Source organism: Neorhizobium galegae bv. orientalis str. HAMBI 540, from assembly GCF_000731315.1.
GTDB classification, from domain to species: domain Bacteria; phylum Pseudomonadota; class Alphaproteobacteria; order Rhizobiales; family Rhizobiaceae; genus Neorhizobium; species Neorhizobium galegae.
This window is the reverse complement of the sequence record NZ_HG938353.1, coordinates 3,951,386-4,008,442: the sequence shown is the minus strand read 5'-3', so window position 1 is coordinate 4,008,442 and position 57,057 is coordinate 3,951,386. Positions and strand designations below refer to the sequence as shown.

Genomic DNA, 57,057 nt, shown 5'->3' with positions numbered 1-57,057 from the left:
AGGATGCCGAACAAGAAATCGAGCGGCTAAGGAAAGCGATTGCCACCCACGAAGCACGGTCCGGACGCGATCAGTGGCTGGAGGTCCTAAAGAGCGTCACGGCGGACAACGATCGCCTGAAGAAGGAGGTCGACAGGAGGCGCAGGTCGGCGATCGAGCTCGTCGACTTGACACAGGTGCTCGACGATACCGGCTTCATGAAGGCTTATTGCGCACTGGTCGCAGGGCCAGATGGCAAAGCTGATCGCAAAGCTATGCGAGATGCCGAGCAGAATTTCCGCACCCATGTCGTCGTCACCGTGGAGACGGTAGAGAGACGTCGTCGGGAGACGGCAGCGCAAATCGTGCTGCTGACAAAGGAAATCACGGGTATTCGCCAGGTGCTGGACGAAGTGGATGAGCGGGGCTCTGCCGCATATCTCTCGCGTGAGACGAAACTCCTGCTGCGGCGGCTCGAAAGCCGCGGCATGGATGCCAGGCCATTTTGCGACTTGCTCGAAGTTGCCGATGCGAGTTGGACCGCTGCGGCAGAGGCGTTGCTGGGTCGCGATCGAGAAGCAGTGTTCGTTGAACGACGCAATATTCGTGAAGCGACAGCGCTTTTCCGCGAAGGGCGCCGGGATTTTCAAGGTGCCTCCCTTGTTAGTCTGAACAAACTCGACGAATTCCGCGATGCGCCTCGACAGGGAACATTCCCAGCGCTCTTCCGGTCCGCCGATCCCGACGCTCGTGCCTTTCTTCAGCGCCGATATGGCAATGTGCGCCTCGCGTTGACGCTCGAGGAGTTCAACCAGCCGGGGCGCGCCATCATGCAGGATGGCCTCTATGACGATGGGCTTGTGCGTAGCCACAGAGCGGTCAATCCGCGCGATCACAAGATCGGCAGGGCAGCGCAGGCGGATCATCTCATCAACCTGAGGGAAGATTTTGCTCAAAAGGCAGACGTTTTGTCAGGCCTGCAGCGCGAAGAGAAACTTCTGACGCATGCCCTGGCAGCGCTTGATTTGCTGAAACGGCAGGATACGGACCGACTGGCGGACATGCTCGACAGCATCGACGATTGTGCGGAACGCATGCGGGATGCGCAAGAGCGAGTCGCGGCCATCGACGCGGCGGGCGACGATGGGCTCAAAGAACGGCTCCGCGCCCAGAAGGCGTTCCAGGATCGCAAAAAAGAGGAACTAAGGACGATCGACGAGCGCTCGCGCAAGTATCAGGTCGATGTAGAAGTGGGTGAGCGAGCCTTGAAGAGCGGCGAGGGAACGGAAGGTTCGGCTATGAACCTATCTATTGCCAAAGCCCGCTACGGCACTCAGCGCAGATTGTACCAGTATCCAGAAGGCAGCGGCGCTTACCGTCAGAGGCTGGAGGCACTAAGGCGACGATCCCACGATTCCGGGACAATGGGCCAATCCGCTCGAAACGAAGCTGTAGCGCATCGCAAACTTGGTCAACAAGCGGCCGAGGCAGCTGACCGCGCAGCCGACCGAAACCGTCGCGCGGAACTCGATGCGCGCCGTGCCCTCCATGACTATTTCAATAACCCCAAGTTCGGCGTGAGTTCACAGGTCGGGCCCGAGAGCGAATTGCTGGCCGACATAAAACCCTGGATGGACCTCTTGATCGAGGACATCGAGAGAAACGAATTAAGGCGCTACGAAGACAAGGCGAAGGAGGCATCGGAGCGGGCGTCCGTCCTATTCCGCGGTGAGTTCGTGAACGCACTTAACACGCGTGTTTCGAAGATGGAGAGGGACATAGAAGCGCTCAACCGCAGCCTCAGGGGGCACCCCTTCCACAATGAAATCTATTCGTTTCACAGGACTGCAGAGGCCCAGTTCCAGCCTATCCTGAAGATTATCGACATCAGTCGGATCTCGGACGAAGCGCTCGATACCCTTTTCAAGCCCAATGTTCCCGATGATTTTCAACACAAGGATACGATCAAGGCTGTCGAGCAATTGCTGGAAGATCCGGACAAGGATGTCTCAGCCTTTGAAGACTATCGGAACTTTTATGCCTTCGAAATCCACATGGAGGATGTTCACACCAAAGCTCGGACCCGGTGGGAGACGCGGCGGAATACCGGATCTGGTGCCGAGCAGCAGGTACCGCTCTATGTTGCCATCGGCGCTTCGCTCGCAGCCGTGTACGGCAGTGCCGTTTCGCATCGGGGCCAGAAGGGCATGTCGCCGGCACTGTTCGACGAAGCCTTTTCCAAGATGGATGGCAAAAATCAACGGGCGATGATGTCTTTTTATGCAGATCTCGGACTTCAGGTCGTTATCGCCGCCCCACTGGAAAAGAAGCCTGCCATAATCGGTTACATGCACAGCCTGGTCGAGATCGACCGCATCAACGAACAATCCTTCGCCAACGTCGTCTATATCGGTAAACGCGCCAGAGACGAAATTCTTGCGATGAATCCGGAAACGCTGAGTGATGCCGACATCGCCGCAAGGATGGCGGCGGAGTAAAGGTCGTGGCACGCGGTCGCAAGTTCACCATCGCCCAAGATTTGCTGCAGGATTTGCTCGATCGTTTCGAGGACGGCACAGCCCAGCCCGTCGGTTATCCAGATCATGGCGGTTTTGCCGATATTACCGCCAGCGATGTTTTTATGAGGAAGATCGGCGAGGCAGAACGCCGAGGCGGCGTCGCACTTGTTTACGGTTCCGGTCGGAGGCGCGGAGAACTGAAACTGGTGAGGTTGACCGATGCGCGGCTGCTTTACGAATATCTCGACCGCACACCCAGCCGCCAGACGGCATTGACCGTTGGAGAGGAAGTGCTCGGCGGATTGAGCATCCACCCTGCCATTCGCGACGTTGCGTTCTCGGCGGTCGAGGCATGGTCGCGAAATCGCAAATGGATCAATATTGGCGTCGAGAGTGCGGCCTCCATGCGAAATGCGGTCATCCTGGCTCAGGCGATTGTGGAGAAGCGCCACCTCGATCTGGATTATCGCACTTTCTCCAGAAGGATCGTCGCGGATAGCAAAGCGCTTGAAAAATTGGAGGGCGCTGTCCTGCGGTTGGTCGGGGCCGTCGTTGACGTCCCTCCTGCAAGCAGTGCGCGGGCGGCTTTCGCGACCCTTGGTCTAGAGCGATTTAGCCCTCCGCTTTTGTTGTCCGGAAGGTTCCTGCTCGACGGCATCTCTGTCGGGGCATCGCTCTCCTATCTGGGCATCCCGCCGACCGAGATGATGCGGATAAGCTTCAGCAGGCAGCCGGACTACGTTCTGACGGTCGAGAATTTTGCCAGCTTCAACCGGCATGTCCTAGAGGCGGACCCGAATGGATCGGGTCTCACGCTCTTCGTCGGTGGGTATCCTTCTCTAGCGGCTCAAAAAGCGATCGCGGTAGTTGCGTCAATGCTGCCTGATACCGTGCCATTCTTTCATTGGTCCGATATCGATGCGGACGGTACCTGGATCTTCAGGACAATCGAACGCGCGCTTGAGCGCAGATTGCGACCGCATCTTATGTCCCGCGAACTTGCGGAGGCGTTCGGTGTAGCTTCGATAGGGGCTTCGAAGTTGCGTCGTGGAGAGGCAGCGGGCTCGATGATTTCCAACCTTGTGGACTATCTTGCCCAGCCAGAGGCGAAGATCATGGAGCAGGAACAGGTCGATCCCCAAATTCCAAACATTGTCGCAACGTAGGCATGAATAGCCCACGTTCGTAGAGGGCATCCGCCGATCTCGCCGCGCGGATGAAAAGCTCTCCCTCGAGGTAGCCGCAAGCCCCTATCTGGGGCGCCGTACGACGCGGACGTTGCCGCTGCTTCCGCCGCCGCAGAAAAATTGATCGGCGCCATCGGATTCGAGGCCCGACACACCGAGCCCGGGTGGCATTTCGAGCATTTCCAATGGCTCTCCCGTTTGGGGATCGATGCGCCTCACCTCGCCCTCGTCGCCTTCCCATACACCGTGCCAGAGTTCGCCGTCGACCCAGGTCACGCCGGTGACGACGCGGTTGGATTCGATGGTGCGGAGGATCTTGCCCGTATCGGGATCGATCTGATGGATTTTTCGGCCTCGATATTCGCCGACCCAGAGCGTTCCTTCGGCCCAGGCGAGCCCGGAATCGCCACCATTTCCAGGTGCGGGAATTGTCGCGAGGATGGTGCCTGTTTTCGGATCGATCTTGTGGATACGATCTTCCGCGATCTGAAACAGGTGCTCTCCGTCGAAGGCGGTTCCCGCATGGGACGCTACATCGATCGAGCGCACCGTCTCGCCGCTTGCCGGATCGAAGGCGTTCAGCTTGTCTCCGGAGGCGAACCAGACGTGCTGGCCGTCGAACGTGACGCCATTCACGGAGGCGGCGCCGGGGAAGGGCCCATATTCTCGGATGATTTCGGCTTGAGATTTTTTCATGCGTTTATCCTAGTCGTTCGGCAGCGGGCTGGGGAGTAACAAGATTGTCGGGAAGCCCGGCACGGAAGGAGCCATCCACCGGCGCGCCCGCCCCTGGCCGAACCATTGCACCTTGCCGTCTGCCAGAAGCTGGTCCAGCGCCCGCTGCACGGTGCGGGAACTCGCGCCAAGCGCGATCGCCAGCGCCGAGCTCGACCAGGCTTCGCCGTCGCCAAGCAAGGCGAGCACCGCCGCATGCTGCTCGTCCACGGGCGGCGCCAGTACGACGATGTCGCCATTTCCATGTGGCGACAGCGCAAAACCACTCTTGGTCGCCGTGACATGCGCCAGCGTCTGAAGCCCGACACGCAGCCGGCCAATTTCGACCCGAAGCCGGGCACGATGCGATTCGTCCGTATGCCTGGCCCGAAAGGCGCGGTAGAGCAGCGTGCTTCTCGGCACATCGCCTGGCCAGGCCTCGCCCAGAGCCCGGGCGAGCGCGAACAATATCGGCCGCGACGAGAGCGAGATAACCGTGTCTCCGATCCGCACGACGTTGCGGCATGCATCGACCACCAGCGCGCCCGAGGCGAGGAGGGTTTCGACCTCCTCCAGCAGCAGCGGACGTTCCTCACCCCGTGCGATCAGGCGTACCGCGGGCGTCTTCAGGACGAGGGACGCGGTTTCGACCTCCGCCGTTAGTGCCGGAATGTCGGCTTCCCGTGCGGCCTGCTCCGCGCGGGCCAGCGCGGCATGTGCCGCTTTCGTCCGGAGGCGGCGGATTGCGACGCCGGCGACCACCAGCTCATAGGCTGCCCTCGATGCCGGTGGAAGCGGCGGCGGCTCGAAGGCGGCGAGCAGGCGCTCAGCCTCGTCGAGCCGGCCGATCAGCAGCAGGCGCCGGACCTCCAGATTGAACGCATGCGCGGCATTCACCCGGTCACCATGCGCTTCAAGCACCGCTCGGGCTGCGTCGAGTGCCTTCACCGGCCAGGCCAGATCGCGGGAGACGAGCGCGATCTCCGCCTCGGCGACGACACATCTGGCGCGCGCCATCGTCTCTTTGGGGCCGAACGCGCGGGTAGCTCTTTTGAGGAGAGCCTTTGCTCGGACGAGATCGCCGAGCTGCGCCATGGCGATGCCTCGGAGTGCAAGCGCAGGCGCATCGTCGCGCAGTGCCACCCGCTTCAAGGCACCAAGGGGATCGCCCGAGGCGAGCGCACGCGCTGCGGCGGTGATCAGCGAGTCCATCGGAATCCCGTCACACTTGTCACTCTCACCATTCGATATCCGGCCCTAGTCTATCCCACGACCACCAAGCTGCATTCCAACAAACAGGAGGTTGATATGCAAAATCAAGCCGTTTCGCCGGAAGAATGGTTGAAGGCTCGCCTTGATCTGCTCGCTGCGGAGAAGGAATTCACCCGCCAACGGGATGCGCTGACGCGCCGCCGGATGGCGATGCCCTGGGAAAGGGTCGAAAAACCCTATCGGTTCGAGGGACCGGATGGCGAGCTTTCGCTGGAGGACCTTTTCGACGGCCGCTCGCAACTGATCGTCTATCATTTCATGTTCGGTCCCGATTGGGAGGAGGCATGCAAGTCATGTTCCTTCTGGGCCGATAATTTCAACGGTATCCCGGTTCATCTCAACCACCGCGACGTGACGTTCGTCGCCATCTCGCGGGCTCCACTTGCCAAGCTCGACGCCTACAAGAAACGCATGGGCTGGAACTTCCCGTGGTTCTCTTCACATGGCAGCGATTTCAATTTCGACTATCAGGTGTCGGTGAGGCCGGAAGATCTCCCCAAGGGCGTGGCCTATTACAATTACGAGGTCCAGCCGAGCAACGCATCCGAAGAAGTGGGCATCAGCGTCTTCTACCGGGATGAGAGCGGCGAGGTGTTCCACACCTATTCCTGTTACTCGCGCGGCGTCGACATGCTCAACGGCGCCTACCATTTTCTGGATCTCGTGCCGAAGGGCCGTGATGAGGACGACCTCGACTACCCGATGGCGTGGGTGCGCCGGCACGATCAGTACTGAGGCAGCCTTTGGCCAGTCTTGACAGGAACCGGAGCCGACGGCGGTCGATCCGGCTCAGGCAATTCACCTTCCGACATGCCGGCACTTCGCGGCCGCGTAGGCAACAGCATTGCCGCGTGGCTTGCAGCCGGACACCGAAAAATGGAGATGAAAATGACCAATATTCAGTATCGATGGATCATCGTGGCGGCCGGCGGCCTTCTCGGCTGCCTCGCCATCGGATCGATGTTTTCCCTGCCCGTTTTCCTCATGCCCATCTCGCGCGATACCGGATGGTCGGTCACCGGCGTGTCGAGTGCGATGACCATAGGTTTTGTCGCCATGGCATTCGCCAGCATCGCCTGGGGCAGCCTGTTCGATCGGTGGGGGCCGCGTCCCATCGTTTTTGCCGGCTCGGTCCTGCTTGCCGCCAGCCTCGCGTCGGCAAGCCTGACGACATCGCTAGAGCACATCCTGTTCAATCCGGGTCATATCCAGCAGCCCTGAAGTAGTTTGCGCATTCTGCCGGTGTGAAGCGGGGGATCAAGGCGCCGACGGCATCCCATAGAGCATCGATCTTTCGCTCCGCCCGCGCCCGCAACATGGCTTTCAATTTCGAGAATGCGTTTTCGATGGGATTGAAGTCGGGACTATAGGGCGGCAGGAACATGAGCTTGGCGCCGGCGCGCTCGATGGCATCCCGCACACCGGATGTCTTGTGTGCCGGCAAGTTGTCCATGACGACGACATCACCGACCTGAAGAGTCGGGACCAGCACCTGCTCGACGTAGGCCAGGAAGACGTTACCGTTCATGGCGCCATCATAGACAAATGGCGCGGTCATTCCGGTGAGACGCAATGCTCCGGTGAAGGTCGTTGTTTTCCAATGGCCATGTGGCACGCCGGCGCGGCAACGCTCGCCTCGAATTGCACGCCCGCGCAGACGTGCCATCTTCGTCGAAAGGCCGGTTTCGTCTATAAATATTAGCTTCTCGGGATCGAGGTCGAGCTGACCATCAAACCAGACGCGCCGACGCTTCAGGACATCCGGCCGGTCTTGCTCCAGTGCATGTGCGGACTTTTTTTAAAGGTCCATCCGCGGCCTCGCAACCAGGCACCAAGTGCACTCCGGCTGATCCTCACTTGCCGCTCGACGGACAAGCGCTCGACCATTTCATCGAGCGTTACGTCCTTACGGTCTTCGATTAGCTCAACAACGAATGCCTCGTGTGCGTCCAGCACCGACGGTCGTCGCCAACCTTGCGGCCGGGAGGTCGGCTCGCCGTCTTTCGCTCTTGCGATCCACCGGATGGCCGTCGAAATCCCAACCCCGAACCGGGCTGCGGCTTGCCTTGCTGACATGCCGGCCGCAGACGCCTTTAATACGCGTAGTCGAAGATCATCGCTCAATGCTTGCGCCATCACCCACCTCATCGCTGTGGATGTTGAATCAGCTTCGGCTCGCCGCGTCACCTCACAATCGATTCATCGATCACAGGATCTGCTCTAGTGGCCTTCCAGCTCATCTTCGGGCTTGCCGTCGGCACCGCGATAGCGGCAATCTTCGCGCCGATGATGGCCTGCGTCACCGGCTGGTTCGACACGCATCGAAGCCTCGCGGTTTCGCTGGTTTCGGCCGGTATGGGCATGGCGCCGATGACCATGTCGCCCTTCGCGGCGTGGCTCGTGTCGATCTACGACTGGAGAACATCGCTCCAGATCATCGCCATACTGGTGGCAGTCGTGATGATCCCGGTTTCCTTCCTCGTCCGGCGTGCCCCGGCTCTGGAAAAAAACGATGCCGCTGCCCCCGCCGACGGCGAACTTCAGTCCTCCATGTCGACGCGACAGGTGTTGAGATCGCCCCAGTTCATCATCCTGCTGCTCACCAATTTCTTCTGCTGTGCCACCCATTCGGGGCCGATCTTCCACACCGTGAGCTATGCGGTGACCTGCGGAATTCCGATGATAGCCGCCGTGTCGATCTACAGCGTCGAAGGCCTGGCAGGCATGGGTGGCCGCGTCGTGTTCGGCATTCTCGGAGACAGGTTCGGTGCCAAGCAGGTGCTCGTTCTCGGTCTGCTGGCCCAGGCGTTCGGCGCGCTGGCCTATGTTTTCGCACAAGGTCTCGGGTCATTCTATACGGTCGCCGCCCTGTTCGGCTTCATCTATGCCGGTGTCATGCCGCTCTATGCGGTGATCGCTCGCGAGAATTTCCCGATGCGGATGATGGGCACGGTGATCGGCGGGACAGCAATGGCTGGCGGTCTGGGCATGGCGACCGGCCCTCTGGCCGGAGGGCTGATCTACGACACGCTTGCCAGCTATACTTGGCTCTATGTCGGCTCCTGGGGTATCGGGATCGGCGCCTTCCTGATCGCCTTGACCTTCAAGCCTTTTCCGAAGGGTCGACAGGCGGTGCCGGCCCTCGACGCCGCCTGATGCCCCAGCGAGCAGCAGTGATCCAGACGAGGCAAAGCCAGGGCGGGATATCGGCTGCGAGGAGATGGAAGACCCTGCCGCGGGTTTTGCGACGAAGGCGCCTTGTTTTTTGAGATCTGCGTTCTCTATAGATGGGGACGGCGAGGTTTTTTCCGAATGCAAAGCAATGAGATCGCGGCTCTGATCAATCGCGTGGCGATGGGTGATCGCAAAGCGTTCGCCTCGTTGTATAATGCGACGAGCCCGAAACTATTTTCGATCTACCTGCGTATCTTGAAAGACAGGGCCGACGCGGAAGAAGCGCTCCAGGAAATCTATGTCAGGGTCTGGCAGCGCTCCAGGACCTTTGCCGTGGATACCGGTTCGCCCCTCGCCTGGTTGGCGGCGATCGCGCGCAACCACGCGATCGACATCCTGCGGGCCAGGAAACCTGTCGCCGAAGACCTTGATGCTGCTTACGACCTTGCCGATGACGGCACGCTCGATCCCGAACAGCAGGTGGCCAACGCGGATGAAGGCCGTCGCATCGACAGGTGCATGCAGGAGCTCGATTCCGCGCATGCACGTGCAGTTCGACGTGCCTATGTGGAAGGTTTGAGTTATCTTGAACTGGCGGAAGAATTGAAGGTACCGTTGAATACGGTGCGCACGTGGCTGCGCCGGAGCCTTCTCAAGTTGAGAGAGTGCATGGAGCGATGACGTCGGGCGAACAAAGTCAGGGCAGGCGGCCGCAGGACGAGATCCTGGCCGGCGAATATGTGCTCGGCGTTCTCTCACTCGAGGCTCGCCACGCCGTTGAACAGCGGATGGCGAGCGATCGTGCCTTTGCACGGATTGTCGAACGGTGGCAGGCGGATCTTGCCTCCTTCAACGACGACTACCAGGACGTGGCACCGCGCCCGGTGGTTTTTGGCCGGATAGAAACCCGTCTCTTCGGTCCTGCCCGGGTTGCCGCCCCCTCGTGGGATCTGTGGAATTCCGCGGTGTTCTGGCGATGGTTCGCGCTTGGCACGTCGGCGGTTGCTGTCGCTGCCGTGTTTTATGCGTCGGGTGTGATTCCAAGGCCGCAGGGAGCCGCTCCGCTGGTGGCGGAATTGTCCTCGACCAATGACCAGATCAACTTGCTTGCGTCCTATGATGCCGGAAACGGCCGGTTGCGGATCGTGCCGGTCGCGGCCGGCGGACGCGAAGAGAAATCGCTGGAGCTGTGGCTGGTACCCGGAAGCGGCGATCCGCGTTCGCTCGGCGTGTTCCAACCGGATCGGGCCGGCGAACTCATCATTCCTGCCGATCTTCGCCGCAACATGGCCGAAGGCGCGACGCTTGCCGTCAGCCTTGAACCGTTCGGTGGTTCGCGGACCGGCCTGCCCACCGGCCCGGTAGTGGCAAGCGGTGCCGCCCACCGACCATGACGGCGAAAGCTGAAGGTCAGGCCGCAGTCTCGCCGATATCCCAATAGAGCCCGGCCATCATCGCGAGGCCCTCCCGGACGATCGAGATCGGCAGGTGCTCGTTGGGCGCATGCTGCAGGCAGCCGGGATAGGAATGGGGAATCCAGATCGTCGGCAGGCCGAGCAGATCCGAGAAAATGTTGTTCGGCAGCGAGCCGCCGAGATTGGGCAGGATTGCCGGCGGAGTGCCGAGCGTCTTCTCGATCGAGGCGACAACGCGGCTGACCCATGGATGATCGGGATCAAGGCGGCTCGCGAGGAAGATCGCGTCGGTCGGGTCCTTGACCACCACCCGGTCATAACCCGCATCGATCAGTGCTTTGCGAACGGCGGGGACCACCGCATCGGGATCGACGCCGACCGGGAAGCGGAGCTGCATGCGGGCGCGAGCTTTTGGCGGGATGGCGTAGAGCGGCTGGGCTAGGTTGCCGCATTCCATTTCCATCACCTCGAAGGAACTCCAGGCAAACACCTTCTCCTCCGGCGTCAAGCCCGGCTCGCCCCACCACGGTTCGATCGGCGGGTCTCCGGCGGTCGGCGTGATGTGGCAATCCTTCAGTGCGGTGCGGACATTTTCCGGGATCGAACCCGGCGTCATCTCGGGCACCTTGATCTGGCCGGTGCGGCCGACCAGCGCGGTGATCGCGTGGCAGAGTTCGATGCCGGGATTGGAGAGGATGCCGCCCCAGTTGCCGGAATGCTGAAAACTTTCGCGGGCGTTGATCTCCAGATGGAAGGGCATGCCGCCGCGGGCGCCGAGGAAGATCGTTGGCCGTTCGAGCGCGAGGCGTGGGCCGTCCGAGGCGATGAAGACGTCCGCCTTCAGCTCGTCCCGATGCGCTGCGCACATTTCCTCCAGCCCCAGCGAGCCGGATTCCTCGCCCATCTCGATCAGGTATTTGAGGTTGAAGCCGAGCGAGCCTTTGACCGCGAGCAATGCTTCGACGGCGGCGAGGTTCACGGCGTGCTGGCCTTTGTTGTCAGCCGTGCCGCGGCCGTACCAGGCGCCGTTCTTCTCGGTCATCTCGAAGGGCGAGAGGTCTGCCTCCCACTGGCCGTCGAGACCGGCGACGACATCGCCGTGGCCGTACTGCAGGACGGTCGTGAAGCGCGGGTCTTCGATGCGTTCAGCGAGCAGGAAAGGGCCGGGAGCTTTATCGTTTTCGTAGATCTTCGTCGTAAAGCCAAGCCATTCGAAAAACGGCTGCATGTCCTCGGTGACATAGCGCCAGAGGTCCGGCTTGTTGGCTGCGACGCGGCTGGCAGACGGGATCGCCACGCGTTTGCGCAGCGTGGCCTCAAATGAGCCGTCGTCGAGATAACCGACGGCCTTGTCGATCGTTGCTTGGCGGGAGGCAATCGTCATCGCGGCATCCTTGGAAACTCAGGCCGTCCTGGCGTTCACGGCGGGAAAGACCGTCGCGTTCGACAGATCGAGATCGAAATGGCAGCGGAACATGCCGCTTGCCTCGGTCGCCTTCTGTGGCGGCACGGTATTGCGACAGATGTCCTGCGCGAAGGGACAGCGCGTATGGAAACGGCAGCCGGAGGGCGGGAAGGCCGGGTTCGGCAGTTCGCCGGCAATCGGATGCAGCGAACGGTCGCTGGTATCCATGTCGGGCGCGGCATCGATGAGCAGGCGAGTATAGGGGTGGCGCGGCTTGCGGAAAAGCTCTTCCGCCGTCGCCTCCTCGACCAGTTCGCCGAGATACATGACACCGATCCGGTCGGCCATGATGCGCACGACCGAGAGATTGTGGGTGATGAACAGACTGGTGAGATGAAGGTTCTTCTGCAGGTCGCGGAGCAGATTGAGGATCTGCGCCTGTACCGAGACGTCGAGCGCCGAGGTCGGTTCATCGAGGATCAGGAATTCCGGTTCGCCGGCAAGTGCCCGGGCGATGCAGATGCGCTGCCGCTGACCACCTGAAAATTCCTGCGGGTATTTTTCGGCGTCCGCTGCGGAAAGGCCGACCTGGATCAGCAGTTCGTCGACGCGGGCGCGGATCGCGGTGCGGCCGGTGCGCAGCTTATGCACCCGGATCGGCTCGGCGATGATGTCCTCGATTGTCCAGCGGCCATTGAGCGAGGAATAAGGATCCTGGAAGATCATCTGCAGGCGCGGTTTATTGCCGGCAGCATTCGGCGGAAAGCTGATCTCGCCCGATGTGGGCGCCATCAGGCCGGAGACGAGACGCGCCAGCGTGGACTTGCCGCAGCCGCTTTCGCCGACCAGGCCCATGGTCTCGCCATGGTGGACTGTGAGGCTGACGTCGCTGACGGCCTTGGTGCCGCCGGTCTCGTTCTTCTTCAGCCGCTCGAGGAGGCTCTGGTTGCGGCGATAGACCTTGCTGACGTGATTGAGGATGAGGAAATCGGAAGCGCTCATGCGGGCACCCTTTCCAGCGGGTGGAAGCAGGAAAAGGCAGAGCTTTCATCCTGATAAAGCGGCGGTATGGTCGCGCGACAATCGCCTTCCGCCTTGAAACAGCGCGGATTGAAGGCGCAGCCGGGTGGAACTGCCCCGAGCCCCGGCATGGCGCCGGGGATCTGGTCGAGCCGCATCTCGCCGGTGGCGGACGGCATTGGCGTCGCGCGGATCAGGCCCCGCGTATAGGGATGTTTCGGCGCATTGAAGAGCTCGCCGACCGGGCTGATCTCGGCGACGCGGCCGGCATAAAGCACCGCGACGCGATCGGCCATCTTGGCGATGACGCCAAGGTCGTGGGTGATCAGCATCATGCTGACATTGCTTTCGCGATGCAGGTCGCGCAGCAGTTCGAGGATATGCGCCTGGACGGAGACGTCGAGCGCCGTGGTCGGCTCGTCGGCTATGACCAGCACCGGGTCGGCGCAGAGTGCCAGAGCGATCACCACACGCTGCCGCATACCGCCGGAAAGCTGGTGGGGGAAACGTTTGAACTGAACGTCCGGGTTCGGCAGGCCGACACGGTCGAGCCAGTCGAGCGCCCTTTTCTTCGTCTGGCTGCCGCTGAGTTTCAAATGCGCCTGGATGGTGTCACAGAGCTGCTGACCGATCGTGATCACCGGGTTGAGGCTGGTCATCGGGTCCTGGAAAACGAAACCGATCCGTCCGCCACGCACGCTGCGCATTGCCTTGGGGGACAACTGGTCGAGCCGTTCCCCGGCAAGGGTGATGGTGCCGCCGGTGCGTTTCAGCGGCGGCACGAGAAGGTCGATGATCGCAGCACCGGTGATCGATTTGCCGGCGCCGGACTCGCCGACGATGCCGAGCACTTCACCCGGATTGACGAAAAAGGAGACCTTGTCGAGCGCGGTGACCAGCCCTCCGTCCCGGTTGATGGTGACGGTGAGGTCGCGGACGTCGAGAAGGGGAGCGGTAGCGTTGATCATGAGCGGCCCCGCAGGCGCGGATTGTAGACGTCGCGCAGATGGTCGCCGAGGATGTTCACCGAAACGACGAAGAGGACGAGGATCAGGCAGGGCCAGACCGAGATCCACCATTCGCCCGACTGCAGGAAATTGTTGCCGTTGCGGATCAGCGTGCCGAGCGACGGCGAGGTGACCGGAATGCCAATGCCGAGAAAGCTCAAGGTCGCCTCGGTGATGATGGCGATGCCGAGATTGATGGTGGCAATGACGAGGACTGGCGCCATGACGTTCGGCAGGATGTGCAGGACGATAATGGAAAGGTTGCTGCGGCCGGTGATGCGGGCGGCCGAGACATAGTCCTGGTCGCGCTCGATCATCACGGAAGAGCGGATGGTGCGGGCATACTGGACCCAGAAGGCGATGCCGATGGACATCACGACGATGGCGATCGCGGGGCCGACGCTGCGCTCGGTGCCGAGCACCGCGCGGGCGGCACCATCGATGATCATCGCCAGCAGTAGAGCGGGATAGGCAAGCTGTACATCGGCGACGCGCATGATGAAGGCATCCACCTTGCCACCGACGAAGCCGGCGATCAGGCCGAGGCTGCCACCGAGGACGAGGCCGATGGTGACCGACAGGAAACCGACGATGATCGAGGTGCGCATGCCATAGGCCATGGCGGTGATCAGGTTGCGGCCCTGGTCGTCGGTGCCGAGCGGGAATTCAACCGACCCTTCCGCCATCCATGCCGGCGGAATGAAACTGTCCAGCACAGACATGCCGGAGAATTCGAACGGGTTCAGGGAGAACAGCGGGACAACGAAAGCGTAGATCAGCAGCGCGATGATCACGATCGCGCAGAAAGTGGGGCCGGGTGCCCTGCGCATGGCGCGCAGAAGCTTGGCGCCCCTGCTGCGGCGAGCGGGGCCCGCTGCCGGGGTGTTGACGACAGGCGTCATGATTGCCTCCTCAACACACGGGCGTCGATCAGCGGATAAAGCAGCTCGACGACCAGATTGATGACCATGAAGACCAGGCCGACAAAGATCAGGTAGATGGCGATGACCGGAATATCGGCGCCCTGGATCGATTGCAGGAAGAGCGAGCCGAGGCCCGGCCAGGCGAAGACATTTTCGGTCACCACTGAAAAGGCAATGATGTTGCCGAGCTGCAGGCCGAGCATGGTGATGACCGGCAGCAGCGTGTTCTTGATCGCATAGACATACCAGATGCGCGCTTCCGACAGGCCGCGGGCGCGGGCAAAGCGGATATGTTCGCTCTGGCCGACTTCCATCAGCTGGGTGCGCAGCATGCGGATGATGAAGGCGACCTGGAAGGTGGAAAGCGTCGCTGCCGGCAGGAGGATCGCCCGCCAGCCGGAGACGGTCAGGAGCCCGGTCTTCCAGAAGCCGAGATCGACCACCGTGCCGCGCCCGAACGAGGGGAGCAGGCCGAGCTGGACGGAAAATACCGCGATCAGCAGGATGCCCACGACGAAATTCGGAAGCGTGATGCCGGCCGTGGAGATCAGCATGATGAAGCGGCCGAACAACGAATTCGGGTTGACGCCGCAATAAATGCCGGCCGGCACTCCGACCACGATCGTAATCAGCAGGCTGACGAAGGCGAGCTCGACAGTGGCGGGCAGGCGTTCTGCAATCAGGTTGGCGACCGGGTCCTGGGTGCGATAGGAAAAGCCGAAATCACCTTGCAGCATGTTGCCGATGAAATGCAGGAAGCGCGTCCACAGCGGCTGGTCGAGGCCGAGCTTGGCGATCAGTTCCAGCCGCTCGTTGACGGTTGCGTCGGCGGAGAGGAGCGCCGCCAGCGGGTCGCCGATATTGGCGACCAGCAGGAAGGCGATGAAGCTGATCACCAGCAGGACGATGATCGTCTGCACGATCCGTGACGCGGCATAATTCAGCACAACAAATTCCTTAGCAGCAGCTATCCCCGAGCCGATCGAGGAAGGCGGCGCATTTCTCGAGCTCGGAGATCGCAACCGATTCGTCCGGCTGATGGGCATCGGCGATATCCCCCGGACCGATGACGACCGAAGGAACGCCAGCGATCTGGAAAATACCCGCTTCCGTGCCATAGGAAACATAGCGGGGTTCGGTGCGGCCGAGAAGCGCCAACAATTCCGCGTCGAGCGCCGGATCGTTGTTGGGTTTGAGGCCGGGGATGCTGGCCTGGACGTCGAAGACGATGCCGCAGGACGGATCAATGGCCTTCATGGCCGGTTCGAGCTTTTCGGCGGCAAAACGCTTCATGTGGTCCAGCACCTCATAGGTATTCTGGCCCGGAATGAGGCGCATTTCCCAGAAGAATTCGCAGTTTTCGGAGACGATATTGCCGTGCAGGCCGCCCCTGATGACGGTAACCTGGGTCGTCGAATAGGGCGGATCCAATCCTTCGAACTGCGGGCCGTTGCGCATGTCCTCGCGGATGCGGTTGATTTCGGCGATCATGTCGCCGGCGACCATCACTGCGTTGACATAGCGGTCCGGTTGCGAGGAATGGCCGGGCTTGCCCTTGATGCGGCACCAGCCGATCAGCCCGCCCTTGTGGGCGGCGATCATATCCATGCTGGTCGCTTCGCCGATGACGGCAAGGCGCGGCTTCAGGTCGCTCTGGCCCACCCATTCGGCCATCGAGCCGACGCCGGTGCAGCCGACCTCCTCGTCATAGGAAAAGGCGAGGTGGACGGGCTTCTTGAGGTTCTTGGCGGCAATGCCGGGCACGGCTGCCAGACAGCAGGCGAGGAAGCCCTTCATGTCGGTGGCACCGCGACCGATCAGGCGGCCGTTCACTTCTCGGAGCGTCCACGGATCGCCGGTCCAGGCCTGGCCTTCGATCGGCACCACATCCGTATGGCCGCTGAAGATGATGCCGCCGGGCGCTTCCGGGCCGATCGTGATCAGCACGTTTGCCTTGTCGCCCTCGGGATTGGCAAACCGCCGGACGCGCGCGCCGAAGGGAGCGGTCTGGTCTTCTACATATTTGAGCAGGTCGAGGTTCGATACGGCACTGACCGTGGGATAAGACACGAGGCAGGCAAGCTGCCTCGTTATATCGGTTGCAATGGTCATTACTTCACCGTGAAATAACGCAGCGGGTAGGCAAGGTCGGCCGGCTGGACGACGGTGACATTGTCCTTCACGCCCCAGAGAATGTTCAACTGGTGGAGCGGAATGAAGGCGACGTCGGCCTTCATGAGCTTGAAGGCCTGGGTGATGTAGCCGGTGCGCTTGGCCGGGTCCGTCTCCTTGCCGATCAGGTCGATCAGCTTGTCGACTTCCGGATTGGAATAGCCGCCGATGTTGAAGGCGCCGAGGCCGCTCTTGGCGTCGCGGGTGGCGGCAATCGAGGTCAGGAAGATGTGCGCGTCATAGGTGGCCGGCGAATAGCCGAGCATCGCCATGCTGGTATTATATTCCGGCGGGTTGACCTGGGTCGCCCATTTGGCAGTCGGCTGGGCACGCGGATCGACCTTGATATTGATGCGGGCAAGCGAGGCGGCCACGGCAAGGCAGGTCGCTTCGTCGTTCATGAAACGGTCGCTTGTGCAATCGAGCGTAACGGAGAAGCCGTTTTCGTAGCCGGCTTCCTTCATCAGCGCCTTGGCCTTGTCGACATCGGGCTTTACCGGTGCGCCGAGGGCAGCGTCGAAACCGTTGACTTCCTTGCCGATCGGCAGGCCGACCGGAACCGAGAAATTGCGCATGATGCGCTTCTGGATCGCGCCGGTATCGATCGCCAGTTCCATGGCCTGGCGGACCTTGAGCTCCTTGAAGGGGTTCTTGGTCTTTTCGCTGCCGAAGATCAGGCTGTCGCGGGCGACATCGGGCTGGATGTAGATGGTGCGAAGGTCTGGGCCTGCCTGCATATGCAGCTTCGGATCGTTCTCGATGCGCTCGGCATCCTGCGGCGGCACGCCGTCGATCATGTCGACTTCGCCGGAGATGAGGGCGGATACGCGGGTCGACGGGTTGGGGATCACGAAGAACGTCGCATTGTCGACATTGCCGGTCTTCTTGTCCCACCAGCCCGGGTTCGGCGCAAAGACCGTCTTCACGCCCGGATCACGCTCCTTGATGACGTAGGGACCGGTGCCCATGGCATTGCGGTTGGCAAAGGTCTCGGTGGCGTTGTTGGCTGCACCCGGCTGCACGGTGTTGTTCGCTTCGGCCCATTCCTTGTCCATGATGTACCAGTTGGTGATCTGGTTCGGCAGGATCGGGTTGATGGCGCGGGTCTTGATGCGGATCTTGTGATCGTCGACCTTCTCGATCGAAGCGATCGAATTGAGGTTTGCCTTGATGCCGCCGGCCTGGCCGCGGGTCAGCGAGAAGACCACGTCATCGGCGGTGAAGGCATTGCCGTTCGAAAATTTCACGTCCTTGCGGAGGTTGAATTCCCAGGTCGTGCCGTCGATCTGCTTCCAGTCGGTCGCAAGTGCCGCCTCGATCTTCTGCTCGGCGTTACGGCGCACAAGCGGTTCGTAGACATTGGCAAGAACGGCGAAGATCAGCGTGTTCGAGACCGCATGGGGATCGAGCGTATAGGCATCGAGCGGGCCGGCGAACTTGAAATCCGCCGCCTGGGCCATGCCTCCAAGCGGAGCGGCGATCGCGGCTGCGGCGATGGTACCCAGCAGCATCTTACGTTTGAATGCAGAAAACGGGAAAGGCATCATGATCTCCTAAGCGCGCCACGAGACAGTCGGAATACGGAACAACGATGCGGTAGATATTTTATAGTTAAAATATCTCGACGGAGTGAGCTCTGGAATTGTGAGCATGCAGCGTTCCCTGTCGTTGTTTTGAGATGCCTACTTGCGAGGCTTGGGCAAACAATAGGCGAATTAAGGAAACATGCAAGCATGTTTGATCAAATGAGCGTAACTCTTTTGGGTGGGCAAATCACAGGCACGCGGAAGCGTTTCCGCAGCCTTTAGCGGATCAAAATATCGCAGATATTTCAGCTCATTAGAGCTTAAACGTCACCCGGTGGCGCTCAAGCCTTGGCAAACATCGGACCGCCTTTATGGGCAGGAAAGCCGTAACCGTTGATCATCACCAAGTCGATGTCGCTGCTCCTCGCGGCGATCCCTTCCGCCAGCAACGCCTCACCTTCCAATGACATTGCGCCGAGCAATCTTTCGAGAATATCGCTCTTCGAAAATGTGCGTGGCGTGATGCCCTTTTTGGCCCGCGCGGCCTCTATGATAGCGGTCACTTCCGGATCGATGCTGCGCTTGCCGTCCGGATAATCGTACCAGCCGCGGCCGGTTTTCTGGCCCAGGCGTCCCGCCTCGCACAGCGCATCGGCAATCTCGACATAGCGCACAGAGGGATCACGGGTAGCCGCCTGCCGCTTGCGGCGGGCCCAGGCGATTTCCAGGCCTGCCATGTCGTAGACGGCGAACAAGCCCATGGGGAAACCGTAGTCTTCCAGCGCAGCGTCGACCTCGTGCGGCAGGGCGCCGTCTTCCAATAGGAATTCGGCTTCGCGGCGATAGGCGGAAAAGATGCGGTTGCCGATGAAGCCTTCGGTGACGCCCGTGACGACCGGCAACTTGCGCAGTTTCTTGGCAACCGCCAGTCCCGTGGCCAGCACATCCGGTGCGGTCTTGGCGCAACGCACGACTTCCAGGAGGCGCATCACATGGGCGGGCGAAAAGAAATGCAGGCCAAGCACCCGCTCCGGGTGGGCGGTCGCGGCGGCGATCTCGTCCGGGTTTAGGTAGCTGGTATTGGTCGCCAGCACGGCATCGGAACGGATGACCTTGTCGAGACGCCGGAAGAGATCAGTCTTGACCGCGAGATCGTCGAACACGGCTTCGACGAGGAGATCGCAAGGGGCGAGATCGACATCTTCCGCGGTTACGGAAAGCCGCGCCTTCTGGGCTTCGAACCCGGCCTGGTCGAGACGGCCTGCGGCGACATTGCGTTCCAGCAGGCCGATGATGCGCTGGCGGCCCTTTTCAGCGGCTTCGGCAGTCTGGTCGAGGCCGATCACTGAATAACCGGCGCCAAGAGCGGCGGCGACGATGCCGCTGCCCATCAGGCCAAGGCCGCAGATGCCGATCGTCTCGACCGGGCGAGGCTTGACGCCTTCCAGTCCCTCGACCTTCGAGGACTCGCGTTCGGCGAAGAAGACATGACGCAGCGCCGCAGCCTCCCGGCTGTCGCGCAGCGCGAGGAAGGTGGCGCGTTCATCTGCCAGTCCTTCGGCGAGCGGGCGATTGGACGCGGTGACCAGCCGAACTGCTTCCGCGGGCGCCTTCTGGCCGCGCGCCTTGGCGAGGATTTTGACTGAAGCCTTTTCGATCTCGGCCGGATCGACAGCGGCGACGTTCAGATCGCCCGTGCGGCGGAGAGGTTTGCCAGCCAATGCCGAAGCAGCGGATATTGCAGTCCCGACGAGATCACCGGCGCCCACCTCGTCGATGATCCCGAGCTTCAGGGCCTCGTCGACCTTCACGGAACGTCCCGAGGTGATCAGGTCGAGTGCTGCCGGGATGCCGATCAGGCGCGGCAGGCGTTGCGTGCCGCCGGCGCCGGGTACGATGCCGAGTTTGACTTCCGGCAAGCCGACCTGTGCCGCCGGCGAGGCCACTCGGTAGTGGCAGGCAAGCGCAACTTCGAGACCGCCGCCGAGCGCTGCACCGTTCAGCGCAGCGACCACGGGCTTCGACAGGCTTTCGATCTTCTCGATGACATCAGGCAAGGTCGGCTCCATGGCCGGCTTGCCGAATTCCTTCATGTCGGCGCCGCCGATGAACGTCTTTCCGGCGCCGGTGACGACGATACCGGTCACATCGGCCGTCGTTTCGCTATGGGCGAGAGCTTTTTCAAGCCCGCTGCGGACATCGACGGAGGTGGCGTTGACCGGCGGATTGTCGATCGTGACGACCAGAACTCCGTTGCGGGTCGTGGCGGAAACCGTGGCGGAAAATTCGATCGTCTTGCTCATGATTGCCTCAGGCCGGAATGACGGCGGTCGCCTGGATTTCGATTTTGGCGCGGTCTTCCACCAGCGCCACGACCTGCATGGCGGCCATGGCCGGGAAGTGCTTGCCGATGATCTCGCGATAAACCTGGCCGATGCCCTTGAGGTTGCCGAGATATTCGGCCTTGTCGGTGAAATACCAGGTCATGGTGGTGATGTGCTCGGGTCCGGCGCCGGCCTCGGCCAGCACGGCGACCACGTTCTGCAGCGTCTGCCTGACCTGGCCGACAAAATCGTCGGTTTCGAACTGGCATTGGCCATTCCAGCCGATCTGCCCGCCGACGAAGACCTGGCGGCCGTTGGCGGCGACGCCGTTGGCGTAACCGATCGGTTTTGCCCAGCCTTCAGGCTGCAGGATGGTGTGCATTACTCTTCTCCAGATGCTGTGTCAGCGCGGCGCGCATATCGTCAGGCCAGGGTAGGGCCTTGTGGGTTTCGTGCGAGGTGGCGACCAGCCGCTGCCGGGCGGTCCAGAGCAGCCTGTCGTCGGCCCGCACCTCGTATTCGAGATCGGCGGAACTGTTGCCGATCCGCATAATTTTCACGGTGAAATCCATCATATCGCCATGGTAGCCAGGGCTCTTGAACGCGACGTCCAGCGTCACGGTCGGCACACCGATCTTGCGGCGGCTGATCATGTCCGGCCAGGGCGAGCCGATCGCGCCGAAAAATTCTTCGCAGACCCCCACCAGTATGTTCAGGTAGGAGGGGAAATATGCGATGCCGGACGGGTCGCAATCTCCAAAATTCAATCGGCGGGAGGTCGTGTAAGCCATGATCGCCCTCACGCCTTCAACAGTTCGCGGGCGATAATGAGCTTTTGCACCTCGGTCGCGCCTTCGTAGATGCGCAGCGCCCGGATTTCCCGGTAGAGGCTCTCGGTGATCTCGCCGCTCTTCACCCCTCGGCCGCCAAAGATCTGCACGGCGCGGTCGATGACGCTTTGGGCGTTTTCCGTCGCCACCATCTTGGCCATCGCGGCTTCCTTGGTGGTCGGCAGGCCCTGTACGTCACGACGCCAGGCGGCCCGATAGGTGAGGAGCGCGCCCGCATCAATCTGGGCTGCCATGTCCCCGAAGGCGGCTTGCGTCAGTTGGAGGTCGGACAGGTGATTGCCGAACATCGGCCGCGCCTTGGCATAGGCGAGCGCCTCATCCAGCGCCCGCTTGGCGAAACCGAGAGCGGCGGCGGCGACGGAGGCTCGGAAAATGTCCAAAGTCCGCATGGCGATCTTGAAGCCTTCACCCGGCGCGCCCAGCAGCCGCGAAGCCGGGATGCGGCAGTTGTCGAACCGGATCGTTGCCAGCGGATGCGGGGCGATGACGTCGATGCGCTCGGCGATCGAGAAGCCGGGATCGTCGGCGAACACCACGAAGGCAGAAATGCCGCGCGTGCCGGGCGCCTCGCCGGTGCGAACGAAAACGGTGTAGACGTCAGCGATGCCGCCGTTGGAGATCCAGGTTTTTTCACCGTCGAGGATATAGTGGTCGCCGTCCTTTCGGGCAGCGCAGGCCATGGCGGCGACATCCGAGCCGGCTTCCTTCTCCGACAGTGCGAAGGCGGAGATCCATTCGCCCGACTGCGCTTTCGGCAGGACGGTTCGGCGAAGCTCCTCGGAACCGGAAAGGCCGATCGCGCCGGTGCCGAGGCCCTGCATGGCGAAGGCGAAGTCGGCAAGGCCGTCATGCCAGGCAAGCGTTTCGCGGGTAAGGCAGGCCGCGCGGCTGTCGATCGGCTGGCTGCCGCCAGCGCCGGTCGCCGCGTCGAGAAGGCCGGCGTTTCCGAGCGCTTTGACGATCGCGCGGCAGGCGCCGTCCGTATCCGAATGATCGATGAGGCTGAGCGCGCCGGATGCCGCGAAGGCATCCAGTTTTTCGGCGAGCGCCTTGTGGCTCGCGTCGAAGAAAGGCCAGTCGAGGAAATCGCGCGCCGGTCCTTTGAGCGTCGTGGGGTTGGCCATCAGTCGCCCTCGAAGACCGGCTTGCGCTTTTCGGCAAAAGCCTCGAAGGCGCGGCGGAAATCCTTGGTCGCCATGCAGATCGCCTGCGCCTGGGCTTCGGATTCAATCATCTCTTCGATGCCCATCGCCCATTCCTGGTTCAGCATGGTCTTGGTCATCGTGTGTGCGAACCATGGACCATCCGCCAGCGAATGGGCAAGCTTGGCGGCCTCTGCCTCGACCACGTCCTGCGCGTGAAGGGCGTTGAAGAAGCCCCATGCCTGCCCTTCATCCGCGTTCATCGAACGGCCGGTGAAGAGCAGTTCGGCGGCGCGGCCCTGGCCGATGATACGCGGCAGGATTCCGCAGGCGCCCATGTCGGCTCCGGCAAGGCCGACGCGGGTGAAGAGGAAGGCGGTCTTGGTTTCGGGCGTCGCCAACCGCATGTCGGAGGCCATGGCGAGGATCGCGCCGGCACCCATGCAGATGCCGTCGACGGCCGCGACGATCGGTTGCGGGCATTTCTTCATCGCCTTGACGAGATCGCCGGTCATGCGGGTGAAGGCGAGCAAGTCCGGCATCGCCATACGGGTCAGCGGCTCGATGATTTCGAAGACGTCGCCGCCGGAGGAGAAATTGCCGCCGGCGCCGGTCAGGACGATCGAGCGGATGTCGGAGGCGTAGACGAGATCGCGAAAAAGATCGCGCAGTTCCGCATAGCTTTCGAAGGTCAGCGGGTTCTTGCGCTCCGGACGATTGAGGCGAACCGTCCCGACGCGGCCGTTTTCGCTCACTTCCCAGAGGAAATGTTTCGGCTGGTAGTCGCGGAAGCTGTGCTTCATGTCCTTCATCACGTCACTCATGTTCGTCTCCTCTCCTTTTCATCGACCGGTCCCTTTCGGGCGGCAGGACTCCTCCTGGGTCAGTCGTTGGCGGAGGGCGGCAGGAAATCCACCTCGTGCGCGGCGGAAACCTTCACGATCTCCTCCACGTCGGTCATTTCGTGCAGCTCTTCGAAAAGCTTCTGGAGCTTGCGGGCCGGGGAGACCCAGAAGAGTGCCCGGCACGGCTTGTCGGATTTATTGAAGTAACCGTGAGGGATGCCGCGCGGCATGCGCACCAGATCTCCAGCCTTTGCCTTGACCCATTGGCCGTCGAGCTTCAGATCGAGTTCACCCTCCTGCACGAGGATAAATTCGTCCTGGGTCGGGTGTACGTGCACAGGCACGAACTGACCCGGCAGACTGTTGGTTTCAAAGGCGAAGGTGTCGTCGCAGACCGCCTTCGGGAAATAGACTTGGCCGAGGATATTCCAGCTGGTGCCGTTATATCCGCTACCATTCTCGGTTATGCCCTTTTCCAGTTCCATCTTGATCTCCCGGTTTCGTTCCTGATCCATGCCGAGGCCGACTAGCCTGCCATGACTTCTCCCCCGGCAACCGCGATTGCCTGTCCGTTGATCGACGCCGCTCCGGGCGATGCCAGCCACAGAATCGTGTCCGCAACTTCCTCCGGCTTCACCAGCCGCCCCTGCGGATTGCTCCTGGTAAATTCCTGTCGCGCCTGCTCGTCCGTCCGTCCGGTCTTGGCTACGATCGTCTCGATCGAGCGGGCGATCAGCGGCGTGTCCGTGAAGCCGGGGCAGACGGCGTTGACCGTGATGCCGGTCCTGGCAAGCTCCAGCGCCAGCGAGCGGGTGAGGCCGACGACGCCATGCTTTGCGGCCACATAGGCCGAAACATAGGCGTAGCCGGTGAGCCCGGCAGTCGAGGCGATGTTGATGATGCGGGCGCCCGCGCCAAAAGCCTTGAGATCCGGCAGGACGGCCTGTGTGACGAGGAATACGCCGGTGAGATCGACCGACATGACCCGGTTCCACATCTCCAGCGAGGTTTTTTCGAAGGGCGCGCTCGGGCCTTCGCCGGCATTGTTGACGAGAATGTCGACAGGGCCGAACGCGGCTCGCGCCGTCTTGAGGCCATTGTCGATGGCGATCTCGTCGGTGACGTCGAAACCGTCCGCGACGCAGACCTTGTCCCTGCCAAGCGTTGCGGCAAGTGCCTCCAGAGGTTCGGCTCGTCGGCCGGCGAGGGTGACCAGCGCACCGGCTTCCACCAGCGCCGTCGCGATCGCCGCGCCGATGCCCGAGCCCGCGCCGGTGACGAGGGCGTGACGGTTGGCAAGTCTGGCGGAGGGCGCTTCGCTCATGATGCGTTCCTTATTTCGCCGCCGGGCCGACAGCCGGAGGGGCAACGGCGGCCGCAGCACGCGCGAGGTTTGTCTCGTACTGCGCCTTGCCGGAGTAATACTGTTTTGGCCATGGAATGTCCGTCAGACCGATCTTTGCCGCTTCATGCAGAACCCAGGCCGGATCCGCGAGATGAGGACGGGCGACGGCGCAGAGATCGGCGCGGCCGGCGGCGATGATCGAGTTCGCATGATCGGCCTCCGAAATCGCGCCGACGGCGATGGTCGGGATACCGATCTCGTTGCGGATCTTGTCGGAGAACGGCGTCTGGAAAAGGCGGCCATAGACCGGTTTTTCTTCCTTCCACACCTGGCCGGACGAGCAATCGATCAGGTCGGCACCGGCATCCTTGAACATCTGCGCGTAGATCGCCGCGTCTTCCGGCGTGTTTCCGCCTTCGAACCAGTCATGGCAGGAGAGACGCACGGAAATCGGCTTGTTTTCCGGCCAGACCTCGCGGATCGCCTTGAAGACTTCCAGCGGATAACGCGCACGGTTCTCGTGGCTGCCGCCGTATTCGTCGGTGCGGATGTTGGTGAGCGGTGAAAGGAAGCTCGACAGAAGATAACCGTGCGCGCAGTGAAGTTCCAACCAATCGGCGCCGGCTTCGGCCGCATATCGGGCCGCCCGAACGTGGTCGGCCCTCACCCGATCCATGTCGGCGCGATCCATAGCCTTCGGAACCTGGCTGGTCTTGAGGTAGGGCAGAGCAGATGCCGAGATCAGATCCCAGCCGCCTTCCTCGACCGGCTGGTCGATACCTTCCCAGGCGACCTTGGTCGAGCCCTTGCGGCCGGCGTGCCCCAGCTGGATGCCGACCTTGGCGGCGGAATTGTCATGCACGAAAGTGACGAAGCGTTTCCAGGCGGCCGCCTGTTCTTCGTTCCAGAGGCCGAGGCAGCCGGGAGTGATGCGGGCGTCGGGCGAGACGCAGGTCATTTCCCCGAACACGAGGCCGGCACCGCCGAGCGCACGGGACCCGAGGTGGACCAAATGGAAATCGTCCAGCAACCCGTCCTTGGCAGAGTACATGGCCATCGGCGACATGACGATACGGTTCGGCAAATGGGTTTCGCGCAGCGAATAGGGCGTGAACATCGGCGGCAGGGTGCGGCCGTTGCCGGCCACCTCGATGCCGTTTTTCCTGGCGAACCAGCGCTCGTAACCTTCCAGCCATTTGGGATCGCGGAGGCGCAGGTTTTCGTGGCTGATGCGCTGCGAGCGGGTCAGCATCGAATACATGAACTGTTCCGGCTCCAGCGTATCGGCGTAACGCTGGCCGACCACTTCGAACCATTCCATGGCGTTGCGGGCGGCATTCTGGATGCGGGCGACGTCGACGCGGCGGATTTCCTCATAGGTTTCGAGGACTTCCGGGATCGTGTCCTTCGAATGGCCGAGCTTGTTGAACTGGTTGCTGAGCTCGATCGCATCGTCGATCGCGAGCTTGGTGCCGGAACCAATCGCAAAATGGGCGGTATGGGCGGCATCACCCATCAGCACGACATGCGAGTTGCCGTTGAAATGACTCCACTTGCCGCAGATCAGGCGGTTGAAGTTCAGCCAGGCGCTGCCGCGCAGGTGCCGGGCATTGGTCATCAGTTCGGAGCCTTCGAGGACTTCCGAGAACAGGTCCTGGCAGAAATCGATCGAGCCCTGCTGGTCCATCTGGCCGAGGCCGTGCTTTTCGTAAGCCTCTTCCGTGGTTTCGACGATGAAGGTCGAGGTCTGGTCGTCGAACTTGTAGATATGCGCCTGGAACCAGCCGTGATCCGTCTTGCGGAAGTCGAAGGTGAAGGCGTCGAAAAGCTTATTCGTGCCGAGCCAGATATAGCGGTTCGGGCGCACCACAAGGTCCGGCTCGAAGACTTCCGGATAACGGTTGCGGATCTTCGAGTTGAAGCCATCGGAGGCGATGATCAGGTCGGCATCCGGATAATCGAGATCGCCGCTGGAATCGGTCTCGAAGACGAGCTCGACGCCCAGCGCCTCGCAGCGGCGTTGCAGGATGTTCAGGAGCTTCTTGCGGCCGATGCCGACGAAGCCGTGGCCGGAGGTGCGCTGGCGCGTGCCCTTGAACAGCAGTTCGATATCGTCCCAGTGGTTGAAGGCGTCCTCGATTTCGGCCGCACTTTCCGAGTCCCACGCCTTCATCGATACCATGGTGGCATCGGAGAAGACAACGCCCCAGCCGAACGTGTCGTAAGGCTTGTTGCGCTCGACAACGGAAATGGAATGCTCGGGATGCAGCTTCTTCATCAGGAGCGCGAAATAGAGACCGGCCGGGCCGCCACCGATACAGACGATGCGCATATCCAAGTCCTCCTGACGTTCAGTCGTTCATTATTTTAAGTTTAAACTATATGGCGTTTGATCGACCCGTCAAGCGGATAATTCCGGCGACTTGGGTTTTTATAGAGTCGTCGGTTCAGGCTTCGGGCTCGCTCTCAGACCGTACTCTTGCAGGACTCTTGCAGGGCGGCGGGGATGATTTGCGGCGACGCCGGTAGTTTTCACGCCGAAACGATCAAATAATATGCATTAGCATATATAATGATTCTTGTTGCTCGCTCTCCCTGTCCCGCTGGATGATCGGCTGAAGCAGCGCTGACCGTTCTGGCGGCATTTGTGAATTGACAAATGGCGGGTGTCGAAAATATGCTTTTGCAAATGATTATGGATTGAAGCCGACAAGGCGAAGGGGAACTGCCATGGCCGAGCGATCTTTTGCGCGCGAAGTCGAGGATCTCAAACTAGGAGAAGGCGAGATTTTTCGTGGGGAAGGCATTCTGGCCATCACCAAGGCGCTGCTGCAATCCGGCGTTTCCTATGTCGGCGGTTACCAGGGCTCTCCGATCTCGCATCTGATGGACGTACTGGCCGATGCCAAGGACATCATGGAGGATCTCGGGGTTCATTTCGAGACCTCGGCGTCGGAAGCGGCAGCGGCGGCGATGTTGTCTGCCTCGGTGATGTATCCGGTACGCGGTGCCGTGACATGGAAATCGACGGCCGGTACCAATGTCGCGTCGGACGCGCTCTCCAACCTGTCCTCCGGCGGCGTCAATGGTGGAGCGCTGATCATCCTCGGCGAGGATTTCGGCGAAGGCTCTTCGATCATGCAGGAACGCAGCCATGCGTTCGCGATGAAGTCGCAGATGTGGCTTCTCGACCCGCGTCCCAACCTGTCGGCGATGGTTCAGGCCGTGGAAGATGGCTTCCAGCTTTCGGAAGCCTCCAACACCCCTGTCATGCTGGAGGTACGCATCCGTGCCTGTCACGTGCACGGCCAGTTCGTTGCCAAGGATAACCAGCGGCCTAAGTTCACGCTCCGCGAGGCGCTGGAAAACCCGGTCCGCGACGTTAACCGCATCGTCCTGCCGCCGGCGAATTTCGGGCAAGAGAAGGACAAGCTGGAGCGCCGTTGGCCGGCTGCCGTCAACTTCATCAGGCAAAAGAAGCTCAACGAGCATTTCGGCCCCGAAGAAGGCGAGATCGGCATCATTACGCTTGGCGGTCTCTATAATGGCGTCATGCGCGGCCTGCAGCAGCTCGGCCTGGCCGATGTCTACGGCAATTCCTCGGTGCCGATCTATGTGATGAACGTCGCCTATCCGACGATCGATGACGAGGTCGTCGATTTCTGTCTCGGCAAGAAAGCCGTGATCATGGTGGAAGAAGGCGCGCCCGAATATATCGAGCAGACGCTCCATACGCTGATGCGCCGTCGCGACATCCAGACCCGCCTGCACGGCAAGGACATCCTGCCGCTCGGCGGCGAATATACCGCGCCCGTGATGATGAAGGGGCTGAAGACCTTCATCGAGATGTACGATCGCCTGCTTCTCGGCAATCAGCCGCCGGTGCCGGATCCGAGCGATGTTCTCAACGACCCCAAGGTGAAGGCTCTGGCCGAAGTCGTGCCGGCGCGTCCGGCCGGTTTCTGTACCGGCTGTCCGGAGCGGCCGATCTTTGCGGCCATGAAATTGGTCGAAAAGGAACTCGGCGAACATCACGTCTCGGCCGATATCGGCTGTCACCTGTTCTCGATCCTGCCGCCCTTCAATATCGGTGGCACGACGATGGGCTACGGTCTCGGCCCTGCTTCCGCTTCCGCCTTCAATGTCGAGGCGGACAAACGCTCTATCGCCGTCATGGGCGACGGCGGCTTCTGGCACAACGGCCTGGCGACCTCGGTCGGCAATGCGGTGTTCAACAAACAGGACGGCGTCATCCTCGTCGTCGACAATTTCTATTCGGCGGCGACCGGCGGGCAGGACATTCTCTCCTCCCGCGCCATCAACCCGAACCGCAAGACCAACAATTCGATCGTCAATGCGGTGAAGGGCATCGGCGCCACCTGGGTGCGCCAGATCGACCGGACCTATGACGTCGCCAAGATGCGCGACACGCTGAAGGAAGCGCTGACGAGCAAGGAAAAAGGCCCGAAGATCATCGTTGCCTCTTCCGAATGCATGCTGAACAAGCAGCGCCGCGTGAAGCCGCAGTTCAATCAGGCGGTCAAGGACGGCAAGCGCATGGTGAAGGAGCGCTTCGGGGTGGACGAGGACGTCTGCACCGGGGATCACGCCTGCATCCGTCTTTCCGGTTGCCCGTCGCTGTCGGTCAAACACACGGATGATCCTTTGAAAGACGATCCGGTTGCGGCGATCGACAATAGCTGCGTCGGCTGCGGCAACTGCGGCGAGGTTTCCGAGGCCGCCGTTCTCTGTCCGTCGTTCTATCGCGCCGATATCATCCACAATCCGACCGGCTGGGACAAGTTCCTATCGAAATTCCGCGCTTCGGTGATCGGCTGGCTGCAGGCGCGCCGTGCCGCCGGCCGCGTCGTTTTCGCGGAGGCTTGATCGATGAACGAGACCGTGAACCTCAAGACGCTCTACGCTTCCGACAAGCCGCTGACGCTGGCGATCATGGCTATGGGCGGCCAGGGCGGCGGCGTGCTGGCCGACTGGGTCGTCGGCCTTGCCGAGGAGCAGGGCTGGATGGCGCAGTCGACCTCGGTGCCGGGCGTTGCCCAGCGCACCGGCGCGACGATCTATTATATCGAGATGCTGCCCGCTCGCGACGGCGTGTCGCCGATCTTCTCGCTGATGCCGACGCCCGGCGATGTTGATGTCGTGCTGGCCGCTGAACTGATGGAAGCCGGACGCTCCGTACTGCGCGGTCTGGTGACGCCGGACAAGACCACGCTGATCGCCTCGACGCACCGTTCTTTCGCCGTCGGCGAGAAGGAGAAGCCGGGCGACGGCATCGGCGATCCAACCGTGGTGGTCGGCGCGACCGATTTCGCTGCCAAACGCACCATCGCCTTCGACATGGATACGCTGGCGACGAAAAACGGCAGCGTCATCTCTGCCTCGATGTTCGGCGCGCTTGCGGCTGCCGATGTGCTGCCTTTCCCGAAGGATGCCTTCGAGGCGACCATTCGTGGTGGCGGCAAGGGCGTTGAACCCAGCCTGCGCGCCTTCAATGCCGCCTATGAGCGGGCGAAAACCAAGCCGCGCGACGAAGTGGTCGCCCTGCCGCCGAAGCGTTTCGATACGATGCCGGAAACCGCCGGCCATCCGGATCTCGATCGTCTCGTCCATCGCATGCGCGCAGAATTTCCGGAGGTCGCCTGGCCACTGCTGTTTGCAGGCGTCAAGAAGCTCACGGATTTCCAGGATCCGGCTTACGCGGCCGAATATCTCGATCGGGTTGGCAAACTCCACGCACTCGACCGTGTCAATGGCGGCGAGGATCGCGACTATGCTTTCACCGTCCAGTCGGCGAAATACGTCGCCGTCGCCATGGCCTATGACGATGTCATCCGCGTCGCGGACCTCAAGACTCGCGGCACCCGCTTCAATCGGGTCGCCAAGGAAGTCGGCGTCAAGCAGGACCAGATCCTCTATATGACCGAATACATGCATCCGCGCATGGAAGAGGTCGTGGGGACCATGCCGAAGCGGCTAGGTCTCTGGGTTGAAAGCCGCCCGAAGATCTTTGCCTGGCTCGATCGCCGCATCAACAAGGGCCGTCGTGTGCAGACCGGCACGCTCTTCTGGTTCCTGACGCTTTATACGCTGGCAGCGTTGCGGCGCATACGACGTGGCACGCTCCGGCACCTGCGCGAGACCGAACATCGCGAGGCCTGGCTCAATACCGCGACGTCGTTTCTTTCGAGAAATTACGATCTCGCGGTCGAGGTGCTCAACAACCGCCGTCTGGTGAAGGGTTATTCCGACACCCATGCGCGTGGGCTTTCGAAGTTCGACCGGGTGATGTCGGCGCTGACGACCTTGGCGGACCGCGAAGACGGTGCTGCCTGGATGAAGCGCCTGCGCCAGGCGGCCCTTCTGGACGAAAGCGGCATTGCTCTCGACGGCGCTTTGAAGACGGTCTCCACGCTTTAGGTTTTAAGGATAAAGACACATTATAGCCGCGATCCCGTTGCTTTTGCTGCGCATCTGACTGAAGTCTAGACACCCAGTTTTTGCAAGTACCGGCAGCCCACATGGAATCCACGGATCGTCAGCCAAGTCGCTTTCGAGACATTCTTGAGACGTACCGTCCTTACCTCATCGCCGTTGCGGCGCTGGCGGTTTTCGCATTCACGACTTTTGCAATCTACAACCTCACGACTGAGGTCAGCTATGACGATGTTATCGAGGCGCTCGCCAACACGCGTTTATCCTCGATCGGGCTTGCGGTTTTCTTCACGGCCCTGAGCTTCGCGGCACTGGTCGGATACGACGTGAACGCGATTACCTATATCGGCCGTTCGTTGCCGTTCGTGCCCGTCGCGATAACGGCCTTCAGTGCTTACGCGGTCGGCAACACGGCCGGCTTTGGAGCGCTCAGCGGCGGGGCCATCCGGTTCCGCGCCTATTCGCGCCTGGGGCTTTCGCCGGACGATATCGGTCGCGTCATCGCATTCGTGACACTTGCCTTCGGCATCGGGCTTCTGGCGGTCACGGCGCTCGCATCGCTGGTCACCGCGCCGAGGATCGGCGCCCTCCTCGATATCGACGGCGATTGGGTGCGCGCCGGTGCAATCGTGATCATCATCGTGCTCACTGCAGTCCTGATCCTCGGGCGAGACGGACGAACGGTCTCGGTCGGAAGCTTGAGCATCCGTCTGCCGGATAGCCGCACGTCCTCACAGCAGTTCCTGATCACCGCGCTCGACATCGCCGCCTCGGCCTCGGTTCTCTACGTGCTCCTGCCGCAGACGGAAATTGGCTGGCCATCCTTCCTGGCGATCTATGCGACCGCCGTGGGCCTGGGTGTCCTCAGCCATGTGCCAGCCGGTCTCGGCGTCTTCGAGACGGTGATCGTAGCGGCACTCGGCAATCGGGTCAGCCTTGACGAAGTGCTCGGCAGTCTCGTTCTCTACCGGGTTATCTATCACGTCCTGCCGTTGCTCATCGCTACGCTGATGGTGATTGGCGTCGAAGTTCGCCAGCTTGCCCATCATCCCGTTGCCTCGACGCTTCGCAAGCTCGAATTCCGTCTCGCGCCGCCGCTTCTGGCGACGTTCTCGATGATCGCCGGCGCCATGCTGATCTTCTCGAGCGTGACGCCGACACCGGATTCCGATATCAATTTCCTCGGGAACTACCTGCCGCTGCCGGTGTTCGAAGGCGCGCATTTCCTTTCTAGCATTCTAGGCCTGCTGCTGTTCGTCACGGCGCGCGGCATCGGCCAGCGGCTGGACGGTGCGTGGTGGGCCGCCATGGTCTGCACCGCCTTGGCCCTGGTTTTGGCCTTCATGCGGGCGCTCGCGCTTTTCGAGGCATCGTTCCTGATTATCCTGCTGATCGGCCTGTTCCTCAGCGCCAGGCAGTTCAAGCGCCGGGCGTCGCTGTTCGGGCAGGTGCTGTCGCCGAGCTGGATCGCGGCCATGCTCATCGTCGTCGCCGCGGCGATCACGGTCCTGCTTTTCGTCTATCGCGAAGTGGACTACAGCCGCGAACTCTGGTGGCAGTTCGAATTTTCCGAGGAAGCGCCGCGCGGCTTGCGTGCAGTCCTTGGCCTTGCGATTTTCGCCGCCACAATCTCCCTGTTCAGTCTTTTGCGGCCGGCGGTCCGACGTTCGGCTCTGTCCACGGCGGACGATCTGGAGCGGGCAATCCGGCTCGTCATGGCTCACGACAATGCGGATGCCAACCTTGTGCGGATGGGCGACAAGCGGCTGATGTTCTCAGAGAGCGGCAATGCCTTCCTCATGTATGGCATCCAGGGGCGCTCCTGGATCGCGCTTTTCGATCCGGTTGGACCGCAGGAGGAGATGGCGGATCTCGTCTGGCGTTTCGTCGAGGAAGCCCGCGCCCAGGGTGGTCGCGCCGTGCTCTATCAGATTTCGCCCGGGCTTCTTTCACATTGCGCCGATGCGGGGCTGAGGGCCTTCAAGCTTGGTGAATTGGCGATCGTCGACCTGTCCCGCTTCGACCTCAAGGGCGGCCGGCTGGCCGGGCTTCGCCAGGCCGTCAACAAGGGTGCGCGCGAAGGGCTGGAGTTTTCCGTCATCGAGCAGCCGGATGTGATGGCACATGTCGAAGAACTCCGGCGCGTGTCGGATGCCTGGCTGGAGGATCACAATACGCGTGAGAAGACTTTTTCGCTCGGCGCTTTCCGGGATGATTATGTCAGCGCCCAGCCGGTCGCGACCCTCAGGAAGGACGGCCGCATCGTCGCCTTCGCAACGCTATCGCTCACCGACACGAAGTATGAAGGCACCGTCGACCTGATGCGCTTTATGCCGGACGCGCCGAAAGGCTCGATGGATTTCCTGTTCGTGAAGATCATGGAATATCTCCGCGATGCCGGTTATGGACATTTCAATCTCGGCATGGCGCCGCTTTCCGGCATGTCCACACGCGAGGCTGCGCTTGCCTGGGACCGGATTGGCAGCGTTGTCTTCGAGCACGGCGAACGGTACTACAATTTCAAAGGGTTAAAGGCTTTCAAGTCGAAGTTCCATCCCGTCTGGGAGCCGCGTTACCTGGCTGTGGCAGGGGGCGTCAGCCCCGCCATCGTGATGATGGACGCAACGCTCCTGATTGGCGGCGGCTTGAGAGGAGTGGTTGGTAAATGATGTTTCTGCGTTCCTTTTTTGTCGCGCTTGCCGCTCTGTTGTGCGGCGCCTTGACGGCTGCCGCCCAGGATCAGCAGGACTATCATACAGGCCTGATCCCGCAGCCGCGTATCCTCGTGCCGAACAACGGCAGCGAGCTCGAAGGCATCGTTTTCCTGATTTCCGGCGGACAGGGTTGGGGGGCGCGGGAGGATACCGAGGCGCAGAAGCTGCTCGCCGCCGGTGCGGCCGTGGTCGGCATCGATTTCCCCTCCTATATCAAGTCGCTCGGCGCCGATGACGGCGAATGCGTCTATATGGTTTCCGATATCGAGGACGTTTCGCAGCAGGTGCAGCGGCGGATCGGCAACCCGCAATATCGTCACCCGATCGTCGCCGGCATCGGCGAGGGCGGTGCATTGGCGCTTGCGATGATCTCCCAGAGCCCGAATGCGACGATCGACGAGGCCATTGCCGTCGATCCGCTGGCAGGCGTCCCGCTTGCGAAGGAACTCTGCACGCCGGCCTCCAAGCAGAAAGTCGGTGATCGCACGGTTTATGGTTTTGACGACGGTGCTCTGCCGGCTGCTGTGACAATCATTTCCACCGCTACAGCCGATGCAGCCGGCAAGGCACATGGCCTTCGCCTGAAACAGGATCATCCCGAGGTCGAGCTCAGCAATTCGAGCGAGACTTCCGATGTGGCACTCTCACAGGCGCTTGCCGCTCGCATCACGGCTACCGGCCGTACCAACCAGCCGCTCGACCTGCCGCTGACTGTACTTCAAGCCAAGCCGGCGATGAACACGATGGCGGTGATCTTCTCCGGCGATGGCGGATGGCGCGACCTCGATAGCGAAGTAGGAGGCTATCTGCAATCGCAGGGAATTCCGACGATAGGCCTGGATTCGCTGCGATATTTCTGGTCCGAACGCACGCCGCAGACGACTGCGGACGATCTGGCCAAGATCATCGAATATTATCGCCGGCAATGGGGCGTTCAGAATGTCTTGCTGGTCGGCTATTCGTTTGGCGCCGATGTGCTGCCGGCCGCCTACAACCTCCTGCCGACCTCAGACCGGGTGCGAGTGAAGCAGATCACGCTGCTCGGCCTGTCGAAGGAGGTGGATTACGAGATTTCCGTGACCGGCTGGCTCGGCGTGGCAGGCGACGGCAAGGGGGGCGATCCGATGGCCGACATCGTCAAGATCGATCCGAAGCTCATCCAATGCGTCTACGGCACCGACGAGGATGACGATCCCTGCCCGACGCTGAAGGACAAGGGCGTCGAGGTGGTGCCGATCGAGGGCGGACATCATTTCGACGAGAACTACCAGGCGCTCGGCAAACGCATCCGCGACAGCCTGCAGACCCGGCTTTCGAAATAGACCGGTCAGATCTCGTGCTTGCGGATGTTGAGGAGGATCTTGTGCAGCGTGCCCGTGAAGGCGCGGTATTCCTCCTCGTCGATGCCGTCGAACATCCGCAGCAATGAATCGTACATGGTCGGCCAGAAGCGCCCAAAGGCGGCACGGCCTTCCTCGGTGATCGTCACATCACGGATGCGCATGTCCTCGGCACGCGGCGTGCGGCGAATGTAACCCTGGTCTTCGAGGGAATCGAGCGTGCGGCTCATGGTCGACTGTTCGATGACGGCGAAGACGGAAAGCTCGTTGATCGTGAGCGAAGCAGAGACGCTGAGGACCGCAAGCGTGCGCATCTTGGCCGTCGACAAGTCGTATTCGCGCAACTCCTCCGCCATGTTGGAATTCCAGCGGGAGATGATGCGGTTCATCAGATAGGGTGCGAAATGGTTGAGGCCGATCTCGCCCATGGTCGGTCGATTTTCCTGATCGCCCTCCTGATGCCAGCGCAGCACCACACCTGAAAACCGTTCCGCCATGAAATCCATGTCTCCTAGACCACGTCGTTTCAACGCAACGACGATGCGAGCAGAAAGCCGGAGCCGCCGGCAAGCCCCGGTCCCGGATGGGTCGAGGCGCCGATATGATAAAGGCCCGGCACGTGGGTGCGGTGGTTAACAGACGACTTGAGGGGCCGCCAGAGGAAAAACTGGTCGAGCCCGCAGAAGCCGCCATAGGGATCGCCGCCGACGAGGTTCATGTTCATCGCCTCCAGATCGGCCGGAGAATAGGCCCGGCGGGCGAGTTTTATCTCGGCAAAATTCTCGATGTGGCGGGAAAGCAGAGCCTCGATGCGATCGGCATAAAGTTCGCGCAGCTCGTCGGTCCAGCGACCGTCGGCAGGTGTGGCGATCTCACCGGCCGCATCGCCCTTGATGAAGCGCGGCGCTTCGGGAAGCTGCAGCCAGAGTATCGACTTGCCGTCCGGCGCGCGCGACGGATCGAAGCTGGCGGGCTGGCCGACGCAAACGGTCGGCTCGGCAGGCAACAGCCCGCGTTCGCATTCATTGGTGGCGCGCGAGACGCCATCGAGGCCGGCTGTCAGGTGCAGCAGCGCCACCTTGCCGAGTTCCGGATCGCCCTTCCAGCGCGGCGGCGCGGAAAGGGCGTAGTGGATCTGCATATTGCCTTTGCCATAACGGTAGCGTGCGACGCTTTCCGTTATGTCTGCGGGGGCGGGCTGCGGCCAGTCCTTCAGCAGTCGGTCATAGATCTGGTTTGGCGTCGTGGAGCAGACGACACCGGATACGGCGTCGATGGTCTCGCCGCCTGCCAGCCGCACGCCGGCGGCCTTGTTATCGGGGCCGGGAAGGATGCGTTCGACATCCGCGCCAGGGCGGATCGCGCCGCCCTGATCCGTGATCAGCCGTTCGAAGGCAGTGACGAGGTTAGCCGCGCCGCCTTTGACGATCGGGCAACCCGCGAGTTCGATTGCAAAACCGATGACCTTAACCATTTCGGCCGAATAGGCGCTTTCCGGCGCAAGGCCGCAATGCAGGACCCAGGGCGCCCAGAGTGCGTGAGCGGCTTCAGACTTGTAGGTGGTTTCGAGATAGCCGCGCGCTGGTGTCAGTGCATCGCCGAACCAGGCAGCGAGTTGGCGCAGGCCCTTGCCCCATCCCTGTCTGGCGACGGTTTTCAGCGTCGTGCCGGACCAGAGTGCGCCGCCGAGCAGAGAGAACAGGAAGGCCGCATCGGCGCCAAGCGCATTGATTTCCTTGTCGAACGTCTTGCCGTCGCCGGCCGCGAGTGCCTCGAAGGTTGCGATATTGCGCTGGCGATCTTTTGAGAAGATGACGGAGGAGCCGTCCGGGCGCAGCACGCCGGTCGGCAGGTCGGCATGGGCGAATTCGAGGCCGCGGGCTTCAAGATCCTTGCCGAGCGCGCCGTAGGCGGGCGAGGTCAGGAACAGCACCATGGTGGTGGCCATCACGTCGTGGATGAAGCCGGGCTCGGTGATTTCATCCGTGTACAGGCAGCCGCCGATGCGGCCGCTGCGCTCCAGAACGAGGACCTTTTTGCCCTTCTTGCCGAGCATGGCGGCGGCCACGAGCGCGTTGATGCCGCTGCCGACGATGATGTAGTCAAAATCCGCCATGTCGCCCGTCTTCCTGCTGGATACGGAAAGAGCCGGAACCTTCCGGTCCGGCCCTTCGATCGGATCAGGAGATCAGCGCAAGGGCGCGGACCGGCGAGCCGGTGCCCTTGACGAGCTTCAGCGGGGCGGCGATCAGCACGGCGCCCTTCGGCGGCAGCTGGTCGAGGTTAGACAGCGATGCGAGGCCATATTTACCCGCGCCATGCATGAGGTTATGGGCCGGGAAGGGCGGGTTCATGCCGCCGGCCGAACCGGCATCGGTGCCGATGGTTTCCTGGCCCCAGCCGATGATGTCTTTCGAAATCAGGTATTGGATCGCTTCGGCGGTCGGGCCGGGGGAATGCGGGCCGTTCTCGTCTGCATTCAGGAAGGTTTCAGTCGAGCCGTTGCGCTTGTACCAGTCGGAGCGCATCAGCACCCAGCTGCCGGCCTCGATCGCGCCGTGCTCGGCTTCCCATTCCTTGATGCTGTCGACGGTCAGCAGATAGTCCGGGTTTTCTGCCGCTTCCTTGGAGCGGTCGATGACATTGACCGGCGCCACGAAATTCTGCGGTGGGATGGTGTCGGTCGTGTTGTTCGGTTTGTCCTTGCCCGTAATCCAATGACAGGGCGCATCGAAATGAGTGCCGGTGTGCTCACCGAGTTCCAGCCAGTTCCACGCCCAGAACGGACCGTCCTCGTTGTATTCGGAGATCGTGTGGACGGCGACCTTGGGCGTGTTCTTGCCGAACTGCGGCGGCAGGTAAAGAACGGGGGTATCCGGCCCGAGCGGCGCCGTCAGGTCGACGACCTTGACCGAACCGGAGAGAAGAGCGGAAGCGAGACTGGTGAGCGTTGTGGAAGACATGGTGCCGGGTTCCCCTTGAATGACCGGTTTCGTGAGCCGGGCAGCAGCCGGTTTTCCTCTCCGGATGCCGCTGAACGATGAGGAAACCTATTGCAGAAAATATGAGGATGCAAGCAATTGGGCGAGGCTGCATCGCGCAAATTTACGTGCTCGATCCCTATGGAAGAACATCGATCACTTCCGCGAGAAATAGCCTGTTGCGGAGTCGGGGAAGGGCAAGCATGAGTAGCTGTCCGGCTATCGACAGATTGCCTGTTCTTGATGCTGTTTTCAGAAAATGTATGCGTATGAATAAATAACGGGATGCGGATGAGGGTTGGTGATGGAGTGATGATCGGGCCGGTCACATGGACTTGCGAGCACCGTTCCGAATGACGGTCACAGCACGAACCTTTGACATTTCAAATATCTGCTTCTAGACGGTGGATCGGTTACAGAGGCAACATTCGAAATGGCAGAAGCAGAAGCGGTCGACGTCGATCTGGAGATCATCGTCCAGGGCGCCCATGGGCGGTCGAAGCCCGAGCTGCGCCTGTGGCTGCGGATGCTGTCGACGACCAAGCTGATCAGTCAGGAAATTCGCCGCCGCCTGCGCGCCGAGTTCGGCGCGACCCTGCCGCAGTTCGACCTGATGGCGCAGCTCTACCGCGAGAAGGACGGGCTTCGGCTTGGCGAGCTTTCCAAGCGCACCATGGTCACCAACGGCAATGTCACCGGGCTCGTCGAGAGGCTCGAAGCCGATGGTTACGTCCAACGGGTGACGCCGCAGGGCGACCGGCGCGTGACCGTGGCAAAACTTACCGAGGCGGGTGTGACACTGTTTGCGGCGATGGCCGTGGCGCACGAAGGCTGGCTGCAGGACATGATGGCGGATATCGACCCGCATGCGGTTGCTGCGCTCTGGGCGGAGATCGGCACCGTCAAGACCTCCGCCAGCAACCACCTTTCCGGCGCCGCCTTCGAATAGGCCTTGCCGCCAGCGTCAGCGCTTCTTTTCCTTGTTGAACCTCTGTTCGAGCAGATTGACCAACCGCACCATCGGCCAGAGGAAGGCGATGTAGATCAGGGCTGCGCCGATCAGCGGCGTCGGGTTGGCATAGAGCGCCTGCGCATCCGTGGCCTCCTTGAGGAGTTCCGGCAGCGCAACGGTTGAGGCGAGCGACGTGTCCTTGAACATCGAGACGCAGTTGTTGGTCATCGGCGGAATGACGATGCGGATCGCCTGCGGCAGCACGACCTTGCGCAGTGTGACGAAGAAAGGCAGGCCAAGGGCCGCCGCCGCCTCGAACTGGCCGCGCGGAATGCCCTCGATGCCGGAGCGGAAGATTTCAGCCGAATAGGCGGCCATGACGATCGAGAAGGCGAGGCCCGCGGACGTCCAGGAGGACAGGCGGATGCCGACGAACGGCAGCGCGTAGTAGATGAGGATCAGCACCACTAGCATCGGCGCGGCGCGAAAAATATCGATATAAAAAACCGTCAGGTAGCGGGCCGGCTTCGGTCCATAGAGGCGCAAAAGCGCGATCACCAGCCCGATCGGAATGCCGATGCCGATGCCCGCGACGCCGAGCAGGAAGGTGTTGATCAATCCGCGTAGCAGCGCTGGAAATGCGTCGCCGAGAACCCCGAGGTTGAAGAATGTATCGAGGAGGGTCATTTCCTGGTGCCTTTACGCTCACGAAAAAGCCGGCCGTCGCCGGCCGGCATGATTAGGGTGTGTTATCGGTAGCCGGCTCAGGGCTTCGGCAGCGGCTGTTCGACGGCGGAGGCGGATCCGGCCGCCGGATCCGAGCCGAACCACTTCTTGTGGATCGCGGCCAGCGTGCCGTCCTTCTTCATGGCGGTGATCGCGTCGTTCGCCTTGGCAAGCAGCGGGTGATCCTTGGTCATCATCAGGCCGTACTGTTCGCCGGTCTTGATGCGCACCTTGACGGCGAGGTCCTTCATCTTGAGGAAGGCGTATTCCATGCCCGGGACGTCGCTGACGGCCACATCGGCACGGCCGGCGGAGAGATCCATCAGCAGATCCTGCTGGGCGTTGTAGCTCTTGATGTCGGTGATGCCGTATTTTTCCTTGTTGTCCTTGGCCCACTTGTCGCCGGTGGAGCCTGCCAATACGCCGACGACCTTGCCCTTCAGGTCCTCGACCTTGGAAACCGTCGCTTCCTTGCGGGTGGCGATGCCCATGTCGGCATCATAATAGGGCTGGGTAAAGGACTGGCTGCCGAGGCGTTCCTTGGTGATGGTGATCGAGGAGATCGCCACATCGATGCGCTTCGAAGCGGTGGCGGCAAACAGCGCCTGGAAACCGAGATCGGAAATCTCGACCGTCATGCCGAGGCGCTTTGCCACTTCGTTGACGATATCGACTTCGAAGCCCTCGAACGTACCCGTAGACGTCTTGTATTCGAAGGGCGGATTGCTCGGATAGGAGCCAACGGCAAGCGATGCCGCGGAGGCAAAGCCGGTGCCCGCGACGGACAGCGCTGCGGCACCCGCAAGGCCAAAAAAGGCGCGGCGGAAAAGGGTCGTGGTCATGATTGCGTTCCCTCTGTTTTGGTGACCGGCGGCTGTTTTCCCTGCCGGATCGGATGCGAATTCTTCTTGATCGTTGGTAGATGAAATGACCTGAGCGAGCCCTTTCCCAAGAGCTATCCGGCGGCGTCTCATATCCTCTTTCAACGCGCCTGGAAGCGGATCGTGATGGAAAATCCGGCAAGTTTCAAGGGGAAAGATTGAAGCTTAAATCATGTCCGGAGCAGTTAATTTTTACGGCCGAACCGGACTCAAAATAGTTTAGGTTTCAACTTGTTTTTTCCTTCCGACGGTTCAATAGTGAGCCACGACCGGGGAACAGAGGCCGCCGGCAATTGTTGCGGCCCCATAGAGAAGCAGGAAACCCAGCCATGCGTTTTGCCTATTTCGCCTTTTTCGAGAATGTCGACGGAAGCCAGCTCGCCGTGAGCAAGGCGGATGTCGAGACCGCCTCCGAGATCATCAAGCTGACACCCGGGCTGACCACGGCCAACCTCTACACGCCTGAGGTCACCAAGGACATGTATAACAAGGACGAGCAGTCGCCGATCTTCGGCATGCAGCTCTATTTCAACGATCTGACCGACCTGGAAGACGCGATGGCGCCGGCCGGCCATTTGCATCAGCTTGCCGCTTCGGGCGTGCTGTCGAGCATTCGCGGGGCGAAGGGCACGCAGCAGGCCATGTATGCGCGGCATTTTCCGGTCGACGACGCCAAACTTGATGTCGCCAAGAACGGCAATCCTTGTTCCTACGTGGTTCATTATACCGGCCCGGCTGAAGACCTGAACGTGTGGATGCACCACTATGTCAGCCATCACCCGCAGGTCATGCGCACCTTTCCGGGGATCCGCAAGATCGAGGTCCTGTCACGGATCGACTGGTGCGGGTTTCTGCCCTGGGAGCGGGTCAACCACATGCAGCGCAACCGGGTGATGTTCGACAGCCCTGTCGCACTTCAGGCCGCGCTGCAATCGCCGGCGCGCATCGCCATGCGCGAGGATTTCAAGACCTTCCCGCCCTTCGAAGGCGGCAATTCCCACTTCCCGATGGAAACGCAGATCATCGTCCCTGACGGACGGTGAGACCGCTCAGAACTTTATATGGTCGCGGTCGAGATCCGCGACCGAACGGCAGCCGAGAAGCGCCATGGTGCGGCGGATTTCCTCTTCGAGGACGGTGATGGCGCGGGTGGCGCCCGCCTCGCCGCCGGCTGCGAGGCCATAAAGCGTTGCGCGGCCGGTCATCACCGCATCGGCACCGAGCGCCAAAGCCTTGACGATGTCCGTGCCGCGGCGAAAACCGCTGTCGGCAAGGATAGTGATCCTGCCCTTTAGCTTGCCCGCGATCTTCGGCAGAATGGTGATCGGCGATGGCGCGCCGTCAAGCTGGCGACCGCCGTGATTGCTGATGACGATACCATCGGCTCCCGCGTCGGCGGCCAGTTCGGCATCGCGGAGCGTCATGACGCCTTTGACGATCAGCGGCTTTTTCCAGATTTTCCGCAGGCGGCGGATATGGGTCCAATGAAGGTCCGGCTCCACCTGCTCGCGCGACCAGATGGCCGTGCGAGCGAAGGTCTGCTGGTCGGCCGGCAGAAAATCGAGCAGATTGCCGAAGGGCGGAATGCCGCGTGCCATGACCGACAATGCCCAGCGCGGATGACAGAGGATATCCAGCTTGTGACGGAAGGCCGGGTCCATGCCGGAGCGGTAGTTGCGGCGGTCCCATTCGCGGTTGCCGAAGGTCGCAGCATCGGTCGTCACCATCAGTGCCTGGCAGCCGGCTTTTTCGGCACGGCCGACCAGTTCGTCCATGAAGGCCTGCGAGCGGAAGACATAGAGCTGCATCCAGTGGGAGAGGTTGGGGATGCCGGAAAGCTCCTCGATCCGCATATTGGAGACAGTGCTCTGGGTGAAGGTGACGCCAGCCTTGGCGGCGGCTTCCGCGAGCAACCGATCTCCCTGATATTGAAACAGGCCATTGAAGCCGGTCGGTGCGACGATGAAGGGCAGCCGCATCTTACGGCCGAAGATCGTCGTCGAAAGATCCGGTATACCGACGCCGGTCAGCGTCGAGGGCCGAAATTCGATTTCCGAAAAGACTTCGCGGTTGCGGCGAAGCGTCCATTCGTCCTCGGCGCCACCCTCGAGATACTCCATGACGAAGGCCGGCAGGCGGCGTCGCGCCATGGCCTGCAGGTCGGCGATGGTGACGGCGCGGTCGACATCCCGGCCGCTGTAATATCTGCGTCCGGCGACCACCATCACTCGACCTGGTAGCCGGCTTCCGCAAGCACCGGCGACCATTCCGCATTGACGTCGTCCGGCGGCACGGCGGCGAGCAGGCTGCGGGTATAGGCGTGCTGCGGATCGGCAAACACGGTTTCAGTTCGGCCGCTTTCCACCACTTCACCGCGATACATGACCATCACCCGATCGCAGAGATAACGGACGACGGACAGGTCGTGGCTGATGAACAGCATCGAGAAGCCATGTTCGTCGCGCAGTTTCAGCAGAAGGTCGAGAAGCTGCGCCTGTACAGAGACGTCGAGGCCGGAGACGATCTCGTCGGCGACCAGGATGCGTGGCAGGGTGCAAAGCGCGCGGGCGATATTGACACGCTGCTTCTGGCCCCCCGAAAGTTGCGAGGGAAAACGCATCGCCGCATCCGGCGGCAGGCCGATTTCCTTCAACAATTCGGCGGCACGGTCCATGCGCTCGCGGGTGCTGTTGTGCAATCCGCTCGCCTCGTTCGCCTGGGTGACGATGCTGCCGATGCGCCGGCGCGGGTTGAGTGCCGATTGCGGGTCCTGGAAGACCATCTGGATGTATTCGCGGCGATAGGCCCGGTCAGCATTGCCATTGGCGGTGACGTCGCGGCCGGCCAGCGTGATCTTGCCGCCGGTCGGCGTATCGAGGCCGACGACGAGGCGGGCGAGCGAGCTCTTGCCGCTGCCGCTTTCGCCGACGATACCAACGAACTCACCCTCGCCGAGCGCGAAATCAACATTGTTGACCGCCTTGAACGCGCTGCGCTTGGCAAACGGGCTCCACGCGGTCGTATAGGCCTTGGTCAGCTTCTCGCCGTTGAGATGGATCTTGGTTGAAGCGATCTCGCGGCCGGGCGACAGCGGCGGCGGCACGATATCCGGTGTTTTTTCGGTGCGGATGCAGGCGGCGATATGGTTCGGTCCAATATCTGCCAGCGGCGGTTCGGCCCGGGTGCAGGCCTCGATCGCGTTCGGACAGCGCGAGGCGAAGCGGCAGCCCTTCAGCTCCTTCAGCACCCGCAGGCCCGGCATACGCTCGGGCAGGATGAATAGGCCGCGGCGTGGGCCGGTAATGGTCGGATTGGCGAGCTGCAGGCAACGTGTATAGGGATGCGCCGGCGCCGAGAACAGCTGTTTGGCGGGGCCGCGTTCGGCCGGGCGGCCGGCATAGAGGACCATGATCTCGTCGCTGATCTGCGAGGCGAGGCGCAGGTCGTGGGTGATGAAGATCACCGCCGTGCCATCGCGCTTCTGCATTTCGGCGATCAGCTTGACGATGCGGGCCTGGATGGTGACATCAAGTGCGGTGGTCGGTTCGTCGGCAATCAGCAGCCGCGGGCGGCTGGCAAAGGCCATTGCGATCAGAATGCGCTGGCACATGCCTCCGGAAAGCTGGTGTGGGTATTTTTCGAGCAGCGCCGCGCCATGCGGCAGATGTACGGATTCGAATTCCTTCAGCGCCCGCTCGCGCCAATGTTCGCCTGCAGCAAGGCCGATCCGCAGAAGGTGTTCCTTGATCTGCTGGCCGACCGTCAGCACCGGGTTGAGGCCGGAAAGCGGCTCCTGCGGAATAAAGGCGATGTCGCGGCCGAGCAGGCTGCGGCGACGTTCCGGCAGCATGCTCACCAGGTCCTCGCCATCGAAGGCGAGCGTACCCTTGGTGACCGCAAAGCCCTTCGGCAGGTATTGCGAGATGGTACGGCCGATCATCGACTTGCCGGCCCCGGATTCGCCGACCAGGCCAAGGATCTTGCCGGGCTCGAGCGAGAAGTTGAGATCGGTCAGGACCGGGAAGCTTTCCTTGGCTCCTACCGATTCAACGCAAAGATTTTGCGCCGAAAGAATGGGATTTTTGGCAGAGAGAATGGCCATGTCAGGTGCGCTCCGTCTGGGTCAGGCGCGTATCGAGGGTGCGGCGCAGGCCATCTCCGAGGATATTGAAACCGAAGACCGCGAAGAAGATCGCGAAGATCGGGGCGATCAGGTTGAACGGCGCCTCGTAGATGTTCTGGCGCGCATCGGCGATCATCTGGCCCCAGGCGGCCGTTTCCGAGCCGACGCTCATGCCGACGAAGGAAAGGATCGCCTCGACGATGATGGCGACGCCCATTTCGAGACTCATCAGGGTGATCAGCAGCGGCAGGGTGCCGGGCAGGATTTCGCGAGTGATGGTGCGCCAGTGCGAGAAGCCGACGAGCTGGGCGGCGGAAACATAGTCGCGCCGGCGGAGCACGATGACTTCGCTTCGCAACACGCGACAGAAGCGCGTCCAGTCGACCAGGATGATGGCGAGTACGACGTTACGCAGACCGGTGCCGAGGCCGACCATGAGGATGAGCGACAGGATGACCGGCGGGAAGGACAGCCAGATCTCGACGATGCGGCCGATCACCCAATCGACCCAGCCACCGAAATAACCGGCGACATGGGCGAAGAAGGCACCGATGATCATCGCGCCGATCGAGGCTGTAAACGCCACGGTGAGCGCCACGCGGGCGCCAAAAATCAGGCGGGAGAGGACGCAACGGCCGAGGCTGTCGGTGCCGAGCGGAAACATCGCATCGCCGCCATCGACCCACACGGGTGGCGTGAGGATCGAGAGGAGGTTCTGCTCGTTCGGATCGTTCGGCGCCAGATAAGGCGCAAAGATCGCGCAAACAGCCAGAATGAAAATGATGACGAGGCCTGTCTGGACGCGGCCGGATCTCAGCCAGAGCGGAAGCGATCGCATATCAACGCACCCTCAGTTTCGGATTGAGGATCAGGTAGAGGCTGTCGACCACGATGCTGATCACCAGAACGGCGATGCAATAGGTGAGGCCCGCACCCTGGATAATCGGCAGGTCCGCGTTGCGGATCGCGTCGACCATCAGGTTACCCATGCCCGGATAGGAATAGATGATCTCGACCAGCAGCGTGCCGCCGAACAGGAAGCCGAACTGCACGCCCATCAGGCTCAGCGTCGGGAGGATGGCGTTCTTCAGGCCATGGCGGATGAGGATGCGTTTTTCGGAAAGCCCGCGAAGCCGTGCCTGCTGGATATAATCGTCCTGATAGGCATCGAGCAGGCTGGAGCGCAGCACGCGCATCAGTGATGGCGACAGCGCGATGCCGAGCGCCAGGCAAGGCAGGATCATATGTTCCAGCGCGTTCAAGAAGGTCGAGATCTTTCCGGTGATCAGGCTGTCGAACAGCAGGAAACCGGTGACGACCGGGCGCTCGAAGCCGGGGCTGAGCCGGCCGGTGAAGGGCAGGACCTCGAAAAAGACGCCGAATATCAAGAGCAGGAACAGGCTCCAGAGGAATTCCGGAAGCGAGAGCAACAGGATGGAAAAGAAATCCATCACTGCTTCGGCGCGGGTGCCGCGCACGTAAAACAGGAAGAGGCCGCCCGCGAGGCCGAAGACGGTGGCGACCACCATGGCGATGAGGGCCAGTTCGACGGTGGCGGGCAGTGTCGAGCCGATCAGGCTTGTCACGTCCTGGCGGAAATGGATGGAGCGGCCGATATCGCCGTGGAAGAGCTTGTTCAGCCAGATGCCATACTGCTGATAGAGTGGCAGATTGAGCCCCATTTCGGTGCGCATGGCCTCCACTTCCTGGACCGTCGCATTGGGTGGCAGGGACATGGCGGCCGGATCAACCGGCAGGATGCGCAGGATGCAGAAGAGAAGCGCAGAAACAAGCAGCAGGATCGGTATCGCGGTGAGGACACGCTTTACCAAGAGCTTGGCAATGGTCGCAAACATGCGCATGCCCCGTATGACGATGTGAAGGAATGGGTCCGGGCGTACCCGGACCCCAGGATGGCGAGGTCAGCCGGTATCAGGACCAGGACATGGTGCTGCCCAGAACCCAAGCATTGCCGTACTTGACGTAGTTCAGGCTCTTCTTGCGCACCAGCGTCTGTACGCTCTGCAGGATCGGAATGTTGGCGCCTGTCTCGACAGCTTCCTGCGCGACGGCCTTATAGCCAGCAATACGCTTCTCGTAGACCGGTTCGACAAAGAGTTTGAGGATCTTGTCGCCGATCTCCGGACCCTTCCAGGCGCCGAACGGCATCTTCGGGTTCATCAGATAACCGGAGAAGATTTCCGGGTCGCCGGTGGCGTTGTCGAAGCTGTAGAGGGTAGCTTCCGGCAACTGCCCGCCGCGGTTCAGTTCGAAATACTTGGAATATTCGATCTGCTGCAGTTCGACCTTCAGGCCGACCTTCTGCCACATCTGCACCAGCGCGCGGGCGATATCGAAATCGCTCGGGAACTGGCCATTGGTGGCGGCGAGCGTGAAGGTCGCCGGCTTGTCGGCCGTGTAACCGGCATCGGCCAAAAGCTTTTTCGACAGTTCCGGATCGTACGCGAACTTGTAGTCAGGCAGGTAGCCCGGCGTGCCGGGCGTGGCCGGAACGGAGAGCGGCACGGCCGCGCCGCCATAAAAGGCCTTGGAGAGGGCTGCCTTATCGATCGCGTGATGGGCTGCAAGGCGGACGGCCATGTCCGTAAATCCCTTGTCGTTGCGCATCTGCAGGAGGATCAGACGAGTGAAGGGGTTGATTTCGGCAGTCAGGCCCTCGGTCTTGCCGAGGCGCTCGGCTTCACGCACCGGAATGTTGACCGTCAAGTCCACCTGGCCGGACTGGATGGCTGCGGTCCGTGCCGACGGATCCTTGATGATGTCAATCGTGACGCGCTTGATCTTCGGCTTGGTGCCGAAATAGTCGTCGTTGCGCTCCAGCACGATGCGCGAATTCATCTGGTAGTCGACCAGCTTGTAGGGCCCCGTGCCCACCGGCTTCTTTGCAAATTCTTCCGGGCCGACGGATTCGATGTACTTCTTCGGCACGAGATAGCTGCCGAGAAAAGCCAGCCACTGCGGCGCGGTCGGCGTCGGGACGGAGAACTTCATCACGCCGGATGTCGGCGACAGGATCTCGATGTCGGTGAGCGTGCGCCAGGAATTGGCGATGTCGAGCTTCAGGCCGGATTTGATACGATCGACGAAGGTATATTTGAAGTCCTCCATCGTCATCGGATCGCCGTTATGGAACTTCACGTCGCTGCGGATCTCGAAGGGCATCGAAAGACCGTCCGGCTTCAGTTCCCATTTGGTGATGAGGTTGCCGATGAGCTTCAGGTCCGGCGACTGATCGAGCGGCTGGTCGAAGACCATCTTGAAGAGCGGCTGCGCGTCCGGAACGAAGCGAAGGTTCGGGTCCCAGGACGGCACGTCGGACGGCCAGCCGATGGTGACGTTGTCGGTATCTGCAGCGAAGGCGATTGTGGCCTGCGAAAGCACGGAGCCGCTGACCGCGGCAAGGCCGAGCATCTGCAGGAGATTTCTGCGGTCGATTTCAAAAGTCATGACGATCCCTCTGGTTCTGCCCGTCGATCGCGACCGACGGACCTGCGGCGGTTGGTGAAACGCAAGCCTGCAATCCTGCCAGGGGCTTCTGTTGATTTTCGATGCCGCTTTTTGCGGTCGTCCCCTTAACAATCGAGGGGATCGTAGAACGAGGTATAAATTACTTCAAGCCTAAAATTTCTTATCGTCGGAAATTGAGAATTCCATCGACTTCTGCGTGTGGAGGGCCGGTAGTGCCGGGCTTTTGGTTGCCTTCAGGTTGAGAATTTGATGAGACACGATCACTGACGGAGCAAGCTGAAACCCGGCTTCGCAAAAACCCGTTGACGTTCTTTCCGATTATTTTATGCTTAAAATGTCTTTTAGGAAAATGACGCCTCAACGCGACTGAAAGAGGGATGCTCATGATCGATCCGCATTGTCATTCCAGCAGCATCATGGTGGAGCGCCCGGCGGCGGTCGCCTTCGAACTGATGTCGGACGGGCTGAAACAGGGCCAGTGGGCATGGGGCAGCCTCAATCGCATAGAGGTGGAGCCCGGCCTCTTCTGCGGCACCTCGACCTTTTCTGGAAAACAGACATTCGTGCGGCTCAATGTCGATCGTGCCCGCTTCCAGGTAGATTACGAAGTGGGTGCGGCCAAGGAAGCCATGCAGTTCCGCAATATGTCTCGCGTCATCCCGGGCGAACTGCTGCGCATGGGGCCGGACAAGTGCGTGGTGACGTTGCTGACCTGGCGGCTGGAGACGCAGACGGATGCGGAATGGATCCAGTTCGGCACGATCCACGAGGCCGAGATGTTCCTGATCAAGGGCATTCTGGAACGGGCATAAGGACAGAGTCATGCATTCTCCCTATCTCCTATTCGAGAACCAGGCGCTGAAGAACCCAAACGCGCCGATGCTGATCGCGCCGGCCAGCGCCAAACTGCCTTATGCGCCCAAGGGCTTTCGCCACAGCTACGGCGACGTTTTCGCCCGCGTCGGTCTTCTGAAGCAGAAGTTCGCGGCGGCAGGATATGGGATCGGGGGCCGTGTCGCCCTCCTCCTCGAAAACCGTCCGGAATTCTTCGACTACTGGCTGGCGCTGAACGCGATCGGCGTCTCGATCGTGCCGGTCAATCCCGATTTGCGCCGCGACGAATTGCTCTTTCAGCTCGATATGGCCGAGGCTTCGCTGATGGTGGTGATCCGCGAGCGGCTGGATGATCTGCAGGATGTATCGCCCGGCAAAGTGACGGTGATCGCTGCCGGTGACGACATTCCGCCTTCGCCTGAATCACGCGAGGCACGGCCCGGCGGCCCGGATGCCGAATGCGCGCTGCTGTTCACCTCCGGCAGCACCGGCAAGCCCAAGGGCTGCATCCTTTCGAACATCTATTTCATCGGCATCGCCGAATGGTACACGACGCAGGGCGGCATCGCCGAGATGGGCGAGGGAGCCGAAGTGGCGCTGACGCCGTTGCCGATGTTCCACATGAATGCGCTCGGCTGTACGGCCGTCGGCATGATCATGAAGGGCGGCGCAATCGTGCCGCTCGACCGGTTCCATTCGAGCAGCTGGTGGGCGTCCATCGCTGATTCCGGCGCGACGATCATCCATTGCCTCGGCGTCATCCCGGCGATCCTGCTGCAGCTCCCGGCCGTCGACGCGGAGCGGGCACACAAGGTGAAATTCGCGCTGGGACCGGGCGTCGATGCCCGTCACAAGATCGAATTCGAGAAGCGCTACGGCATCCCGATCGTCGAAGCCTGGGCGATGACCGAAACCGGCGGCCGGGCGGTAACCACCACCGCGGCGGACGACTATACGCCGGGCCTGCGCTGCATCGGTCGGCCGCGTGCCGGCATGGATTTTCGGATCGTCGACGATGCGGGGAACGACGCGGAGCTCGGCAAGCCGGGTGAACTGCTGGTGCGTGCCCAAGGTGCGAACCCGCGCGACGGCTTCTTCAGCGGCTATTTGAAGGACGAAAAGGCGACCGAGAAGGCTTGGGAAGGCGGCTGGTTCCATACCGGCGACGTCGTTTATGCCGACGAGAACGGACTTCTCTATTTCTTCGACCGCAAGAAGAGCATCGTACGGCGCAGCGGCGAGAACATCGCGGTGCTGGAAGTGGAGGCGGCCCTTGCCAAGGATCCGGCGGTCAAGGCTTCGGCGGTAACGCCAGTGCCGGACGAGCTGCGCGGCGAGGAGGTTTTCGCCTTCATCGTCGAAAGCGAGACCGCCGGTGCGGGCGAGCCGGCCGAAAAGGCGAAGCGGATCATCGAGGCCGCCGGCGCCCATATCGCCTACCACAAACTGCCCGGCTACGTGGTCTTCATCGACAGGCTGCCGGTGAGTTCGACCCAGAAGCTGCAGCGCGGCGAGATCAAGACGATGGCGGCAAAGGCGGTCGAGGACGGTTCGGCAATCGACCTCAGGAAGCTGAAGGCATCCATCCGCAAGGCCGGATGAACTCCTCTACGATTCTCCGTCGATTCTGATATACTATAAATCACAGCTTAAATCCTGATATGGAGGCACGCATGACCCCGGAAAAGATCCTCTATGAGACGTCCGTTACCGCGCATGGCGGCCGGGAAGGAAAAGCGCAGAGCACGGACGGCAGCTTTGCCGTCAATCTCTCGGTGCCGAAAGGGCTCGGCGGCCCGGGGGGCGAGGGGACCAATCCGGAGCAGCTTTTCGCCGCCGGTTATGCGGCCTGCTTCCTCGGCGCGGTGAAGCTGGTGGCGCGCACCAGCAAGATCGCACTGCCGGATGACGTTTCGATCACCGCCAAGGTCGGTATCGGCCCGGTATCGGTCGGTTACGCGCTGGCGGTCGAACTGGTGGCATCCTTGCCCGGCATCGAGCGCGCAGTCGCGGAAGAAGTAGTCGCCGGTGCGCATGAGCGCTGCCCCTATTCCAATGCGACGCGCGGCAATGTCGACGTCAAGCTGATGGTGGCCTGATGGTCGTTTCCCGAGCGCGGCAGTCTTATGACGGCGTGGTTCTGGCGGTGCCCGTGACGGTACCTTACCAGCGCTATTCCATCGAGACCGCGCACTGGTGGATGGGCAAGGCGTTGAGGGCGCTGGCGGAAGGCGCCGGCATCAGCCACCGGGATTTTGATGGTTTTTCGGTCGCGAGTTTCACCATGGGGCCGGATGCGGCAATCGCGCTCACCCAGCATTTCGGGCTGTCGCCGCGCTGGCTCGATCATTTGCCGATGGGCGGCGCCGCCGGCATCGCCTCGATCCGCCGCGCGGCGCGGGCGGTGCAGGCGGGCGATGCGGATATCGTCGCCTGCGTCGCAGCCGACACCAATCAGGTCGATACGTTCCGCAAGACGCTCGCCAACTTCTCCCGCTTTGCGCAGGATGCTTCCTATCCCTATGGCGCCGGTGGTCCCAATGCGAGTTTCGCATTGATCGCACGCCACTACATAAATCGCTACGGCGCCACTCGGGAAGACTTCGGCAAGCTTTGCGTCGCCCAGCGCGACAATGCGCTCAAAAACCCCGATGCGCTGATGAAGAAGCGGCTGACGCTGGAACAATATATGTCGGCGCGACCGATCGCCGAGCCGTTCCACCTGTTCGATTGCGTCATGCCCTGCGCCGGTGCGGAAGCCTTTCTGGTGATGCGCGAGGAGACGGCGGTCTCGCTCGGGCTTCCCTTTGTCCGGCTGCTGTCGGCTATCGAGCGGCACAACGCGTTTGCCGAGGATCCGGTGCAGGTGCGCGGCGGCTGGGTGGTCGATTGCGACGAACTTTACGGCATGGCAGGTTCGAAGCCGGACGACATGGATTTCGTCCAGACCTATGACGACTATGCGGTGATCTCGATGATGCAGTTCGAGGACCTGGGTTTTTGCGCAAAAGGCGAGGGGCCGGATTTCGTGCGGCAGAATACATTCACGATCGACGGGTCCTTTCCGCACAACACGTCTGGGGGTCAGCTTTCAGTAGGCCAAGCGGGGGCCGCGGGCGGGCATCTTGGGATTACTGAAGCGATGCGCCAGCTTTTGGGAATAGCGGAAGGCAGGCAGGTTGAGGATGCGAAGCTCGGGCTGGTTTCAGGTTTCGGGATGATCAACTACGACCGCGGGCTTGCTTCCGCGGCCGCCATCCTTGCGAGGGCATGATGACCGGACCCTTCCTCAGGCCGAAGCGAAAGAACCCGCTCGCCCGCACCACGCAGCCGCTGCTGCCTCCCTCGGCCCGCAGCCGCAAGGCGCACGGGCTGACGCTCGCTGCCGCCACCGGCCGCTTCATGCTGCAATGCTGCGCCGAATGCGGGCGCTATACCTATCCGGCGCGCGAAGCCTGCCCGAACTGCCTTTCGTCCGACCTGACGTTCAAAAACGCGCCGACTGGCGGCTTGCTACTGTCGGAAACGCGGATCGAGGTCACCAGCGATCCGTATTTTCGCGAGCATATGCCCTGGCGCACCGGCCTGGTTCAGCTCGACTGCGGGCCGAGCGTGGTTACGCATCTCCATGGCGATTGCGCAGTCCCCGGCGCCAGCGTCGCGATGTCGCTACAGCTCGATAGAAGCGGCAATGCCGTGTTCTTCGCGAAACCCGTTTCGGAGGCTCCCTTCATGGATGACGATCCTCAATGGCGCGAGATGACCGCCGATCCGAAGCATCGGCGGGTCTTGATCACCGATGGGCGCAGCCCGCTTGCATTGCCGTTGGCGCAGGCTCTCCGGAAAGCGGGAGCGTCCAAGATTTTTGTCGGCGTGGCCGATCGCTGGAAACCTTTCGACCAGCAGGCGTCGCTGGAGGCGATCGAAGGTGTCGAATTCGTCGATCTGGACCTGACGAGCGAACGTTCGGTGCAGGAGCTGGCGATGGATATCGGCGCCAAGGTCGAGATCCTGATCAGCACTGCCGATCACGTCCGGCCGGCGCATCTCTTCGACGCGGGCGCGGTCAATATAGCGCGCGAGGCGATGGATCATACCGTGATGGGATTGATGCGCCTTGCCCAGGCTTTTGGGCCGGTGATGCGCTCCCGCGGTGCTGACGGTGCGGCTGGAGCGGTCGCCTGGGTCAATATGCTCTCGGTCCACGGGCTCAGCAATGTGCCGCAGTTCGGCGTCCATTCCGCTGCACATGCCGCGTGCCTGTCGTTGTCGCAATGGCTTCGAGCCGAGCTCAGGCCGGGCGGTATCCGGGTCATCAACGCATTCGTCGGGCCGCTCGATACCGAATGGTTCCAGACGGTGCCGCCGCCGAAGGTGGCGCCAAAAGCCGTGGCCGATGCGGTTCTCGACGGATTGAAGCGCGGATTGGAAGACATTTACGTCGGCGACGTCGCCAAGGATATCGAGGCGCGGCTGTTCGACAATCCGAAAGCCGTCGAGCGGGAGGCTGGTCAATGAGCGGCGATATTCTGGGCAAATTCGCTGGAGCATTGGCGAGCGGTGCGGTTCGCGTCGTCGACCTTACCCATACCCTGTCTCCGGATTTTCCGGTCATCGTCATGCCGCCGGAACTTGGACAATCCGCGCCGTTCCGGATGGAGCGGATTTCGCGCTACGACAGCGGCGGGCCGGCCTGGTATTGGAACAACCTCTCCTTCGGCGAGCATACCGGCACGCATTTCGATGCGCCGATCCATTGGTATACCGGCCGCGACCTGCCGCTCAATTCCGTCGATACGCTGCCGCCGGCCGATATGATCGCGCCGGCCTGCGTTATCGATTGCTCGGCTGCGGCGGCCGAGGATGCGGATTTCCTGCTGACGGTTGCCGATGTCGTGAAGTGGGAAGAACAGCATGGCCGCATTCCGGCGCGATCCTGGGCCTTCTTGCGCACCGACTGGTCGAAAAAGTCAGGTGCCGCCTATGCCAATCTGCACGCAGACGGCGCGCATACGCCCGGACCGGATGTGGAGGTGATGCGCTTTCTGGTCGAGGAGCGGGATATCATCGGCTTCGGCACCGAGACGATCGGCACGGATGCGGGTCAGGCTGGGCATTTCTCGCCACCCTATCCGGCGCACCATTACCTTCATGGCGCTGGCCGCTACGGGCTACAATGCCTCACCAATCTCGACCAGCTTTCGCCCATGGGTGCGATGATCGTTGCAGCTCCGCTTAAAATCCAGAACGGTTCGGGCAGCCCGCTGCGCGTTCTGGCGCTGGTTCAGGAGCGCTCGACGGGATGAGAGCCGCTCGCCACCCGCCGGGCGGCAGTGTCGTAGAAGCTCGTGAGCAATTCCAGCATTTCCGTCGCTTCCCCGAGCCCCTGTTCCGCGCGTTCCATTTTCTGGATCAGCGACACGAGAAGCTGCCGCCGCAGAGCCCGATAATCCTGGGTGAGCTTGGTGCCCTTGCGGGTCGGCGTGTAGAGCGTGTCCTTGCGGGAGCGGCCCTTGACGCGTTCGATGAGCTGCAGGGTCTGGAGCTTCTTGATCGCATACTGAATGTTGGCGGTGTCGTCGCGGCCGAGCAGACGGGAAATTTCGCCAAGCCCTTTCGGCTTGTTACGGTAACGGATCGTGTGCAGGATAGCGGTATCGAGACCGCTCAGGCCGGAGCCCGCAAGTTCGCTCGAGCATTCCGACTGCCAGCGCAGGAAGGCGGCGGAAATCCGCCACAGCGACCATTCGAATTCGGTGAGGGCGGCTTCCGACATTTCGAGGGCCGTATCGCTCAGCGGGTTTTCGGGCGTGGCAGGCGATATCATGGGGCTCTCCGGGTTGTAATTGCGTCGCAAGTAAAGCCTTAAATTCTAGTTTTGACGAGTGCGAAACCGCACACGAAAGCGGACCAAACGAGGGAAATATGCGCATCTTCTGGCAGAGCTTCATCGATGCGACTGCAAGCGCCGCTTATATGACGCGGCTCTCGGACTATCTGAACGGTATTGCCGAGCCCGGCACGACAGTGGACGTCTTCGGCATCAGCCCTCCGGACCGTCATTTCGGGCGGCTGGCGGAATTCCGTTGCGCGGCGATCGCGATCGACAACGGGCTGGAAGCGGCGAGCCGCGGATATGACGCGGTCGTCATCGGCCATTTTCAGGATCCGGGCCTTTATGAGCTCAAGTCGGCACTGACCATTCCCGTGATCGGCGCCGGCGAGGTCTGCATGCATTACGCCGCGCGGCTCGGCCGACGCATGGCGCTGGTCACCCTCGATGACGTCTTTCAGACCTGGCATTACGAGCAGGCCGATCTCTACGGCCTCGGCGATCGGGTGAAGCATGTCGTGGGCATGAACTGCGAGCCTTCGGATTTCAGCGCGGCCTTTGCGGGAGATGACGGAGCGCGGCGGCGGATGCTTGCCAATTTCACCGCCTGCGCCGAACCGCTGGTGCGCGACGGCGCCGACGTCGTGGTGCCGGCGGGCGTCCTGCCGGGACTCCTTGTCGGCAGCGAATACGGGTTCAAGGTGCTGCATGCGCCGGTCGTCAACACGGCGGCGGTGGCGCTGAAGAGCGCCGAGATGGACGTGCGGCTGCAGAAGATCAGCGGCATCGAGGTGAGCCGCGGGCCCTTCTGTTCGCTCGCCAGCGCGCATGCGATCGAAGATTTCCGGACTTTCGTTGCCAACGGCCGTCAGGCGCCGCTGTTTCCGAGCGGCGCTTGAGAAACGTCACATCGTCAGCATCAGGCGCCCGCGCGAGATGGCGCCTTTTTCCATCAGGCGGTGGGCTTCGGCTGCCTCCGACAAGGGCATGGTGCGGGCAACCTGGGGCTTGAGTAGGCCGGTGCCGGCGAGATCCATCATCCCTTGAAGCGCCGACTTGTCGTCGGTGATCATTGCGCGGGTGACGTTGACGCCGAATTCCTCGCCGCGGTCCCGGATTGGATCGGCGACCAGCCAGACCATATGGCCGCCCTTTTTCAGCACCTTGTAGGACTTGTCGTGGACTTCGCCGCCCATCAGTTCGAAGACGATGTCCTGGCCGGTGAGGATGTCGGAAAAGTACTCCTCGTCATAGGCGACGACGCGGTCGGCGCCGAGGCCGAGGACATAATCGCGGTTCGTGGAGCGGCAGGTGGCAGTGACATGGGCGCCGAGATGGTGGCAGAGCTGGACCAGCAATCCGCCAACCGCGCCCGAGCCGGAATGGACGAGAACCTTGTCGCCGGATTTGACTTCCGCGGTTCGCACCGCAATCCAGGCGCTGAGGCCGGCATTGGTGAGCGCCACGGCGTCGATGGTCGAGAGGCTGTCGGGAATCTTGACAGCATGCTTTTCATCGACGGCGATCATTTCCGCATAACCGCCCTGGGCAAAGACGCCGGCCATGACTGCGACACGGTCCCCAACCACAAATTCCGTGACGCCGTCGCCGACGGAAATCACCGTGCCGCCGCCATCGCGGCCAGGCACGCTCGGCATGGGCAGCGTGAAATGGTTTTGCAGATGTCCGGCGCGGAGCTTCCAGTCGAAAGGCGTGACGCTGGCGGCCTCGAGTTTCACCAGGATCTGGCCCGGTCCGGCGACCGGATCTGGCAGCTCGATATAGTGCATCACATCGGCCGGGCCGTGTTCGCTGTACTGAATGGCCTTCACGTCGTCACTCCCTGGAAGTTGATGCGGCTTATGCGGAGCGCGCGGCGGCGACGTCGGCAGCGACGCCGGCGCCGAGAAA

The 57,057-nt window shown here is 61.7% G+C and carries 49 protein-coding genes and 2 pseudogenes (2 of these 51 only partly in view); 20 read left to right on the top strand and 31 right to left on the bottom strand.

The features are described from left to right. Window positions 1–2,477 carry the 3' portion of an SbcC/MukB-like Walker B domain-containing protein gene (locus RG540_RS19385; protein WP_038591308.1) on the top strand. It extends 985 nt beyond the left edge of the window, so 2,477 of the gene's 3,462 nt are visible here — the last part of the coding sequence; the start codon falls outside the window, past its left edge; its stop codon occupies window positions 2,475–2,477. Window positions 2,478–2,482: 5 nt separating this feature from the next. Next, window positions 2,483–3,664, top strand: coding sequence for a Wadjet anti-phage system protein JetD domain-containing protein (locus RG540_RS19380; protein ID WP_038591305.1), 1,182 nt, complete (start codon window positions 2,483–2,485; stop codon window positions 3,662–3,664). 84 nt (window positions 3,665–3,748) lie between these two features. On the opposite strand, the gene RG540_RS19375 is transcribed toward RG540_RS19380, so the two are convergent. Both RG540_RS19375 and RG540_RS19370 read right to left on the bottom strand, forming a co-directional pair. Continuing rightward, window positions 3,749–4,381, bottom strand: a complete 633-nt coding sequence (locus RG540_RS19375; RefSeq protein ID WP_038591302.1) for a Vgb family protein — start codon at window positions 4,379–4,381, stop codon at window positions 3,749–3,751. A 9-nt stretch (window positions 4,382–4,390) separates the two neighbouring features. Continuing rightward, the gene (locus RG540_RS19370) at window positions 4,391–5,611 is read right to left on the bottom strand and encodes a hypothetical protein (RefSeq protein ID WP_038591299.1); all 1,221 of its coding nucleotides are present in this window, start codon (window positions 5,609–5,611) and stop codon (window positions 4,391–4,393) included. 96 nt (window positions 5,612–5,707) lie between these two features. Here RG540_RS19370 and RG540_RS19365 point away from each other — a divergent pair, with 96 nt between their 5' ends. Together RG540_RS19365 and RG540_RS19360 are read left to right on the top strand one after the other, a co-directional pair. Next, a complete protein-coding gene (locus RG540_RS19365) occupies window positions 5,708–6,406 on the top strand; it encodes a DUF899 domain-containing protein (protein ID WP_038591296.1) in 699 nt (232 codons plus the stop codon). Window positions 6,407–6,559: 153 nt separating this feature from the next. Then, window positions 6,560–6,850, top strand: a pseudogene (locus tag RG540_RS19360) (MFS transporter); the annotation flags it as partial. Window positions 6,851–6,863: 13 nt separating this feature from the next. Here the strand turns inward: RG540_RS19360 and RG540_RS31750 are convergent. Further along, window positions 6,864–7,807, bottom strand: a protein-coding gene (locus tag RG540_RS31750; RefSeq protein WP_174479289.1) for an IS630 family transposase whose coding sequence is annotated in 2 segments (ribosomal slippage) — window positions 6,864–7,471 and window positions 7,471–7,807 — 945 coding nt in all. Because the reading frame shifts where the segments join, the coding sequence is not laid out codon by codon here. Window positions 7,808–7,888: 81 nt separating this feature from the next. Here RG540_RS31750 and RG540_RS19345 point away from each other — a divergent pair. The 3 genes and pseudogenes from RG540_RS19345 to RG540_RS19335 all read left to right on the top strand — a co-directional run. Next, window positions 7,889–8,827 (top strand): annotated as a pseudogene (locus RG540_RS19345) (MFS transporter); the annotation flags it as partial. 156 nt (window positions 8,828–8,983) lie between these two features. After that, on the top strand, window positions 8,984–9,526 hold the full coding sequence (locus RG540_RS19340) for a sigma-70 family RNA polymerase sigma factor (protein WP_038591287.1): 543 nt from the start codon (window positions 8,984–8,986) through the stop codon (window positions 9,524–9,526). Further along, complete coding sequence (locus RG540_RS19335; protein WP_038591284.1) at window positions 9,523–10,239, top strand: anti-sigma factor; 717 nt, start codon at window positions 9,523–9,525, stop codon at window positions 10,237–10,239. The genes RG540_RS19340 and RG540_RS19335 overlap by 4 nt, the downstream gene beginning before the upstream one ends. A 16-nt stretch (window positions 10,240–10,255) precedes the next feature. On the opposite strand, the gene RG540_RS19330 is transcribed toward RG540_RS19335, so the two are convergent. From RG540_RS19330 to RG540_RS19260, 15 genes are all read right to left on the bottom strand, one after another. After that, complete coding sequence (locus RG540_RS19330) at window positions 10,256–11,644, bottom strand: M20 family metallopeptidase (RefSeq protein ID WP_038591280.1); 1,389 nt, start codon at window positions 11,642–11,644, stop codon at window positions 10,256–10,258. Window positions 11,645–11,662: 18 nt separating this feature from the next. Beyond that, window positions 11,663–12,667 (bottom strand): ABC transporter ATP-binding protein, encoded by a 1,005-nt coding sequence (locus RG540_RS19325; protein ID WP_038591277.1) that lies wholly within the window; start codon window positions 12,665–12,667, stop codon window positions 11,663–11,665. After that, entirely contained in the window at window positions 12,664–13,653 is a 990-nt protein-coding gene (locus tag RG540_RS19320; protein ID WP_038591274.1) for an ABC transporter ATP-binding protein, read from the bottom strand. Before RG540_RS19320 ends, RG540_RS19325 begins: the two co-directional genes overlap by 4 nt. Next, window positions 13,650–14,594 (bottom strand): ABC transporter permease, encoded by a 945-nt coding sequence (locus RG540_RS19315; RefSeq protein WP_038591271.1) that lies wholly within the window; start codon window positions 14,592–14,594, stop codon window positions 13,650–13,652. The genes RG540_RS19320 and RG540_RS19315 overlap by 4 nt, the downstream gene beginning before the upstream one ends. Continuing rightward, window positions 14,591–15,562 carry an ABC transporter permease gene (locus RG540_RS19310; protein WP_038591269.1) on the bottom strand — a complete coding sequence of 324 codons (972 nt, stop codon included), beginning with the start codon at window positions 15,560–15,562 and terminating at the stop codon, window positions 14,591–14,593. The genes RG540_RS19315 and RG540_RS19310 overlap by 4 nt, the downstream gene beginning before the upstream one ends. A gap of 10 nt (window positions 15,563–15,572) precedes the next feature. Further along, entirely contained in the window at window positions 15,573–16,727 is a 1,155-nt protein-coding gene (gene argE, locus RG540_RS19305; protein WP_051909529.1) for an acetylornithine deacetylase, read from the bottom strand. Beyond that, window positions 16,727–18,334, bottom strand: a complete 1,608-nt coding sequence (locus RG540_RS19300; protein ID WP_080724985.1) for an ABC transporter substrate-binding protein — start codon at window positions 18,332–18,334, stop codon at window positions 16,727–16,729. The genes argE and RG540_RS19300 overlap by 1 nt, the downstream gene beginning before the upstream one ends. A 320-nt stretch (window positions 18,335–18,654) precedes the next feature. Then, entirely contained in the window at window positions 18,655–20,616 is a 1,962-nt protein-coding gene (locus RG540_RS19295; RefSeq protein ID WP_038591264.1) for a 3-hydroxyacyl-CoA dehydrogenase NAD-binding domain-containing protein, read from the bottom strand. A gap of 7 nt (window positions 20,617–20,623) precedes the next feature. Further along, window positions 20,624–21,019, bottom strand: a complete 396-nt coding sequence (locus RG540_RS19290) for a RidA family protein (protein WP_038591261.1) — start codon at window positions 21,017–21,019, stop codon at window positions 20,624–20,626. Further along, window positions 20,997–21,428 carry an acyl-CoA thioesterase gene (locus tag RG540_RS19285; protein WP_038591258.1) on the bottom strand — a complete coding sequence of 144 codons (432 nt, stop codon included), beginning with the start codon at window positions 21,426–21,428 and terminating at the stop codon, window positions 20,997–20,999. The genes RG540_RS19290 and RG540_RS19285 overlap by 23 nt, the downstream gene beginning before the upstream one ends. 8 nt (window positions 21,429–21,436) lie before the next feature. Beyond that, on the bottom strand, window positions 21,437–22,612 hold the full coding sequence (locus RG540_RS19280) for an acyl-CoA dehydrogenase family protein (protein WP_038591255.1): 1,176 nt from the start codon (window positions 22,610–22,612) through the stop codon (window positions 21,437–21,439). Beyond that, window positions 22,612–23,454: an enoyl-CoA hydratase family protein gene (locus RG540_RS19275; RefSeq protein ID WP_038591253.1), complete on the bottom strand. Its 843-nt coding sequence runs from the start codon at window positions 23,452–23,454 to the stop codon at window positions 22,612–22,614. Before RG540_RS19275 ends, RG540_RS19280 begins: the two co-directional genes overlap by 1 nt. 59 nt (window positions 23,455–23,513) lie before the next feature. Then, window positions 23,514–23,960: a cupin domain-containing protein gene (locus RG540_RS19270; RefSeq protein ID WP_038594288.1), complete on the bottom strand. Its 447-nt coding sequence runs from the start codon at window positions 23,958–23,960 to the stop codon at window positions 23,514–23,516. A 41-nt stretch (window positions 23,961–24,001) separates the two neighbouring features. Beyond that, a complete protein-coding gene (locus RG540_RS19265; protein ID WP_038591250.1) occupies window positions 24,002–24,799 on the bottom strand; it encodes an SDR family NAD(P)-dependent oxidoreductase in 798 nt (265 codons plus the stop codon). A gap of 10 nt (window positions 24,800–24,809) precedes the next feature. Next, window positions 24,810–27,152, bottom strand: coding sequence for a bifunctional salicylyl-CoA 5-hydroxylase/oxidoreductase (locus RG540_RS19260; RefSeq protein WP_038591247.1), 2,343 nt, complete (start codon window positions 27,150–27,152; stop codon window positions 24,810–24,812). A gap of 398 nt (window positions 27,153–27,550) precedes the next feature. On the opposite strand from RG540_RS19260, the gene RG540_RS19255 reads away from it, so the two are divergent. The 4 genes from RG540_RS19255 (at window position 27,551) to RG540_RS19240 (ending at window position 35,309) form a co-directional block, all read left to right on the top strand. Further along, the gene (locus RG540_RS19255; protein WP_038591244.1) at window positions 27,551–29,707 is read left to right on the top strand and encodes an indolepyruvate ferredoxin oxidoreductase subunit alpha; all 2,157 of its coding nucleotides are present in this window, start codon (window positions 27,551–27,553) and stop codon (window positions 29,705–29,707) included. A gap of 3 nt (window positions 29,708–29,710) precedes the next feature. After that, window positions 29,711–31,258, top strand: coding sequence for an indolepyruvate oxidoreductase subunit beta family protein (locus RG540_RS19250; protein ID WP_051909527.1), 1,548 nt, complete (start codon window positions 29,711–29,713; stop codon window positions 31,256–31,258). Between the two features lie 101 nt (window positions 31,259–31,359). Beyond that, on the top strand, window positions 31,360–33,942 hold the full coding sequence (gene mprF, locus RG540_RS19245) for a bifunctional lysylphosphatidylglycerol flippase/synthetase MprF (protein WP_038591242.1): 2,583 nt from the start codon (window positions 31,360–31,362) through the stop codon (window positions 33,940–33,942). Continuing rightward, entirely contained in the window at window positions 33,939–35,309 is a 1,371-nt protein-coding gene (locus RG540_RS19240; RefSeq protein WP_038591240.1) for an AcvB/VirJ family lysyl-phosphatidylglycerol hydrolase, read from the top strand. Before mprF ends, RG540_RS19240 begins: the two co-directional genes overlap by 4 nt. 5 nt (window positions 35,310–35,314) lie before the next feature. Here the strand turns inward: RG540_RS19240 and RG540_RS19235 are convergent, their stop codons facing one another. The 3 genes from RG540_RS19235 to RG540_RS19225 form a co-directional block, all read right to left on the bottom strand. After that, complete coding sequence (locus tag RG540_RS19235) at window positions 35,315–35,824, bottom strand: MarR family winged helix-turn-helix transcriptional regulator (protein WP_038549831.1); 510 nt, start codon at window positions 35,822–35,824, stop codon at window positions 35,315–35,317. Window positions 35,825–35,853: 29 nt separating this feature from the next. Next, the gene (locus RG540_RS19230; protein WP_038591237.1) at window positions 35,854–37,443 is read right to left on the bottom strand and encodes a phytoene desaturase family protein; all 1,590 of its coding nucleotides are present in this window, start codon (window positions 37,441–37,443) and stop codon (window positions 35,854–35,856) included. A 64-nt stretch (window positions 37,444–37,507) separates the two neighbouring features. Further along, a complete protein-coding gene (locus RG540_RS19225) occupies window positions 37,508–38,290 on the bottom strand; it encodes a cyclase family protein (protein WP_038591235.1) in 783 nt (260 codons plus the stop codon). Window positions 38,291–38,741: 451 nt separating this feature from the next. Here RG540_RS19225 and RG540_RS19220 point away from each other — a divergent pair, with 451 nt between their 5' ends. Further along, window positions 38,742–39,257 (top strand): MarR family winged helix-turn-helix transcriptional regulator, encoded by a 516-nt coding sequence (locus RG540_RS19220; RefSeq protein ID WP_038591232.1) that lies wholly within the window; start codon window positions 38,742–38,744, stop codon window positions 39,255–39,257. 15 nt (window positions 39,258–39,272) lie between these two features. Here RG540_RS19220 and RG540_RS19215 read toward each other — a convergent pair whose 3' ends face one another. Beyond that, window positions 39,273–39,947, bottom strand: coding sequence for an amino acid ABC transporter permease (locus tag RG540_RS19215; protein WP_038591229.1), 675 nt, complete (start codon window positions 39,945–39,947; stop codon window positions 39,273–39,275). Window positions 39,948–40,024: 77 nt separating this feature from the next. Then, window positions 40,025–40,828 carry an ABC transporter substrate-binding protein gene (locus RG540_RS19210; RefSeq protein WP_038591226.1) on the bottom strand — a complete coding sequence of 268 codons (804 nt, stop codon included), beginning with the start codon at window positions 40,826–40,828 and terminating at the stop codon, window positions 40,025–40,027. 368 nt (window positions 40,829–41,196) lie between these two features. Between RG540_RS19210 and RG540_RS19205 the strand changes: the two genes are divergently transcribed. Further along, window positions 41,197–41,910 carry a hypothetical protein gene (locus RG540_RS19205; RefSeq protein ID WP_038591223.1) on the top strand — a complete coding sequence of 238 codons (714 nt, stop codon included), beginning with the start codon at window positions 41,197–41,199 and terminating at the stop codon, window positions 41,908–41,910. 6 nt (window positions 41,911–41,916) lie between these two features. On the opposite strand, the gene RG540_RS19200 is transcribed toward RG540_RS19205, so the two are convergent. The 5 genes from RG540_RS19200 to RG540_RS19180 all read right to left on the bottom strand — a co-directional run bounded on the left by RG540_RS19200 (window position 41,917) and on the right by RG540_RS19180 (window position 48,458). Further along, window positions 41,917–43,092, bottom strand: coding sequence for an alpha-hydroxy acid oxidase (locus RG540_RS19200; protein WP_038591220.1), 1,176 nt, complete (start codon window positions 43,090–43,092; stop codon window positions 41,917–41,919). Continuing rightward, complete coding sequence (locus tag RG540_RS19195; protein WP_038591217.1) at window positions 43,092–44,969, bottom strand: dipeptide ABC transporter ATP-binding protein; 1,878 nt, start codon at window positions 44,967–44,969, stop codon at window positions 43,092–43,094. Before RG540_RS19195 ends, RG540_RS19200 begins: the two co-directional genes overlap by 1 nt. Window position 44,970: 1 nt before the next feature. Further along, window positions 44,971–45,828, bottom strand: a complete 858-nt coding sequence (locus RG540_RS19190) for an ABC transporter permease (protein WP_038591214.1) — start codon at window positions 45,826–45,828, stop codon at window positions 44,971–44,973. 1 nt (window position 45,829) lies between these two features. After that, on the bottom strand, window positions 45,830–46,846 hold the full coding sequence (locus tag RG540_RS19185; RefSeq protein WP_038594281.1) for an ABC transporter permease: 1,017 nt from the start codon (window positions 46,844–46,846) through the stop codon (window positions 45,830–45,832). 76 nt (window positions 46,847–46,922) lie between these two features. Then, window positions 46,923–48,458 (bottom strand): ABC transporter substrate-binding protein, encoded by a 1,536-nt coding sequence (locus RG540_RS19180; RefSeq protein ID WP_038591211.1) that lies wholly within the window; start codon window positions 48,456–48,458, stop codon window positions 46,923–46,925. Window positions 48,459–48,862: 404 nt separating this feature from the next. On the opposite strand from RG540_RS19180, the gene RG540_RS19175 reads away from it, so the two are divergent. The 6 genes from RG540_RS19175 to RG540_RS19150 all read left to right on the top strand — a co-directional run bounded on the left by RG540_RS19175 (window position 48,863) and on the right by RG540_RS19150 (window position 54,619). Continuing rightward, a complete protein-coding gene (locus RG540_RS19175) occupies window positions 48,863–49,291 on the top strand; it encodes a hypothetical protein (protein ID WP_038594277.1) in 429 nt (142 codons plus the stop codon). A 10-nt stretch (window positions 49,292–49,301) separates the two neighbouring features. Beyond that, on the top strand, window positions 49,302–50,915 hold the full coding sequence (locus RG540_RS19170; protein ID WP_038591208.1) for an AMP-binding protein: 1,614 nt from the start codon (window positions 49,302–49,304) through the stop codon (window positions 50,913–50,915). Window positions 50,916–50,986: 71 nt separating this feature from the next. Next, window positions 50,987–51,412, top strand: coding sequence for an organic hydroperoxide resistance protein (locus RG540_RS19165; RefSeq protein ID WP_038591205.1), 426 nt, complete (start codon window positions 50,987–50,989; stop codon window positions 51,410–51,412). Beyond that, window positions 51,412–52,587 carry a thiolase family protein gene (locus RG540_RS19160; protein WP_038591201.1) on the top strand — a complete coding sequence of 392 codons (1,176 nt, stop codon included), beginning with the start codon at window positions 51,412–51,414 and terminating at the stop codon, window positions 52,585–52,587. Before RG540_RS19165 ends, RG540_RS19160 begins: the two co-directional genes overlap by 1 nt. Continuing rightward, window positions 52,587–53,831 carry an SDR family NAD(P)-dependent oxidoreductase gene (locus tag RG540_RS19155; protein WP_038591198.1) on the top strand — a complete coding sequence of 415 codons (1,245 nt, stop codon included), beginning with the start codon at window positions 52,587–52,589 and terminating at the stop codon, window positions 53,829–53,831. The genes RG540_RS19160 and RG540_RS19155 overlap by 1 nt, the downstream gene beginning before the upstream one ends. Further along, complete coding sequence (locus tag RG540_RS19150; RefSeq protein ID WP_038591195.1) at window positions 53,828–54,619, top strand: cyclase family protein; 792 nt, start codon at window positions 53,828–53,830, stop codon at window positions 54,617–54,619. The genes RG540_RS19155 and RG540_RS19150 overlap by 4 nt, the downstream gene beginning before the upstream one ends. On the opposite strand, the gene RG540_RS19145 is transcribed toward RG540_RS19150, so the two are convergent. Next, a complete protein-coding gene (locus tag RG540_RS19145) occupies window positions 54,598–55,140 on the bottom strand; it encodes a winged helix DNA-binding protein (protein ID WP_051899885.1) in 543 nt (180 codons plus the stop codon). The genes RG540_RS19150 and RG540_RS19145 overlap by 22 nt on opposite strands. A 98-nt stretch (window positions 55,141–55,238) precedes the next feature. On the opposite strand from RG540_RS19145, the gene RG540_RS19140 reads away from it, so the two are divergent. Then, a complete protein-coding gene (locus RG540_RS19140; protein ID WP_038591192.1) occupies window positions 55,239–56,045 on the top strand; it encodes an aspartate/glutamate racemase family protein in 807 nt (268 codons plus the stop codon). A 6-nt stretch (window positions 56,046–56,051) separates the two neighbouring features. Here the strand turns inward: RG540_RS19140 and RG540_RS19135 are convergent, their stop codons facing one another. Together RG540_RS19135 and RG540_RS19130 are read right to left on the bottom strand one after the other, a co-directional pair. Next, window positions 56,052–56,978 (bottom strand): NADP-dependent oxidoreductase, encoded by a 927-nt coding sequence (locus RG540_RS19135; RefSeq protein WP_038591189.1) that lies wholly within the window; start codon window positions 56,976–56,978, stop codon window positions 56,052–56,054. 28 nt (window positions 56,979–57,006) lie between these two features. Continuing rightward, on the bottom strand, window positions 57,007–57,057 hold the 3' portion of the coding sequence (locus RG540_RS19130) for an HpcH/HpaI aldolase family protein (protein WP_038591187.1). The gene runs 705 nt beyond the window's last position; 51 of the gene's 756 nt are visible here — the last part of the coding sequence; its start codon lies off the right edge, out of view — the gene reads right to left on this strand; the stop codon is at window positions 57,007–57,009.

Bases quoted from the DNA above. Each gene is read 5' to 3' on its own strand.
- RG540_RS19375 (WP_038591302.1), bottom strand. From the start codon at position 4,381: ATGAAAAAATCTCAAGCCGAAATCATCCGAGAATATGGGCCCTTCCCC.
- RG540_RS19370 (WP_038591299.1), bottom strand. From the start codon at position 5,611: ATGGACTCGCTGATCACCGCCGCAGCGCGTGCGCTCGCCTCGGGCGAT.
- RG540_RS19365 (WP_038591296.1), top strand. From the start codon at position 5,708: ATGCAAAATCAAGCCGTTTCGCCGGAAGAATGGTTGAAGGCTCGCCTT.
- RG540_RS19340 (WP_038591287.1), top strand. From the start codon at position 8,984: ATGCAAAGCAATGAGATCGCGGCTCTGATCAATCGCGTGGCGATGGGT.
- RG540_RS19335 (WP_038591284.1), top strand. From the start codon at position 9,523: ATGACGTCGGGCGAACAAAGTCAGGGCAGGCGGCCGCAGGACGAGATC.
- RG540_RS19330 (WP_038591280.1), bottom strand. From the start codon at position 11,644: ATGACGATTGCCTCCCGCCAAGCAACGATCGACAAGGCCGTCGGTTAT.
- RG540_RS19325 (WP_038591277.1), bottom strand. From the start codon at position 12,667: ATGAGCGCTTCCGATTTCCTCATCCTCAATCACGTCAGCAAGGTCTAT.
- RG540_RS19320 (WP_038591274.1), bottom strand. From the start codon at position 13,653: ATGATCAACGCTACCGCTCCCCTTCTCGACGTCCGCGACCTCACCGTC.
- RG540_RS19315 (WP_038591271.1), bottom strand. From the start codon at position 14,594: ATGACGCCTGTCGTCAACACCCCGGCAGCGGGCCCCGCTCGCCGCAGC.
- argE (WP_051909529.1), bottom strand. From the start codon at position 16,727: ATGACCATTGCAACCGATATAACGAGGCAGCTTGCCTGCCTCGTGTCT.
- RG540_RS19300 (WP_080724985.1), bottom strand. From the start codon at position 18,334: ATGATGCCTTTCCCGTTTTCTGCATTCAAACGTAAGATGCTGCTGGGT.
- RG540_RS19295 (WP_038591264.1), bottom strand. From the start codon at position 20,616: ATGAGCAAGACGATCGAATTTTCCGCCACGGTTTCCGCCACGACCCGC.
- RG540_RS19290 (WP_038591261.1), bottom strand. From the start codon at position 21,019: ATGCACACCATCCTGCAGCCTGAAGGCTGGGCAAAACCGATCGGTTAC.
- RG540_RS19285 (WP_038591258.1), bottom strand. From the start codon at position 21,428: ATGGCTTACACGACCTCCCGCCGATTGAATTTTGGAGATTGCGACCCG.
- RG540_RS19280 (WP_038591255.1), bottom strand. From the start codon at position 22,612: ATGGCCAACCCCACGACGCTCAAAGGACCGGCGCGCGATTTCCTCGAC.
- RG540_RS19275 (WP_038591253.1), bottom strand. From the start codon at position 23,454: ATGAGTGACGTGATGAAGGACATGAAGCACAGCTTCCGCGACTACCAG.
- RG540_RS19270 (WP_038594288.1), bottom strand. From the start codon at position 23,960: ATGGAACTGGAAAAGGGCATAACCGAGAATGGTAGCGGATATAACGGC.
- RG540_RS19265 (WP_038591250.1), bottom strand. From the start codon at position 24,799: ATGAGCGAAGCGCCCTCCGCCAGACTTGCCAACCGTCACGCCCTCGTC.
- RG540_RS19260 (WP_038591247.1), bottom strand. From the start codon at position 27,152: ATGCGCATCGTCTGTATCGGTGGCGGCCCGGCCGGTCTCTATTTCGCG.
- RG540_RS19255 (WP_038591244.1), top strand. From the start codon at position 27,551: ATGGCCGAGCGATCTTTTGCGCGCGAAGTCGAGGATCTCAAACTAGGA.
- RG540_RS19250 (WP_051909527.1), top strand. From the start codon at position 29,711: ATGAACGAGACCGTGAACCTCAAGACGCTCTACGCTTCCGACAAGCCG.
- mprF (WP_038591242.1), top strand. From the start codon at position 31,360: ATGGAATCCACGGATCGTCAGCCAAGTCGCTTTCGAGACATTCTTGAG.
- RG540_RS19240 (WP_038591240.1), top strand. From the start codon at position 33,939: ATGATGTTTCTGCGTTCCTTTTTTGTCGCGCTTGCCGCTCTGTTGTGC.
- RG540_RS19235 (WP_038549831.1), bottom strand. From the start codon at position 35,824: ATGGCGGAACGGTTTTCAGGTGTGGTGCTGCGCTGGCATCAGGAGGGC.
- RG540_RS19230 (WP_038591237.1), bottom strand. From the start codon at position 37,443: ATGGCGGATTTTGACTACATCATCGTCGGCAGCGGCATCAACGCGCTC.
- RG540_RS19225 (WP_038591235.1), bottom strand. From the start codon at position 38,290: ATGTCTTCCACAACGCTCACCAGTCTCGCTTCCGCTCTTCTCTCCGGT.
- RG540_RS19220 (WP_038591232.1), top strand. From the start codon at position 38,742: ATGGCAGAAGCAGAAGCGGTCGACGTCGATCTGGAGATCATCGTCCAG.
- RG540_RS19215 (WP_038591229.1), bottom strand. From the start codon at position 39,947: ATGACCCTCCTCGATACATTCTTCAACCTCGGGGTTCTCGGCGACGCA.
- RG540_RS19210 (WP_038591226.1), bottom strand. From the start codon at position 40,828: ATGACCACGACCCTTTTCCGCCGCGCCTTTTTTGGCCTTGCGGGTGCC.
- RG540_RS19205 (WP_038591223.1), top strand. From the start codon at position 41,197: ATGCGTTTTGCCTATTTCGCCTTTTTCGAGAATGTCGACGGAAGCCAG.
- RG540_RS19200 (WP_038591220.1), bottom strand. From the start codon at position 43,092: ATGGTGGTCGCCGGACGCAGATATTACAGCGGCCGGGATGTCGACCGC.
- RG540_RS19195 (WP_038591217.1), bottom strand. From the start codon at position 44,969: ATGGCCATTCTCTCTGCCAAAAATCCCATTCTTTCGGCGCAAAATCTT.
- RG540_RS19190 (WP_038591214.1), bottom strand. From the start codon at position 45,828: ATGCGATCGCTTCCGCTCTGGCTGAGATCCGGCCGCGTCCAGACAGGC.
- RG540_RS19185 (WP_038594281.1), bottom strand. From the start codon at position 46,846: ATGTTTGCGACCATTGCCAAGCTCTTGGTAAAGCGTGTCCTCACCGCG.
- RG540_RS19180 (WP_038591211.1), bottom strand. From the start codon at position 48,458: ATGACTTTTGAAATCGACCGCAGAAATCTCCTGCAGATGCTCGGCCTT.
- RG540_RS19175 (WP_038594277.1), top strand. From the start codon at position 48,863: ATGATCGATCCGCATTGTCATTCCAGCAGCATCATGGTGGAGCGCCCG.
- RG540_RS19170 (WP_038591208.1), top strand. From the start codon at position 49,302: ATGCATTCTCCCTATCTCCTATTCGAGAACCAGGCGCTGAAGAACCCA.
- RG540_RS19165 (WP_038591205.1), top strand. From the start codon at position 50,987: ATGACCCCGGAAAAGATCCTCTATGAGACGTCCGTTACCGCGCATGGC.
- RG540_RS19160 (WP_038591201.1), top strand. From the start codon at position 51,412: ATGGTCGTTTCCCGAGCGCGGCAGTCTTATGACGGCGTGGTTCTGGCG.
- RG540_RS19155 (WP_038591198.1), top strand. From the start codon at position 52,587: ATGACCGGACCCTTCCTCAGGCCGAAGCGAAAGAACCCGCTCGCCCGC.
- RG540_RS19150 (WP_038591195.1), top strand. From the start codon at position 53,828: ATGAGCGGCGATATTCTGGGCAAATTCGCTGGAGCATTGGCGAGCGGT.
- RG540_RS19145 (WP_051899885.1), bottom strand. From the start codon at position 55,140: ATGATATCGCCTGCCACGCCCGAAAACCCGCTGAGCGATACGGCCCTC.
- RG540_RS19140 (WP_038591192.1), top strand. From the start codon at position 55,239: ATGCGCATCTTCTGGCAGAGCTTCATCGATGCGACTGCAAGCGCCGCT.